General features: G+C 74.1%; 50 protein-coding genes (1 of these 50 only partly in view). 30 read left to right on the forward strand and 20 right to left on the reverse strand.

Annotation, left to right across the window (positions count from 1 at the left end; translation table 11 throughout):
- The first annotated feature begins 922 nt into the window (after window positions 1-922).
- Window positions 923-1,420: a hypothetical protein gene (locus ACFY2L_RS36205; RefSeq protein WP_390648267.1), complete on the forward strand. Its 498-nt coding sequence runs from the start codon at window positions 923-925 to the stop codon at window positions 1,418-1,420.
- A 4-nt stretch (window positions 1,421-1,424) separates the two neighbouring features.
- Here ACFY2L_RS36205 and ACFY2L_RS36210 read toward each other — a convergent pair whose 3' ends face one another.
- On the reverse strand, window positions 1,425-3,374 hold the full coding sequence (locus ACFY2L_RS36210; RefSeq protein ID WP_390657761.1) for an N-acetylmuramoyl-L-alanine amidase: 1,950 nt from the start codon (window positions 3,372-3,374) through the stop codon (window positions 1,425-1,427).
- A gap of 145 nt (window positions 3,375-3,519) precedes the next feature.
- Window positions 3,520-4,653: an aminoglycoside phosphotransferase family protein gene (locus ACFY2L_RS36215; protein ID WP_390657762.1), complete on the reverse strand. Its 1,134-nt coding sequence runs from the start codon at window positions 4,651-4,653 to the stop codon at window positions 3,520-3,522.
- Window positions 4,654-4,884: 231 nt separating this feature from the next.
- On the opposite strand from ACFY2L_RS36215, the gene ACFY2L_RS36220 reads away from it, so the two are divergent.
- A complete protein-coding gene (locus tag ACFY2L_RS36220) occupies window positions 4,885-6,387 on the forward strand; it encodes a hypothetical protein (protein WP_390657763.1) in 1,503 nt (500 codons plus the stop codon).
- Window positions 6,388-6,480: 93 nt separating this feature from the next.
- Here ACFY2L_RS36220 and ACFY2L_RS36225 read toward each other — a convergent pair whose 3' ends face one another.
- On the reverse strand, window positions 6,481-7,881 hold the full coding sequence (locus ACFY2L_RS36225) for a PP2C family protein-serine/threonine phosphatase (protein WP_390824462.1): 1,401 nt from the start codon (window positions 7,879-7,881) through the stop codon (window positions 6,481-6,483).
- A gap of 348 nt (window positions 7,882-8,229) precedes the next feature.
- Between ACFY2L_RS36225 and ACFY2L_RS36230 the strand changes: the two genes are divergently transcribed.
- Window positions 8,230-8,643 carry an SsgA family sporulation/cell division regulator gene (locus tag ACFY2L_RS36230; protein ID WP_390657765.1) on the forward strand — a complete coding sequence of 138 codons (414 nt, stop codon included), beginning with the start codon at window positions 8,230-8,232 and terminating at the stop codon, window positions 8,641-8,643.
- 65 nt (window positions 8,644-8,708) lie between these two features.
- Here ACFY2L_RS36230 and ACFY2L_RS36235 read toward each other — a convergent pair whose 3' ends face one another.
- Both ACFY2L_RS36235 and ACFY2L_RS36240 read right to left on the reverse strand, forming a co-directional pair.
- Complete coding sequence (locus tag ACFY2L_RS36235) at window positions 8,709-9,734, reverse strand: Gfo/Idh/MocA family protein (protein ID WP_390824463.1); 1,026 nt, start codon at window positions 9,732-9,734, stop codon at window positions 8,709-8,711.
- A gap of 146 nt (window positions 9,735-9,880) precedes the next feature.
- Window positions 9,881-10,975 carry a chemotaxis protein gene (locus ACFY2L_RS36240; RefSeq protein WP_390657767.1) on the reverse strand — a complete coding sequence of 365 codons (1,095 nt, stop codon included), beginning with the start codon at window positions 10,973-10,975 and terminating at the stop codon, window positions 9,881-9,883.
- 198 nt (window positions 10,976-11,173) lie between these two features.
- Between ACFY2L_RS36240 and ACFY2L_RS36245 the strand changes: the two genes are divergently transcribed.
- Window positions 11,174-11,944 (forward strand): alpha/beta fold hydrolase, encoded by a 771-nt coding sequence (locus ACFY2L_RS36245; protein WP_390657768.1) that lies wholly within the window; start codon window positions 11,174-11,176, stop codon window positions 11,942-11,944.
- A gap of 3 nt (window positions 11,945-11,947) precedes the next feature.
- On the opposite strand, the gene ACFY2L_RS36250 is transcribed toward ACFY2L_RS36245, so the two are convergent.
- Window positions 11,948-13,408 carry a glutamate synthase-related protein gene (locus tag ACFY2L_RS36250; RefSeq protein ID WP_390824464.1) on the reverse strand — a complete coding sequence of 487 codons (1,461 nt, stop codon included), beginning with the start codon at window positions 13,406-13,408 and terminating at the stop codon, window positions 11,948-11,950.
- Window positions 13,409-15,010, reverse strand: a complete 1,602-nt coding sequence (locus ACFY2L_RS36255; protein WP_390657903.1) for an alpha/beta hydrolase — start codon at window positions 15,008-15,010, stop codon at window positions 13,409-13,411.
- A gap of 362 nt (window positions 15,011-15,372) precedes the next feature.
- Between ACFY2L_RS36255 and ACFY2L_RS36260 the strand changes: the two genes are divergently transcribed.
- Complete coding sequence (locus ACFY2L_RS36260) at window positions 15,373-16,065, forward strand: chaplin family protein (RefSeq protein ID WP_390657770.1); 693 nt, start codon at window positions 15,373-15,375, stop codon at window positions 16,063-16,065.
- 884 nt (window positions 16,066-16,949) lie between these two features.
- Window positions 16,950-17,717, forward strand: coding sequence for a GNAT family N-acetyltransferase (locus ACFY2L_RS36265; protein WP_390824465.1), 768 nt, complete (start codon window positions 16,950-16,952; stop codon window positions 17,715-17,717).
- A 133-nt stretch (window positions 17,718-17,850) separates the two neighbouring features.
- Here ACFY2L_RS36265 and ACFY2L_RS36270 read toward each other — a convergent pair whose 3' ends face one another.
- On the reverse strand, window positions 17,851-18,114 hold the full coding sequence (locus ACFY2L_RS36270) for a GlsB/YeaQ/YmgE family stress response membrane protein (RefSeq protein ID WP_390824466.1): 264 nt from the start codon (window positions 18,112-18,114) through the stop codon (window positions 17,851-17,853).
- Between the two features lie 293 nt (window positions 18,115-18,407).
- Here ACFY2L_RS36270 and ACFY2L_RS36275 point away from each other — a divergent pair, with 293 nt between their 5' ends.
- On the forward strand, window positions 18,408-19,868 hold the full coding sequence (locus tag ACFY2L_RS36275; RefSeq protein WP_390824467.1) for a hydrolase: 1,461 nt from the start codon (window positions 18,408-18,410) through the stop codon (window positions 19,866-19,868).
- 100 nt (window positions 19,869-19,968) lie between these two features.
- Here ACFY2L_RS36275 and ACFY2L_RS36280 read toward each other — a convergent pair whose 3' ends face one another.
- Entirely contained in the window at window positions 19,969-20,409 is a 441-nt protein-coding gene (locus tag ACFY2L_RS36280) for an SPW repeat protein (RefSeq protein WP_390657774.1), read from the reverse strand.
- A gap of 270 nt (window positions 20,410-20,679) precedes the next feature.
- Here ACFY2L_RS36280 and ACFY2L_RS36285 point away from each other — a divergent pair, with 270 nt between their 5' ends.
- From ACFY2L_RS36285 to ACFY2L_RS36305, 5 genes are read left to right on the forward strand one after another with little or no spacing between them, the layout of a single operon-like run.
- The gene (locus ACFY2L_RS36285; RefSeq protein ID WP_390657775.1) at window positions 20,680-21,987 is read left to right on the forward strand and encodes an NAD(P)/FAD-dependent oxidoreductase; all 1,308 of its coding nucleotides are present in this window, start codon (window positions 20,680-20,682) and stop codon (window positions 21,985-21,987) included.
- On the forward strand, window positions 21,984-22,739 hold the full coding sequence (locus tag ACFY2L_RS36290; RefSeq protein ID WP_390824468.1) for a DUF1365 domain-containing protein: 756 nt from the start codon (window positions 21,984-21,986) through the stop codon (window positions 22,737-22,739). The genes ACFY2L_RS36285 and ACFY2L_RS36290 overlap by 4 nt, the downstream gene beginning before the upstream one ends.
- Complete coding sequence (locus ACFY2L_RS36295) at window positions 22,736-24,010, forward strand: class I SAM-dependent methyltransferase (RefSeq protein WP_390824469.1); 1,275 nt, start codon at window positions 22,736-22,738, stop codon at window positions 24,008-24,010. Before ACFY2L_RS36290 ends, ACFY2L_RS36295 begins: the two co-directional genes overlap by 4 nt.
- Window positions 24,007-25,326 carry a class I SAM-dependent methyltransferase gene (locus ACFY2L_RS36300; RefSeq protein ID WP_390657778.1) on the forward strand — a complete coding sequence of 440 codons (1,320 nt, stop codon included), beginning with the start codon at window positions 24,007-24,009 and terminating at the stop codon, window positions 25,324-25,326. The genes ACFY2L_RS36295 and ACFY2L_RS36300 overlap by 4 nt, the downstream gene beginning before the upstream one ends.
- Window positions 25,323-26,123 carry a DUF1295 domain-containing protein gene (locus ACFY2L_RS36305; protein WP_390824470.1) on the forward strand — a complete coding sequence of 267 codons (801 nt, stop codon included), beginning with the start codon at window positions 25,323-25,325 and terminating at the stop codon, window positions 26,121-26,123. The genes ACFY2L_RS36300 and ACFY2L_RS36305 overlap by 4 nt, the downstream gene beginning before the upstream one ends.
- A 132-nt stretch (window positions 26,124-26,255) precedes the next feature.
- Here ACFY2L_RS36305 and ACFY2L_RS36310 read toward each other — a convergent pair whose 3' ends face one another.
- The 3 genes from ACFY2L_RS36310 to ACFY2L_RS36320 all read right to left on the reverse strand — a co-directional run bounded on the left by ACFY2L_RS36310 (window position 26,256) and on the right by ACFY2L_RS36320 (window position 28,445).
- Entirely contained in the window at window positions 26,256-27,008 is a 753-nt protein-coding gene (locus tag ACFY2L_RS36310; RefSeq protein WP_390824471.1) for an anti-sigma factor domain-containing protein, read from the reverse strand.
- Window positions 27,005-27,589: a sigma-70 family RNA polymerase sigma factor gene (locus tag ACFY2L_RS36315; RefSeq protein ID WP_390824472.1), complete on the reverse strand. Its 585-nt coding sequence runs from the start codon at window positions 27,587-27,589 to the stop codon at window positions 27,005-27,007. The genes ACFY2L_RS36310 and ACFY2L_RS36315 overlap by 4 nt, the downstream gene beginning before the upstream one ends.
- 256 nt (window positions 27,590-27,845) lie before the next feature.
- On the reverse strand, window positions 27,846-28,445 hold the full coding sequence (locus ACFY2L_RS36320; RefSeq protein WP_390657782.1) for a sigma-70 family RNA polymerase sigma factor: 600 nt from the start codon (window positions 28,443-28,445) through the stop codon (window positions 27,846-27,848).
- Between the two features lie 148 nt (window positions 28,446-28,593).
- On the opposite strand from ACFY2L_RS36320, the gene ACFY2L_RS36325 reads away from it, so the two are divergent.
- Window positions 28,594-29,610 (forward strand): MerR family transcriptional regulator, encoded by a 1,017-nt coding sequence (locus ACFY2L_RS36325; protein ID WP_390657783.1) that lies wholly within the window; start codon window positions 28,594-28,596, stop codon window positions 29,608-29,610.
- Window positions 29,611-29,703: 93 nt separating this feature from the next.
- Here the strand turns inward: ACFY2L_RS36325 and ACFY2L_RS36330 are convergent, their stop codons facing one another.
- Entirely contained in the window at window positions 29,704-30,399 is a 696-nt protein-coding gene (locus ACFY2L_RS36330) for a type 1 glutamine amidotransferase domain-containing protein (RefSeq protein WP_390657784.1), read from the reverse strand.
- A 125-nt stretch (window positions 30,400-30,524) separates the two neighbouring features.
- Between ACFY2L_RS36330 and ACFY2L_RS36335 the strand changes: the two genes are divergently transcribed.
- The 3 genes from ACFY2L_RS36335 to ACFY2L_RS36345 all read left to right on the forward strand — a co-directional run bounded on the left by ACFY2L_RS36335 (window position 30,525) and on the right by ACFY2L_RS36345 (window position 33,057).
- Complete coding sequence (locus ACFY2L_RS36335) at window positions 30,525-31,460, forward strand: LysR family transcriptional regulator (protein ID WP_390824473.1); 936 nt, start codon at window positions 30,525-30,527, stop codon at window positions 31,458-31,460.
- A gap of 161 nt (window positions 31,461-31,621) precedes the next feature.
- Window positions 31,622-32,863: an NAD(P)/FAD-dependent oxidoreductase gene (locus ACFY2L_RS36340; protein WP_390824474.1), complete on the forward strand. Its 1,242-nt coding sequence runs from the start codon at window positions 31,622-31,624 to the stop codon at window positions 32,861-32,863.
- A 50-nt stretch (window positions 32,864-32,913) separates the two neighbouring features.
- Window positions 32,914-33,057 carry a hypothetical protein gene (locus tag ACFY2L_RS36345; RefSeq protein WP_390824475.1) on the forward strand — a complete coding sequence of 48 codons (144 nt, stop codon included), beginning with the start codon at window positions 32,914-32,916 and terminating at the stop codon, window positions 33,055-33,057.
- Between the two features lie 648 nt (window positions 33,058-33,705).
- Here ACFY2L_RS36345 and ACFY2L_RS36350 read toward each other — a convergent pair.
- The 3 genes from ACFY2L_RS36350 to ACFY2L_RS36360 form a co-directional block, all read right to left on the reverse strand.
- Window positions 33,706-35,208, reverse strand: a complete 1,503-nt coding sequence (locus tag ACFY2L_RS36350; protein ID WP_390824476.1) for a cryptochrome/photolyase family protein — start codon at window positions 35,206-35,208, stop codon at window positions 33,706-33,708.
- Between the two features lie 11 nt (window positions 35,209-35,219).
- The gene (locus tag ACFY2L_RS36355; protein WP_390657789.1) at window positions 35,220-36,593 is read right to left on the reverse strand and encodes a cryptochrome/photolyase family protein; all 1,374 of its coding nucleotides are present in this window, start codon (window positions 36,591-36,593) and stop codon (window positions 35,220-35,222) included.
- Between the two features lie 155 nt (window positions 36,594-36,748).
- A complete protein-coding gene (locus ACFY2L_RS36360) occupies window positions 36,749-38,278 on the reverse strand; it encodes an SDR family oxidoreductase (RefSeq protein ID WP_390824477.1) in 1,530 nt (509 codons plus the stop codon).
- Between the two features lie 142 nt (window positions 38,279-38,420).
- On the opposite strand from ACFY2L_RS36360, the gene ACFY2L_RS36365 reads away from it, so the two are divergent.
- The 3 genes from ACFY2L_RS36365 (at window position 38,421) to ACFY2L_RS36375 (ending at window position 41,475) form a co-directional block, all read left to right on the forward strand.
- A complete protein-coding gene (locus ACFY2L_RS36365) occupies window positions 38,421-38,930 on the forward strand; it encodes a MarR family winged helix-turn-helix transcriptional regulator (protein WP_390657791.1) in 510 nt (169 codons plus the stop codon).
- Between the two features lie 134 nt (window positions 38,931-39,064).
- Window positions 39,065-41,227, forward strand: a complete 2,163-nt coding sequence (locus tag ACFY2L_RS36370; RefSeq protein WP_390824478.1) for an MMPL family transporter — start codon at window positions 39,065-39,067, stop codon at window positions 41,225-41,227.
- 80 nt (window positions 41,228-41,307) lie between these two features.
- Window positions 41,308-41,475 carry a hypothetical protein gene (locus ACFY2L_RS36375; RefSeq protein ID WP_390657793.1) on the forward strand — a complete coding sequence of 56 codons (168 nt, stop codon included), beginning with the start codon at window positions 41,308-41,310 and terminating at the stop codon, window positions 41,473-41,475.
- A gap of 385 nt (window positions 41,476-41,860) precedes the next feature.
- Here ACFY2L_RS36375 and ACFY2L_RS36380 read toward each other — a convergent pair whose 3' ends face one another.
- Window positions 41,861-42,892 carry an acyl-CoA dehydrogenase family protein gene (locus ACFY2L_RS36380; protein ID WP_390657794.1) on the reverse strand — a complete coding sequence of 344 codons (1,032 nt, stop codon included), beginning with the start codon at window positions 42,890-42,892 and terminating at the stop codon, window positions 41,861-41,863.
- A 100-nt stretch (window positions 42,893-42,992) separates the two neighbouring features.
- Between ACFY2L_RS36380 and ACFY2L_RS36385 the strand changes: the two genes are divergently transcribed.
- The 6 genes from ACFY2L_RS36385 (at window position 42,993) to ACFY2L_RS36410 (ending at window position 47,902) form a co-directional block, all read left to right on the forward strand.
- Window positions 42,993-43,343 carry a YciI family protein gene (locus tag ACFY2L_RS36385; protein ID WP_390824479.1) on the forward strand — a complete coding sequence of 117 codons (351 nt, stop codon included), beginning with the start codon at window positions 42,993-42,995 and terminating at the stop codon, window positions 43,341-43,343.
- A gap of 16 nt (window positions 43,344-43,359) precedes the next feature.
- Window positions 43,360-44,556, forward strand: coding sequence for an RNA polymerase sigma factor (locus ACFY2L_RS36390; protein WP_390824480.1), 1,197 nt, complete (start codon window positions 43,360-43,362; stop codon window positions 44,554-44,556).
- 227 nt (window positions 44,557-44,783) lie between these two features.
- Entirely contained in the window at window positions 44,784-45,164 is a 381-nt protein-coding gene (locus ACFY2L_RS36395) for a VOC family protein (RefSeq protein WP_390657797.1), read from the forward strand.
- Window positions 45,165-45,363: 199 nt separating this feature from the next.
- Window positions 45,364-46,266, forward strand: a complete 903-nt coding sequence (locus tag ACFY2L_RS36400) for an aldo/keto reductase (protein ID WP_390824481.1) — start codon at window positions 45,364-45,366, stop codon at window positions 46,264-46,266.
- 142 nt (window positions 46,267-46,408) lie between these two features.
- Window positions 46,409-46,804, forward strand: a complete 396-nt coding sequence (locus ACFY2L_RS36405; RefSeq protein WP_390657799.1) for a VOC family protein — start codon at window positions 46,409-46,411, stop codon at window positions 46,802-46,804.
- Window positions 46,805-46,831: 27 nt separating this feature from the next.
- Window positions 46,832-47,902: an adenosine deaminase gene (locus tag ACFY2L_RS36410; RefSeq protein WP_390657800.1), complete on the forward strand. Its 1,071-nt coding sequence runs from the start codon at window positions 46,832-46,834 to the stop codon at window positions 47,900-47,902.
- Here ACFY2L_RS36410 and ACFY2L_RS36415 read toward each other — a convergent pair.
- Both ACFY2L_RS36415 and ACFY2L_RS36420 read right to left on the reverse strand, forming a co-directional pair.
- Window positions 47,884-48,399: a DUF664 domain-containing protein gene (locus tag ACFY2L_RS36415; RefSeq protein WP_390657801.1), complete on the reverse strand. Its 516-nt coding sequence runs from the start codon at window positions 48,397-48,399 to the stop codon at window positions 47,884-47,886. The two genes, ACFY2L_RS36410 and ACFY2L_RS36415, sit on opposite strands and share 19 nt — an antisense overlap.
- Before the next feature lie 92 nt (window positions 48,400-48,491).
- A complete protein-coding gene (locus tag ACFY2L_RS36420; protein WP_390657802.1) occupies window positions 48,492-49,376 on the reverse strand; it encodes a LysR substrate-binding domain-containing protein in 885 nt (294 codons plus the stop codon).
- A gap of 112 nt (window positions 49,377-49,488) precedes the next feature.
- On the opposite strand from ACFY2L_RS36420, the gene mgrA reads away from it, so the two are divergent.
- The 5 genes from mgrA (at window position 49,489) to ACFY2L_RS36445 (ending at window position 55,216) form a co-directional block, all read left to right on the forward strand.
- On the forward strand, window positions 49,489-50,481 hold the full coding sequence (gene mgrA / locus ACFY2L_RS36425) for an L-glyceraldehyde 3-phosphate reductase (protein ID WP_390824482.1): 993 nt from the start codon (window positions 49,489-49,491) through the stop codon (window positions 50,479-50,481).
- A gap of 375 nt (window positions 50,482-50,856) precedes the next feature.
- The gene (locus ACFY2L_RS36430; RefSeq protein WP_390657804.1) at window positions 50,857-51,267 is read left to right on the forward strand and encodes a hypothetical protein; all 411 of its coding nucleotides are present in this window, start codon (window positions 50,857-50,859) and stop codon (window positions 51,265-51,267) included.
- A gap of 81 nt (window positions 51,268-51,348) precedes the next feature.
- A complete protein-coding gene (locus tag ACFY2L_RS36435; protein ID WP_390657805.1) occupies window positions 51,349-53,688 on the forward strand; it encodes an FHA domain-containing protein in 2,340 nt (779 codons plus the stop codon).
- A gap of 8 nt (window positions 53,689-53,696) precedes the next feature.
- A complete protein-coding gene (locus tag ACFY2L_RS36440) occupies window positions 53,697-54,242 on the forward strand; it encodes a hypothetical protein (protein ID WP_390824483.1) in 546 nt (181 codons plus the stop codon).
- Window positions 54,242-55,216, forward strand: coding sequence for a serine/threonine-protein kinase (locus tag ACFY2L_RS36445; protein WP_390657807.1), 975 nt, complete (start codon window positions 54,242-54,244; stop codon window positions 55,214-55,216). The genes ACFY2L_RS36440 and ACFY2L_RS36445 overlap by 1 nt, the downstream gene beginning before the upstream one ends.
- On the opposite strand, the gene ACFY2L_RS36450 is transcribed toward ACFY2L_RS36445, so the two are convergent.
- Window positions 55,207-55,947, reverse strand: partial view of a streptophobe family protein gene (locus ACFY2L_RS36450; RefSeq protein WP_390824484.1) — the 3' portion only. It continues 564 nt past the right edge of the window; 741 of the gene's 1,305 nt are visible here — the last part of the coding sequence; the start codon falls outside the window, past its right edge; the stop codon is at window positions 55,207-55,209. The genes ACFY2L_RS36445 and ACFY2L_RS36450 overlap by 10 nt on opposite strands.

A 55,947-nucleotide genomic window follows, 5' to 3' on the forward strand; every position in this document is an offset into this window, starting at 1 on the left:
GCTCTTGTCCTCGCGGGCCGCCCGTCTCCGCGGGACTCTGGCCCCTTGCCCCGGCCGCCTCGGTCGGATCCCGTCCCGGCCGGAGGCCGCCTTGGTCGGAGCCCGTGTCGGCCGCACCCTGCCCTCGCGGGTTGCCCGTCTCTACGGGGCTGTCGCCCTCGCGGGCCGCGTGGGGCTGTCGCGCTTCGGGCCGCCCGTCTCTGCGGGACTCTCGTCCCTTGGGTCGCCCGCCTTGGCCGGAGGACGTCCCAGCCCGGACCCTGCCCTCGCGGGTACCCCGTCTCTATGAGGCTGTCGCCCTCGCGGACGGCCTGTCTCCGCGGACTCTGGTCCCTCGGGCCGCCTGTCTCTGGTGGGCTCTTGTCCTCGCGGGCCGCCCGTCTCCGCGGGACTCTGGCCCCTTGCCCCGGCCGCCTCGGTCGGATCCCGTCCCGGCCGGAGGCCGCCTTGGGCGGAGCCCGTGTCGGCCGCACCCTGCCCTCGCGGGTTGCCCGTCTCTACAGGGCCGTCGCCCTCGCGAGTCGCCGGTCTCCGTGGGGCTGTCGCGCTTCGGGCCGCCTGTCTTCTGCGGGACTCTGGCCCTTGGGCCGCCCGCCTAGGTCGGAGCCCGTCCCAGCCGGAGGCTGCCTTGGCGGGCGCCCGTAGCGGCCGGACCCCGCACTCGCGGGTTGCCCGTCTTCGCGGAGTGCCCGTCTTCGCTGGGCTCTCGCCTCCGCAGGGACACGTCCCCCCCCCGCGGACCTCCCGTCCCACCCGCCGCTCCCAGCCACCCCCGTCGTGCCGAGTCGACGGGGGTGCGGGGGGCCGGGGGGAGCCGGGTGGTGGTGGGGGCTGGGGTTGGGGGATGGGCTGGTCGGGGGCGGGCGGCGAGCCGGGGCTTCCCTCGGCGTCGTCGCCGGACGGTACCCCGTACCATGGCCGCATGTCGTTCCTCCGCCGCCGCAGCGCCACCCCCGCCGGCCCCGACTTCGACGTACTGGCCATGGACCCGGGCGACTGGCCCGGCAATCTGGGTGCCGGGCTGCTGCCCGCCCCCGACGGCAGCTGCCAGGGCGTCTTCCTGCGCTACGACCTGTTCGGCGGCCGCGGCCCCGCGATGATCATCGGGAACCTTCCCGAGGGCTCACCGGCCCGCGAGGTCGCCGAGGGCGAGGTCCCCTTCGAGGTGGCCCAGCTGCTGCTCGCGCTGGAGAACGACGAGGAGGTGACCGTCGTCGGCACCGAGGACATGCCGGTGATGCAGGGCGACAACCTGCTCATCGTGCGCCGGCTGAAGCTCTCCGAAAGCCGGATCTCCTGCGTCCAGTTCGACCGCAGCGACAACGTCCTGGTGACCATCGCCGCCTGGGACCGCCCCATCACCGACGACCTGTACGCCCTGCTGAAGCCGCTCCCGGCGGAGCTGTTCCAGCAGGGCTGAGGGGTCAGGACGCCGGAACGACCGTCACGTCCGCGGCCCGCACGAACGCCACCCGGTGGCCGTACTGGATCTCGTAGTACAGGTCCTTGCCCCGGACGGTCCGGTGCCCGCCGGTGTCGAAGCCGACCGCGTAGAAGTACTCGCCCGGCACCCGGTCGCCGGCCACGTACTTCTGGCCCTTCGGCAGGGTGTACGGCAGCGGGGAGACCGGCTGGGCCGGGACCCCCGCCGGGTACGCGGACGCCTCCGGGTAGGCCCTCCCGTACACCGGGACGCTCTCCTTGCCCGCCCTGGGAGTGATCAGGACCCCCGTCGAGGGCACCGCCGTGGGCCTGTCCTTGGGGTTCCGGAACCAGGCCTTCTTCCCGAGATACCAGATCGCCGTCCAGTCGCCCCAGGTGTCGGCGACGGCGTACTGCTGGCCGGTGGAGACGCGCGAGGAGATGTCGTTGACGCCGGTGGTCGGGCTGGTGCCCCGGCCGACGTCCTTGATCAGGGCCGACTTCTCGTCGTGGTCGGAGTGCAGCCGCACCGCGCTGGAACCGTGGGCCGGGCAGGTCGTCCCCTTGACACAGTCCCTGTACACCGGCCGGTTCGCCGCGTAGTCCGGCCGGATCGTCACGACGCCGCCGCCCGCGCGTCCGGTGGCGGTGAGGGGCCGGCCGAGCAGCTCGAAGTAGTGCCGCCAGTCCCAGTACGGGCCCGGGTCGGTGTGCATGCCGGGGACGGTCGCCGTGGTCGGGCCGGGCACGGTGTCGTGGCCCAGGATGTGCTGCCGGTCCAGCGGGATGCCGTACCTCGCCGCGAGGAACGCCACCAGGCGCGCGGACGACTTGTACATCGCCTCCGTGTACCAGGAGTCCGGCTGGGCGAGGAAGCCCTCGTGCTCCAGACCGATGGAGTGGGTGTTCACGTACCAGTTGCCCGAGTGCCAGGCCACGTCCTTCACCCGCACGTGCTGCGCGACGTGCCCGTCGGTGGAGCGCAGCGAGTAGTGCCAGGACACATAGGTGGGATCCTGGACCAGGTTGATGACCCCCTCCCAGCCGCCCTCGGTGTCATGGACGACGATGTAGCGCAGGGGCGAGGACGTGGGCCGGTCCGCCTCGTCGTGGTTGCCGTAGTCGCCGTTGCCGAACGCCTCGTACGGAGCCGGGATCCGCTCGCAGGACACCGACGAGGGACACTCGGTGCCCTCGGCGGACGCGTGGCGCAGACCGGCCCGGTCCAACTGGGCGGTCCGCGGCGCCAGCTTCGGCTGCGCGGGCAGCGCCACCAGCTCGCCGGTGTCCGTGACCCGCCGCTGCCCGGTGCGCAGCACCTCGTACACGTCGTCGGCGTAGGTGGCGGCGGTCGCGCTGTCGTCCGCGCCCGAGAACCGTGCCACCGCCCCGTACCAGTCCGCCGGGTCCGCGCTCAGCGGCTCGCCCAGGTACTCCTGGGCGGCGGCGAGCAGGGCGGCGCCGCCCGCCACGTTGGCGGCGGGATCGGTGCGCAGCTTCCGGGCGCTGAGGCCGGTCAGCTTCGCCGCCCGGGGGAGCGTCCTCAGCCGGGCCGGGATCTCCTCGCCGGACGGCGGCCGCGTCCCCGGACGGCGGGCCGGGCGGGCGAGGTCGCCGCGGGCGTCCTCCGCGCCCTCGCTGTGGTGGGGCGCCGTGGCCAGGGCGGTGCGGGCGTCCGTGAGGTGCATCGGGCCGTAGCCGCCGGTCACACTGGGTGCCCCGCCGTGCGCGTCCCACCGGGACTGGAGGTAGGAGACACCCAGCAGCACGCTCTGCGGCACGTGGTACGTGGCGGCCGCCGTGGCGAACGCCTGCTGAAGACCGCCCGCCCGCGCCTCGGCGGCCGAGGGCGCCGCGCCGAACAACGGCAGCAGCAGAGCCGCCGAGGCGACGGCGCCGGCGGCTCTGCGGGTGTGGGTGGACGGGCCTGGGTGAGTGACGGGTCCTGGCAACGCGGCCTCCTCGATGCGCTGATAACCCGTCAATGATGCGCACATAAAGGACATTTGCTTCGGCAGGCGGGGTTTCGGCGCGTCCCAGGACGCACGAAGGTCCGCGGCACGCCGCCGTTCTGGCGCGCCGCGGACCTTCGTCCCCTCAGCGAGTGCCGACCGCCGCGCGCACGGCCCGGCGGGCCAGCTGGCAGTCGTCGTGCAGCCGCCGCAGCAGCAGCCGCTGTTCCTCGCCGGACGGCGCGGCACCCGGGTGGGCCGCCCCCGGGGCCGTCGGGGCCGAGTCGTGCATCGAGCGCTGCACGGCCGTCTCGTACGTGCGGATCTCCCGGGTCAGCACCAGCATCAGGTTCACCAGGAAGGCGTCCCGGGACGCCGGTCCCGCCGACTGGGCGATCTGGCTGATCTGGCGGCGCGCCACCGGGGCGTCACCGAGGACCGACCACAGCGTCGCCAGGTCGTAGCCCGGCAGGTACCACCCCGCGTGCTCCCAGTCCACCAGCACTGGACCGGCCGGTGACAGAAGGATGTTCGACAGGAGGGCGTCGCCGTGGCAGAACTGGCCCATGCCCTGCCGGCCCGCGCCGGCCGCGATGCCGTGCAGCAGTTTCTGCAGGTCGCCCATGTCCCGGTCGGTGAGCAGCCCCAGCTCGTGGTACCGGGCGATCCGGGCGGCGTAGTCCAGCGGCGCGTCGAAGGTGCCCGCGGGCGGCCGCCAGGCGTTCAGCCGGACGATCGCACCGAGCGCCGCCCTGATGTCCGCCCGCGGCGGGGCCTCCGCCGGGTGCCGCTGCAGGGCCGCCACCCGTCCCGGCATCCGCTCGATCACCAGGGTGCAGTTGTCCGGGTCCGCCGCGATCAGTCTCGGCACCCGCACCGGAGGGCGCTGCCGGACGAACGTGCGGTACGCCGCTATTTCGTGCCGGATCCGCTCGGCCCACACGGGCGAGTGGTCCAGTAAACACTTCGCCACCGCGGTGCTGCGCCCGGTCGTGCCGACCAGGAGCACCGAGCGTCCGCTGCGGCGCAGCACCTGCACCGGGGCGAACTCCGGGCAGATCCGGTGCACCGACGCGATCGCCGCGCGCAGCTGCGCGCCCTGAGGGCCGGACAGGTCGAGTCTCCCGCTGAGCGGTTGCGTGCCGAGCCCGGCGGGACGGCGGACGCCGGCCAGTGCGGGCGCCGCCGTTCGCGCGGGAGCGAGGTAGGGGCCGCCGCCGCCCGGGCGGGAGTGCAGCGACCGGGGCGGGGCGGACACGGAGGACGATGCTGCGTACATGGGCGGAACAGATCCCTTCGTGTGCCTGCGAGTCAAAGCGCTGCCCCGCCCGTCCGCCCGGGTGCACCCTGGGGAATGTCCCTCGGCGGACGGGTCGGGGTGGCGCGTTCCTACCTGACACCCGTGGCCCAGTGGCACACCATCTGGCGCACCCTGGCGAACCCTGGCGAATAGTCGCCCGGCAACTTTCACCGGGCTACTGTCAACTCAGCCGAGAACCTGGGGGCTTACGTGAGCGGACAACCCAACACCCGCCTGGCGGACCTGTTCGGCCTGGCCGGCTGGTCCAAGGGGGAACTCGCGAGGCTGGTCAACCGGCAGGCGGCGGCCATGGGCCACCCCCAGCTGTCGACCGACACCTCCCGGGTGCGGCGGTGGATCGACATGGGAGAGATCCCGCGCGATCCGGTGCCGCGGGTGCTGGCGGCCCTGTTCACCGAGCGTCTCGGCCGTGTCGTGACCATTGAGGACCTCGGTCTGGTCCGGCACGGGCGTACGGGGAAACGGCCGGGCGGCGGGAGCGTGGAGCATCCCGACGGCGTGCCGTGGGCGCCCGAACGGACTGCCGCGGTCCTCACCGAATTCACGGGAATGGACCTCATGCTCAACCGACGCGGCTTGGTGGGCGCGGGTGCCGCGCTCGCCGCGGGATCAGCACTCAGCAGCGCCATGTACGACTGGCTGCACACCGACCCTACCCTCTCCGCCGACGCTCCCGTCCTCGACAACCCTCTCCTCCACCATGCCGACCCCGCTGGGTTCGACCGCTACGAGGCCGCCCCCATCGGGACGGAGGAGATCGAGGAACTGGAGCGCTCGGTCGAGGTGTTCCGAGCCTGGGACGCGGCCCGTGGGGGCGGGCTGCAGCGCAAGGCCGTCGTGGGACAGCTCAACGAGGTGGGCGGCATGCTCGCCTACCACCACCCCGGCCATCTCCAGCGGCGCCTGTGGGGCGTCGCCGCCAACCTCGCCGTCCTCGCCGGCTGGATGTCGCACGACGTCGGCCTCGAACCCACCGCCCAGAAGTACTTCGTCATCGCCGCCCATGCCGCCAGAGAGGGGGGTGACCGGCCGCGGGCCGGTGAGGCCCTGTCCCGGGCGGCCCGTCAGATGGTTCATCTGGGCCGGCCGGACGAGGCCATGGACCTGATGAAGCTCGCCCAGTCCGGGTCCGGCAGCAATGTGCTGCCCCGCACCCGGGCGATGTTCCACACCATCGAGGCCTGGGCGCAGGCGTCGATGGGCAAGGGCCAGGCCATGCGCCGCACCCTCGGCCAGGCGGAGGACCTCTTCGTCTCCGACAAGGCCGATGTGGAACCGCCGTCCTGGATGCAGACCTTCAAGGACGAGGATCTGTACGGCATGCAGGCCCTGGCCTACCGCACGCTGGCCGAGTTCGAGCCCCAGGCGGCCGTGCACGCCCAGTACTACGCGGAGAAGGCGCTGGCGCTGCGGGTCGACGGACGGGAGCGGTCGAAGATCTTCGACCATCTGTCCATGGCCTCCGCCTGCTTCATCGCGGACGACCCCGAACAGGCGGACCGCTACGCGCGCCTGGCCCTGATGTCGATGGGCTCGAACTCCTCCCGGCGCACCTGGGACCGGCTGCGCGAGATGTACCGGCTCACCGCGGAGTACGCGAACTACCCGAGCATCAGTGAGCTGCGCGAGCAGATCAGGCTGGCGCTGCCGAAGCCGAGGGGGGGACGGGGCGGCAACACCGCCCAGACGTGAGTGAGTCGGCAGTCTTCAGACAGTTGACCTAAGTACCCGGACGGCCGGACGCAACAGGAATGCCGGACCACACGGCCAACCGGACCACGTCGATCACGGGGTGACCCGGGCGACGAGCACACAGGCGTCCTCGTCGCGCCCGCTCCCGCCGAACTCCTCCACGAGCGTGCGTACGCAGTCCTGTGCGGTGCGCGCCTCGCGGAAGCGGGGAGCGAGGCCGAGGAGCCGGTGCGCCCTGTCCTCGGGCATCAGTCCGGCGGTGTGCAGCAGCAGCAGGTCGCCCTCTTCGAGGGTCGCCTCGGCCTGCCCGTAATCGGCGCCCGAGCCGGCGCCCAGGAATGCACCGACGGGTGTGCCGAGCCGGCGTCCCGTCCCGTCGCGGAACAGCAGCGGGGCGGGGTGTCCGGCCTGCGCCCAGGTCAGGGTGCGGGTGTCGGGCCGGTAGCGGCAGCAGAGGGCGCCGGCCAGCGCGGGCTGGGCGTTGGCGTGCAGTAACTGGTTCAGCCAGGACATGAGTTGAGCGGGGTCGGTGCCCGCCATGCCCATGCCGCGCAGGGCGCCCAGCGTCAGCGCCGTGTCCGTGGCGACGGCCGGGCCGTGGCCGATGAGGTCGCCGACGCTCAGCAGCGTCCGGCCGTCGGGGAGCGCGAGCGCGTCGTACCAGGCACCGCCGGTCAGCGAGCCGGCCGCGGCGGGCAGACAGTGGGCGGCGAGGTCGAGGGAACCCGCGCCGCCGTGCGGGAGCCGCAGAGGGCCGCGCCCAGGCAGGACCACCGACTCCCGCGGCTCGACCGTGAGCCGGCGTCCGGTCTGCGTACCGCTCTGGTGGCGCTGGAGCGAGTCACGGGTCTCCCGCACCTCCCACTGACTCCGGCGCAGTGCGCTGACGTCCCGCAGTACGGCCCACATCGAGGCGGTGCCGCCGTCGGCGTCGAGCACGGGCTCGCCCATCATGTGCACGGTCCGCGGCTCGCCGTCCGGCCGGACGACGCGGAACTCGCCGTCGATGGGCCGGGCGTCCACCAGACAGTCGGTGACCATCGCCGTGAGCTTGGGCCGGTCCTCGTCGAGGACGAGGGACGGCAGTTCGTCGAGGGTGAGCGGAGGAGCGGCGGGGTCGCGGCCGAGGATGCCGTAGAGCTCCTCGGACCAGACGGCGTCGTCCGTCAGCAGGTTCCACTCCGCGCTGCCGACCCGGCTGAGCAGCGAGCCCTGCGCGGGAGCGGCCGGTGCGGCGGCCTGGGGGGCGGGTGCGGGCGGGCCCTCCCGGAGCTGGGCCAGGTGGGCGTCGAGGTCTTCGAGCTGATGGAGCGCCAGATCGCACAGCGCCCGCTGCCAGCGGCCCTGCGGGTCCGTCGTGTCGTCCTCCTGCGCGTCCCTGCGTACCGCGTCCACGTCGCCCTTGAGCCGTCGCGTCTGCGTGATCAGCGCGTCGACCGAGCCGCGCCCCGGCGGCTGGGCGGCGGGGTGGTCCGCAGAGAGGTGGGACGGCATGCGCACTCCGATGCGGGGACGGTCCGACGAACGGGGACGGAAGGGCCGTTACGACTGTTGCACAGCCCGCGACGGCGTGTAAGGGATTTGGCAACACACGATTCGGTGGTGTCTCCGGCATATGCCAGGGTCCCCGCGACGGGGTCGCGCGGATGCTGGTCGTATGCCGTCCAGGGGGTCAAGTCGTAGGTGGAGTACGTGACTTGGGGGACTGGAGGGGCCTGCGGTGTGACCGTCAGCCGGGTGTTCGACGGTCGTATGTTCCATAAAGCTGTGCCGTGATGCAGATCACATCAATTCCCGCCCGCTTTTGCGTAATGCGATCGGCACCTCCGAAGTCCTACAAGCATGGACATCACCCTCGAACAGTCCGTCCGCGCCCGCCTGATCACCGCGGAGGACAGGGAACTGCCCGTTCCCGCGACGCTGCGCTACGCCTCCGACGACCCGTTCGCCGTCCACCTCGACTTCCCCGCCGAGGTCTCCCTCGCCGACGAGGCCGCCACCTGGACCTTCGGCCGCGCGCTCCTGGAGGAGGGGCTCGGCGGTCCGGCGGGCACCGGTGACGTGCACATCTGGCCGTGCGGCCGGGCCCGGACGGTGGTGGAGCTGCACTCGCCGTTCGGCATGGCCCTGCTCCAGTTCGACACCCCGGCCCTGCACCGTTTCCTGCTGCGCAGCTACGCCGTGGTCCCGGCGGGCCGGGAGGACGTGGGGGCCGCGGTCGACGAGGGGCTGCAGGCCCTGCTCGGCAATGTCTGAGAGCCCCGCGCGGCGGCGGGGCCAGGTGAGGCCGGGGGTGCCCTCGCGTCAGCCGCCGTGCCCGCTCAGCCGCCGTTCCCGCCGTACAGGTCCGGGCGCGGCGCGAGGGTGATTCCGACGCGCTCGCCGCTCTCCAGGGCCCGGACCCCGGCCTCGGCGACGACGGCGGCCACGTAACCGTCCCAGGCCGTCGGGCCGGTGACCCGGCCCCGCCGGGCGTCGTCGACCCAGGTCTGCACCTCGCGGTCGTAGGCCGCCTCGAAGCGGACCAGGTAGTCCTGCGGCACCTCCACCGCGGCGCCGCCCCGCGCGGTCACGAGTATCCCGTCGTCGTCGCCCACGCGTGCGCTGCCCGCCTCGCACACGGCCTCGCAGCGCACCTGGTAGCCGAAGCCGCAGTTGACGAAGACCTCCACGTCGACCAGGGCGCCCCCGTCGGTCTCGAACAGCACGAACTGCGGGTCGAGCAGACCCTGGGGGGCGCCGGGCGAAGGGCCCGGCCGCAGCACGGTGACCGCGGTGAGTTCCTGGCCGAGCAGCCAGCGGGCCGCGTCGATCTCGTGCGACACCGAACTGTCGATCAGCATCGCGCTGGTGAAGTCCGGCGGTGAGGAGACGTTGCGGTGCACGCAGTGCAGCATCAGCGGCCGCCCCAGCCGCCCGCCGTCCAGCAGCGCCTTGAGCCGGCGGTACTCCGGGTCGTGGCGCCGCATGAACCCGACCTGGGTGAGGCGGCGGCCAAGACGTGCCTCCGCCTCGACGACCCGCAGGGCCCCCGCCGCGTCCGGCACCATCGGCTTCTCGCACAGCACCGGAAGCCCCCGGGCGAGCGCCGCGCGCAGCGCCTCCTCGTGCGCCGGGCCGGGCGAGGCGATCAGCACCGCCTCGACGCCGGGCGCGTCCAGCGCGGCCTCCGTCTCCGTGTGGACCGAGACTCCCTCGATCCCGGCGACGGCTTCCTCGGCGCGCACCGCGTCGGGGTCGGCCACGGCGGCCACCCTGGCTCCGCTCACCACGCGGTCGAGGCGCCGTATGTGGTCGGCCCCCATGTGCCCGGCTCCCAGTACCGCCACGCCCAGCAGGTCTCCCACGTGCCCTCTCCCTCCCGCCCGACGATCACGCCGTAGCGTACGCCGGGCGGGAGCACGCGTCGGGCGGGGGCGGCCGGGTGACGGCGGGTCGGGCGGTGGCGCGACGGCGTGGCGGGTGACCCGCGCCGGGTAGCCCGCCACGGCGTTCAGTAGCGCAGCACGCCCGCGATGCCGTCCGCGTCGCCCAGCGTGCCGTCCGGCACGAAGCGCACGTCGGCACCCGTCTCCAGGCACTGCTCGACGATCTCGTCCACGATGTCCTCACGGGCGTCGAGGTCGCCGGTCACGGCCGGGATCAGATGGTCGCCGTCGTCTCGTACGGTCACGCGGTAGTTCTCCTCGACGGCCAGCAGCCGGACCCGGCCCTCCCGGGCGCTCTGCCACACCTCGTCGACGCCGGCCGCGAACTCCTTGCGGCCGAGGGCCGATTCGAGCGCCCGGTTGACGGTGTCCACGCTTCTGCGCGCCTCGGCGGCGACCATCGGCCGCACCGCCTGCCAGACCGCGTCCGGGGTGCCGTGCGACAGCCCGCCGTGCGGGACGTGCACCGCGGCCCTGGTGACGGTTCCGATGTCGTCGAGGGCGGACAGCGCCGCCTGCTCACCGGTGACGTACAGCGGCCGCGGGGCCTGGCGCAGCAGCCGGTTCATCGCGGCGTCGGCGTCGCGCAGGAAGTGGCGGGTGCCCTCGTCGCGGAACGTGCTCGGCATGTCGCCGATCTGCTCCTGGCGTTCGGCGTCGAAGTTCTCCTGCGGCCTGGTCAGCGGGAAGCCGCCGACCTGCTCCTCTGTGACCCGGTCCGGGCCGCCGTTCCACAGGGTGGCGCGGTCGGCGGAGACCGACAGCACCCAGTACGGCCGCTCGGCGGCCTGCGCGGAGACCAGGTTGCGGGTGAGGAAGGTGTCCGAGAGCACGACCCGCTCCGGAACCGGGCGGGCCAGTGACCACACCTGGTGCTCGCCCGGTGCGGCGAAGATCACCAGACCGTCCTCGGCGTGCGCCAGGTCGACCTCGGCCAGGGCCCGGTCGAGCTGCTCGGCGACGTCGGAGCGCCGCTCGCGGGTGACCGCGGGGTCGGACTCCAGCTGTTTCTTCGCCTCGGCCACGACATTGCGCAGCCGGACCCGGTCCTGGGCGTTCAGGGGGTCCCGGCGGTGCGTCGGGGTCAGCACGGACACCGCGGGATAGGGGCGCGGACGCCGCAGTTCGGAGAGGGTCGCGGGGCTGAGTGCGTGCTCCATATGAGCACCATAGGACTGATTCACTGACGGGGCATTCGGGGTATCACGCACAAAGAGGTCAAGTGGCCCCTGGCGTCGGGCCGCACGCCGGTGCGTCCACGGGCCCCTCCTCGAATTCCTCGGTGAACGACGGTGACGACAGCCCCGGCTCCCGGTTACCGTACGCGTCAGTAACCGGGACATACGCAGGAGGAACCCATGCCGCAGCTCGAAGTCGACGGCGCAGCCCTGACGTACGACGACGAGGGCCCGCGCGACGGCGGCGGGGTGCCCCTGGTGTTCGTGCACGGCTGGACGGCGAACCGGCACCGCTGGGACCACCAGATCGCCCACTTCTCCGAGCGGCGGCGGGTGGTCCGGTTCGACCTGCGCGGGCACGGCGAGAGCACCGGCGCGGGCGTCAGGACCGTGGCGGAGCTGGCGAAGGACCTCGTCGCCCTCCTCGACCACCTCAAGATCGAGCGGTGCGTGCTGGTCGGCCACTCGATGGGCGGGATGATCGCGCAGACCGTCGCCCTCTCCCACCCGGAGCGAGTGGAGCGCATGATCCTGGTGAACTCCATCGGCAGGATGACGTACAGCCGGGGCCGGGGACTGCTGATGGCCGCCTCCACCCTCGTCCCCTACAAGCTGTTCGTCGCCGCCAACATCCAGCGCGCCTTCGCCCCCGGCTACCCGCGCGACGAGATCCGCGCCTACGTCAAGTCCTCGGCCGACACCCCGCGCGAGGTCGTCATGACGCTGTACGGCGCCATGCGGGCCTTCGACGTCCTGGACCGGGTGGGGCAGATCCAGGCCCCCACCCTCATGATCCACGGCTACCACGACATCCAGCTGCCCGTACAGCAGATGCTGCGGATGGCGAAGGCGTACCCGGACGCCACGGTCCGCATCCTGGACGCCGGGCACGAGCTGCCCGTGGAGAAGCCCGCCGAGCTGACGGCCGCGATCGAGGCGTTCGTGAGCTGAGCGTCAGCCGAAGCTGTCCGGGTCCGCCGCGGCCCAGTCCGCCGCCCACGAGAGCGGCGGCCCGGCCGTCAGGGCGCCCGGCTCCAGCCACTCGTACAGCTCGGCGTAGGAGCGGACCGTCCTCGCGTCCGTACGGCGCAGGAGATGCCCGGGGCCGAGGCCGCCCGGCCCCGGTACGCCCATCGCCGCCATGATCCGGACGGCGCTGCGGACCGTCTCCCGCTGGTAGCGGTGGATCCGCCGCGCCTTGTCGCCCACGTCCAGGGCCCGTGCCCGCCACGGGTCCTGGGTGGCGACGCCGGCCGGGCAGGTGTTGGTGTGACAGCGGCCGGCCCGGACGCAGCCGAGCGCGGACATCATCGCGCGGGCCGCGTTGGTGTAGTCGGCGCCCTGGGCGAGCCGTCGGACGATGTCCGAGCCCGTGGCGATCCCGCCGCTCGCCCCGATCCGGACCCGGTCCCTGAGGCCGCTGCCCACGAGCGCGTTGTGCACGGTGATCAGCCCCTCGGTGAGCGGCATCCCCAGACGGTCCGCGCCCCCCGGCGGCCCGGCGCCCGTCCCGCCCTCCGATCCGTCCACCACGACGAAGTCGGGCGTCACGCCTTCCGCGAGCATCGCCTTGCACACCGCGAGGAACTGCCGCCGCGACCCCACGCACAGCTTGAGGCCCGTCGGCTTGCCACCGGCCAGCTCCCTCATCCGCGCCAGGAAGAGCACCAGTTCACGCGGGGTCGAGAACACCCTGTGCCGGGGCGGCGACACCACGGTCTCACCCTCGGCCACGCCCCGCGCCCGTGCGATCTCCGCGGTCACCTTGGCCCCCGGCAGCACCCCGCCGCCCGGACCGGCCCCCTGCGAGACCTTCAGCGACACGCACTTCACCTCGGGCAGCGCCGCCTTGTCCGCGAACTCCCGCGCCTCGAAACCCCCGTCGGACGTGCGGCAGCCGAAGTACCCCGAGCCGATCTCCCAGATCAGGTCACCGCCGCCGCGCAGATGGTGGTCCGACAGCCCGCCCTCCCCGGTGTCCTGCGCGAAGCGGCCCAGCGCGGCACCCCGGCCGAGAGCGAGCACGGCCTGCGCGGACAGCGCCCCGAAACTCATCGCGGACACGTTCATCAGCGCCATGTCGTACGGCAGCCTGCACTCCGGTCCGCCCACGCGCACCCGCGGCTCCTCCTCGGGGGGCGGCAGCGGGCACATCGACGGCACGAGGAACTCGTCCGCGTCCCGCCCGCCGCCGATCGGCTCCGCCGGCTCCCGCACCCGGTACCGCAGACGGCCGACCAGGGGATGGATGCGCAGCGGCGCCCGCCGGCGCTGCACCACGTCCCACCCGCCCAGCGCGGTCAGGGCGAGCAGCGGTCCCGCCGCGCACCACCACCACCCGGACACGGCGGACGACGCGACCAGCGCCCCGGCCGCGCAGAGGGCGACGAGCAGCCAGGGCGCGTACCGGCGCACTCAGCCGCCGTCCTGGTCGGGTCCGCAGGAACTGCCGCTGGACGGCAGGGAGCCGTACAGCAGGAAGTCGTCGACCTTGCGGTGCACGCACTTGGACGACCCGTAGCCGGTGTGGCCCTCGCCCTTGTTGTCGAGCACCACGGCCGCGTCGCCCAGGCGCTCGGCCGTCTCCACGGTCCAGCGGTACGGCGTCGCCGGGTCGCCCCGGGTGCCGACCAGGAGCATCTCCGGCGTGTCCAGGTCCTTGACCTCGTCGCGGATGAACCCGGTGCCCCTGGGCCTGCCGTAGCAGAGCAGGACCTCGGTGAGGCGGTACCGGCCGAAGACCGGGGACGCCTTGTCGTAGTCGGCGCGCAGCCGCTCGAGGTCCGCGGCGATCCGCTCGGCGGTGGGGCGGTCGGGGTCGTCGGCGCAGTTGATCGCCATCAGCGCGGCCGGGAGGTTGTCGACGGGGACGTCCTCGACGTCGACCAAGGGGCTGGGGGAGGGGCCGGTGCCGCCCGGCGACCGCACCGGGAAGGCCAGGCCGCCCTGGGCGAAGGCCATGATCCCCCCGGCGTCGCCGTCCTCGACGAGCTGGGCGAGCGCCCGCTCCAGCGACGGCCACAACTCCTTGCTGTACAGCCCCTGGCCGAGCGCGGCCACGAGATCCTGACCGGTGAAGTCGCGGCCGAAGTCCGTCGGCAGCGGATCCTCGTCGAGCGAGCGGACCAGACGGACCACCTCCTCGCGGGCCGTCCGCGCGTCCTGGCCGAACGGACAGGCGATGTCCTTCACGCACCAGTCGACGAAGTCCTCCAGAGCCACCTGCTGGCCCCGGGCGCCCGCGATGCCCTGCTCGGCGAGCGGCTCGGTGAGCGTGTCGACGCCGTCGAGGACCAGCCGGCCCACCTTGCCGGGGAACTGGGCCGCGTAGACCGCGCCCAGCCGGGTGCCGTAGGAGAAGCCGAGGTAGTTGAGCTTCTTGTCGCCCAGCGCCTGGCGCATCACGTCCATGTCCCGTGCCGCGTCGACCGTGCCGATGTGCGGCAGGACGGGCCCGGAGTTCTTCTCGCAGGCGGCGGCCGCGTCCTTCAGCTTCGCCATCAGCGCGCGCGGGTCGTCGAGCGCGGAGGCGTCGTCCAGGGCGCCGAGCCCCTCCTCGCCCTCGGTGTCCCCGCAGCTGACCGGAGAGGAGCGGCCGACCCCCCGGGGGTCGAAGGACACCACGTCGTAGCCGTCCGTGAGTTCCATGAACTCCTTGCCGCCGTAGGCGAGCTCGGGAACGCCCGCGCCACCGGGGCCGCCGAAGTTCAGCAGCACCGAGCCCCGCTTGTCGCCGGTGGCCCGGTAACGGGCCAGCGCCAGGTCGAGGGTGCCCGCCTCGGGGCGGGCGTAGTCGAGCGGGACGGTCACCTTGCCGCACTGGAGGTCGTCGGGCGCGCCGTCGAGCGCTTCGCACGCCGTCCAGGAGACCTTCTGGTCGTAGAACCGTGACAGGGCGGACCGGTCGTCCCCGGACGAGACCGCCTTCGGCAGCGCCGCGCCGAGCAGGGTCAGTGCGGCGCCCGCGGCGAGCGCGCAGCGGCGCCGTCCGGGCCGCGTCGACAGCATGGCCAGCATCAGTGCCTCCAGGGACGCCCCGCAGCGGACCGGGCCCACGGCGCCCCGGATCACGATAGGCGGCCTCCGCGGGGCTCGCCTCCGGACGAACGAGCGCCCCTGGTGCGCCCCGCGCGCGCGGCTGGGGGTGCGGGGAGGGGCGCCGGGAGAGGCGGCCGCGAGGGCCGTTGTGTGTGGGGGTGCGGGGGTGCTGCGGGGGGTGTTGCGGGGGGAGAGAGAACGTTCGATCCGAGGCGCCCAAAGGGGTGAATGACGGATTGGGCATAACTCGGCCGGTTCGCCCGCGTTTTACCTGGTGCGGGTGAGTGCCCGCGACATGTCTGGAAGGCAGGGACCCCATGAGACGGGCCACCCGAAACGGTGTGATCGCTGTAGCAGCCGCCTCCGGCGCGATGGCCGCCGTGACGATGCCGGCGTTCGCCGACTCCACCGCCGCGGGGACCGCGGCCGGCTCGCCCGGCGTGGTCTCCGGCAACAACGTCCAGCTGCCGGTGAACCTCCCGGTCAACCTGTGCGGCAACAGCGTGGGCGCCGTGGGACTGCTGAACCCCGTGTTCGGCAACACCTGCGTGAACAAGGGCGCCGCGCCGAGTGCCGGGCCGGCGGCCGGAGCGGGGGCGCGGGGCGAGGCCGTCGGCTCGCCCGGCGTGGTCTCCGGCAACCAGGTGCAGGTGCCGGTCCACGTGCCGGTGAACGCCAGCGGCAACGGCGTGGGCGTCGCCGGAGCCCTGAACCCGGTGTTCGGCAACAAGTCCGTGAACGACTCGGACGACAAGCCGCCGCACCGGGTCGTGCCGGGTCACCCGGCCAAGCCCACGCCGGTGCCGCCGACCCGCCAGCCGTCGGCCCCCGAGCCCCAGCGCCACGCCCCGGGCACGGGTCCGAAGACCGTTCCGCACGCCAGGGCGCCCCAGGCGCCGGCGGTCCACCGGGACTCGTCCTCGCTCGCCCACACGGGTGCCGACGCCACGCTGCCCGCCGTCGCGGGCAGCGCGGCCATGGTGCTGGCCGGAGCGGTCCTCTACCGCCGGTTCCGCGCACGCGTGGAGCGCTGAGCCGCCGCCCGGATCCGCAGGCCCCCGCCCAGGACGGGGGCCTGCGGGGCCGACGGACAGCCACCGCCCCAGCCTCCGACCGGGCCCGTGTGCCGCCTCGACACGGGGCCGCCGGTCCGGAGCGGGCGGTCGCGCATCTCGGGCGATGCCCGCCGGAGACGTCGGCCGCGGATGACCGCGCAGACCGGGCGACGCGTGTCGGCGGTGCCGACGGTGCCGACCGTGGCGGCCGTCCGCCCCTCGGGCCTCGGCTCGACCGCCGGCCCGAGGGCCGAGCGAGGTGGTGAGGTCACCGGGCTGGCGTGGGTGTCGCGCACCTGGGGCGGTGCCCGCGGGAGGTTCCGGTCGCGGCGGTCCGCCCCTCGGGCGTCGATTCGGCTGCCCGGCCATGGGCGGAGCGGAGTCGGGAAGCGGGGCGTGGGCGCAGGCCGCTCCGCTCCCGGTCACGGCCCTCGGCGGGCCTCGGGTCGGGGGTCCGGCTCTCCCGCCGGGCGGAGAGTCGCGGTCCGTCAATTCCTCGGTGGGTGCCGGTCCGGGCGTGGGCGGGCGTGCACATCGGGCGGCGCCCGCCAGCGGTGTCGGCCGGGGGCGGCCGCGCATATCGGCGGCGCCCGCCAGCGGTGTCGGCCTTGGCGGACGCCCGCCGCCTGGTCATCGGATCGGCCGCCGGGCCGCGGGCCGGACCGGTCCTCGGGACGCCGGGTGTGGTCGCGGGCCGCGTTGGATACGGGCCTCGGCGGGCGGCCAGGGTCGGGTCTACGGCTCTCCCGCCGGGCGGCGTGATCTTCGGCGGTGCCTGGCCTGGCGCGGTCCAGGCGGGGTGTGGAGGCGCGGGCGGCGTTAATTCCTTTGTGGGTGCCGTGCGGGAATGCTGGAGTGGCCGTATGGATCATGCCGCGATACTCGCCCTGTACGACCGGGACATGCGCGAAGGCGCCCGCCCCGAGAGCTCTGACGCCCGTGTGGAACGGACCGGAGGCGTGGTCCGCCACGTCGGCGGTGAGGGGGGCTGGAACGGCGTCCTCTGGTCGGACCTCGACGCCGCCGGCGCCGACGCGGCGATCGCCGCGCAGATCGCCTACTTCGCCGGGCGCGGCGAAGAGTTCGAGTGGAAACACCACGGTCACGACCAGCCCGCCGACCTGGGACGACGGCTCCTGGAGGCCGGCTTCACGGCCGAGCCGGAGGAGACCCTGATGATCGGCGAGACGAGCGGCCAGCTCGGCCCCGCCCCCGGACGGGGTGCGCATCGTGCCCGTGACCGGGCGGGCGTCGACCTCATGGCCGAGGCGAACGCGAAGGCGTTCGGGCGCGACGCCTCCTGGCTGCGGGATCTCGTGCTCGCCCGGCTCGCCGCCGACCCGGACGCGATCGTCGCCCTGGTCGTCCTCGCCGGTGACGAACCGGTGAGTTCGGCCCGGATGGAAATGATCCCCGGCACACGGTTCGCCGGCCTGTGGGGCGGCGGCACCGTACCGGCCTGGCGCGGCCGTGGCATCTACCGCGCCCTGATCGCCCACCGCGCCCGCATCGCCGCCGAACGCGGCTACCGCTACCTCCAGGTCGACGCCTCCGACCAGAGCCGCCCGATCCTCGAACGCCTCGGCTTCGCGGCGCTGACCACGACGACGCCGTACGTCTACGTGCCCTAGCCCGATCTAGCCCGATCTAGCTGGATCGACCCGCAACGTCGTTCACCGGCCGGCTCGCGCCGGCCCGTCCCGGACGGCCGAGGGCCGACGGCCGTCCGGGACCCGGGGTTTCGTCGCCCCGGCGTGAACAGCGTCAGCGGCGTGCCTTCGAGCGGTCCAGTGCCGCCACGCCGACCGCGGCGAGCGCGATCTGGATGAGCCACTCCACCCAGTCGACGCCGTCGGTGTCGGCCACCCCCAGACCCGCCGCGATGGCCGAACCGAGCAGTGCGGCCACGATGCCGACCAGGATCGTCCAGAGCACACCGATGCGCTGGCGGCCCGGAATCACGAGCCGGCCCAGGACACCGATGACGATGCCGATGAAGATGGCACTGATGATGCCGTCGATCTCCATGTCCGCCCCTCCTCTGCGAGACCCGTTGTCTTGCCCGTTGCCCACCTTGTGCCCGCTGCACGGTGGTGCAGTCCGTTCCGCTTGCCCGGGAGGGCGGATCGCCGAAGAAATCGTCGGCAGCATCGTCCGCCGCATCGCCCGCGTCATTGCCCGCACTTTCTGTTCACAGCAGTGGTATGCCATGTACCTTTCAATCGTTCCACGCGTGTAGAACCCTCCGTCGCGGGGTCTACGCGCGCAGATCGGCGCCCGCACCCTCGTCTCCCCACCCTTCCGTCACGGAGGTTCGCCGGATGCCTGGATCACCGAGATCCCGCCGCAAGCGCAAGGTCACCACCGTCCTGGCCGGCTTCGGTCTGCTCGTCACCGGAGCCGCTCTCCAGGTCAGCGCCACCGCCACGCCCGCCCACGCGGCCACCCCCCACCGCATCCTGTTCGACAACGCCCACGCCGAAACGGCCGGCAACGCCGACTGGATCATCTCCACCAGCCAGCCCGACCCGCTCGGCGAGGACTCCTCGCCGTCCGCCGAGACCGACTGGACGGGGGCCATCTCGTCCTGGGGCGTCGCCCTGCAGAAGACCGGCGACTACAGCCTCAAGACGCTGCCCTCGGGCTCCAGCCTGACCTACGGCGGCTCCGCGACGACCGACCTCGCGAACTTCGACACCCTGGTCCTGCCGGAGCCGAACACCCTCTTCACCACCGCAGAGAAGACGGCGATCATGAACTTCGTGAAGAACGGCGGCGGCCTCTTCATGATCTCCGACCACACCGGAGCCGACCGCAACAACGACGGCGAGGACGCGGTCGAGATCCTCAACGATCTGATGACCGACAACAGCGTCGACTCCACCGACCCGTTCGGCTTCTCCGTCGACTCGCTCAGCATCAGCTCCGACTACCCGTCGGCCATCGGCGACAGCAGCGACCCCGTGCTGCACGGCTCCTTCGGCACGGTCACCAAGAGCCTCATCGCCAGCGGCACCACCGCCACCCTCAAGCCCGCCGACAACTCGAGCGTCAAGGGCCTGCTCTACCGCACCGGCTACTCCGGGAACACCGGCGCCTTCTTCGCCACCAGCACCTTCGGCAGCGGCCGGGTGGCCTTCTGGGGGGACAGCTCGCCGATCGACGACGACACCGGCCAGTCGGGCAACACCCTCTACGACGGCTGGAACGACTCCGGCGCCACCAACGCCGCCCTCGCCCTGAACGCCACCGAGTGGCTCTCCGGCGCGAGCGGCGACGGCGGTGGCGGCGACGGCGGTTCGGGCTCCTGCACCTCCGCCCAGCTCCTCGGCAACAACGGCTTCGAGTCCGGCGCCACCACCTGGAGCGCCACGAGCGGCGTCATCACCAACTCCTCCAGCCAGTCGGCCCGTACGGGCTCCTACTACGCCTGGCTCGACGGCTACGGCACCGCCACCACCGACACCCTCTCCCAGTCCGTGACCGTCCCGTCCGCCTGCACCTCCGCCACCCTCAGCTTCCACCTGCACATCGACACGGCGGAGACCACCACCAGCACGGCGTACGACACCCTCAAGGTCCAGGTCCTCAACAGCTCCGGAACCGTCCTGAGCACCCTGGCGACCTACTCCAACCTGAACGCCGCCGCCGGCTACACCAAGCGCAGCTTCAGCCTGGCGAGCTACGCCGGCCAGACCGTCACCCTCAAGTTCACCGGCACCGAGGGCTCCACCCTCCAGACCTCCTTCGTCATCGACGACACGGCACTCGACGTCGCCTGACGCCCCCTCCGGCGCCGAGCGCCGAGCGCAGAGCACGGCCCGGCCGACCCGCACACGCGGAACGGCCGGGCCGCCTTCACGGATTCAGGCAGACCGGGGGCTACGGACGCGGGGCGCTCTTCGCCGCGGTGAAGGCGCACATCATCCCCAGGATCACCGCCAGGGCGCCGATGATGATGTTGTTGACCGCGACCCCGGCGTCCGGGCTGTCGCCGACGACCCACGGCGCGATGATCATCCAGACGCCGAGCGCGCACATGGCCCAGCTCAGGCCGTACATACGGGCCGGAGCGGCCGTGAACCCGAGAGCCAGCAGGCCGATCGCGATGCCGACGATCAGGTTGTGGGTCATCAGCGCGGGCTGGCTGGTGGTGTAGTGGAGCACCCAGGGGGACACGGCGCAGTACAGACCGAGCAGGAACACCGGTCCGTCCACGAGCGCCACGTCACGACCACCGAGCATGCGGTCGTAGCGCGCCCGCATCTCGGATACGTCGGGGTGGGTCGATATGTCACTTCTGCCTGGCGAGACGTTGGCCATCACTCGTCTCCTTCGACTTGCTGGCCGACCGCGTCTGGTGCGGTGTGCGGTGGTCGCCGCGCACAGTCATTCTGCGCTTATTTGTTCTTTATGTGTAGAGGTCGGAAGCGATGGAGCGGCCTCCGAACCGCCGTCCGCGCGCCTCATCGGCGGTCCTGCGGGAAAATGAAGACTCCGGCCGCCAATCCGCTCCCGCCGCAGCCACGGATTACCCGCGAAAGGGCCCGGCCACGGGCCCCGGCGGAAGGCGTGAGGATGGAGCGGAAGGCGATGCCGGCGCAGGAACCGGCGTCCGGAGCGGACCGGGGAACGGCGGCGGGACGACGTACCGCCGTGGTGGGCAGCGGAGTGGCCGGACTGACGGCCGCGCACATCCTGCGCCGCGGCGGCCATCACGTCACCCTGTACGAGGCCGACGACCGGCCCGGCGGCCACGCCCACACCCACGACGTCGTCTCCCGTGACGGGCGGGTCCACCGCGTCGACTCCGGCTTCATCGTGCACAACCGCCGCACCTACCCCCATCTGCTGCGCCTCTTCGACGACCTGGGCATCGCCACCCAGGAGTCGGAGATGAGCATGTCCGTACGGTGCGAGGGCTGCGGCCTCGAGTACGCCGGAGCCCGCGGTCCCGCCGGGCTGTTCCCCGCGCCGGGCAACGCCGCGCGGCCCCGCTACCTCCGCCTGCTCACCGAGGTGCCCGCCTTCCACCGGGCGGCCCGCCGGCTGCTCGCCGAAGGCGCGACCGACGACCTCACCCTCGGCGCGTTCCTGGACCGGGAGAGGTTCTCGGCGTACTTCCGCACCCACTTCATGACACCGGTGGTCTCGGCCGTCTGGTCCTGCGACGCCGCCACCGCACAGCGCTACCCGGCCTCGTACCTGTTCCGGTTCCTGGACCACCACGGCATGCTCTCGGTCACCGGCTCCCCGGTGTGGCGCACCGTCACCGGCGGTTCGCGCACCTACGTCGAGCGCGTCACCGCCCGGCTGCACACCGTCCGCACCGGCACGCCCGTGCGGGCCGTACGGCGCACCCCGGACGGCGCCGAGCTCACCGCCGACGACGGCGTCACCCGGAGCTACGACGCCGTGGTGATCGCCGTCCACCCCGACCAGGCGCTGCGGATGCTCACCGACGCCACCCCCGCGGAGAAGGACGTCCTCGGCGCCTTCCGCTACTCGCGCAACGTCACCCTTCTGCACACCGACACCGGCGTCCTGCCCCGGGCCCGCGCCGCCCGCGCCTCCTGGAACTACCTGATGCCCGCCTGCGACGCCGGCGCCGACCGCGTCCGGGTCAGCTACGACATGAACCGGCTGCAACGCCTCGACGCGCCCGACCCGTACGTCGTCACCCTCGGCGGCGAGGACCGCGTCGACCCCGACCGGGTCCTGGCCCGCATGATCTACGAACACCCCGTCTACACACCGGAGTCGGTGGCCGCCCAGCAGCGCCTGCCCGGCCTGAACACCGCCGTGACCGCGTTCGCCGGCGCCTACCACGGCTGGGGATTCCACGAGGACGGCTGCCGCTCCGGTGTCCTGGCGGCCGCCGCGCTGGGGGTGCGCTGGTGAGCACCGCACCGTCGCGGCCCGAAGCGGTGCACCCCGCCCTGTACCCCTGCACCATCACCCACGTCCGCACCGCCCCCACCCGCTACACGCTGCGCCACCGCACCTACCTGTGGCTGATCGACCCCGACCGTCCGCCCGACCTCCCGCGCGCGCTGCGGCCGCTGGCCCGCTTCGACCCCCGCGACCATTTCACCGGCGAGCACCCGACCGTCCGGGCCGGCCTCGACGCCTTCCTCGCCTCGCAGGGCGAGCCCCCGGCGGACGGACCCGTCGCCATGCTCACGCACGCACGCGTCCTCGGGCACGTCTTCAACCCGCTGACCCTCTACTGGTGCCACGACCCGCACGGCGGGCCGGGCCGCGTGGTCGCCGAGGTGCACAACACCTACGGCGGACGGCACTGCTACCTGCTGCACCCCGACGCCACCGGCAGCGCACGGACCGCCAAGGAGTTCTACGTCTCGCCCTTCTTCCCCGTCGACGGCGCCTACCGCATGCGCCTGCCCCCGCCCGGCGACCGGCTCGCCCTCACCGTCCACCTCGACCGGGACGGCGGCCACCCCTTCACCGCGACCGTGCAGGGCGTCCGGCGCGAGGCCACCGCCGCGCAGCTGCTGCGGCTGGCCCTGCGCCACCCCTGGTCCACCGCCGCCGTGTCCGCCGCGATCCGCCTGCACGGCATCCGCCTGTATCTGCGCGGCCTGCCCGTCCAACCCCGACCGGACCACCGCACCGGAGAGAACACACGATGACGTACGCCGAACCCCGCCTTGCCGCCGTGGCCCGCCCGAGGAGCGCCGCAGACCCCTCGCGCTGGCCCGACGTCGCCGCGCCGGCCGGCACATCCCCCGCCCGCACCGCCGTCACCGGCGCGATCGTGCGCCGTGCCCTGGACCGGCTGCCGCTGCGCGCGCGGTACGCCGACGGCAGCACCGCCGGCCGCGGCGGACCGCTGCTGGAGATCCACGACCCACGGGCCTTCCACGCCCGGATCGGCGCCCACGGCCTGATCGGCTTCGGCGAGTCGTACATGGCGGGCGAGTGGGACGCCCCCGACCTGGTGGCCCCGCTCACCGTCCTCGCCGCCCACGCGGCCGACCTGGTCCCCGCCCCGCTGCAGCGCCTGCGCGGGCTGTGGGCCCAGCGTCAGCCCGCGCACCGGCGCAACACCCCCGACAACGCCCGCGCCAACATCAGCCGCCACTACGACCTGTCGAACGACCTCTTCGCCCTGTTCCTGGACGACACGCTCACCTATTCCTCGGCCGTCTTCCGCAGCTTCCCGGCCTCCTGGGACCGGCTCGCCGACGCCCAGCACCGCAAGATCGACCGCCTGCTGGACCTCGCCGGCGTCGAGCGGGGGACCCGGCTGCTGGAGATCGGCACCGGCTGGGGCGAACTCGCGCTGCGGGCGGCGGCCCGCGGCGCCCGGGTCACCTCGCTGACCCTCTCCGCCGAACAGCGCGACCTCGCCCGCGAACGGGTGCGGCAGGCCGGTCTCGCCGACCGCGTCGACATCGAACTGTGCGACTACCGCGAGGCCCGCGGCAGCTACGACGCCGTCGTCAGCGTCGAGATGATCGAGGCCGTCGGCGAGGAGTTCTGGCCGGTCTACTTCCGCACGCTCGACGAGCGGCTCGTCCCGGGCGGCCGCGCCGCCGTCCAGGCGATCACCATGCCCCACGCCCGCATGCTCGCCAGCCGCGACACCTTCACCTGGATCCAGAAGTACATCTTCCCGGGCGGTCTGCTGCCCTCCACCGAAGCGGTGGAGCAAGCCGTCCGCGACCACACCGGGCTGACCGTCGCCCGGCGCGACGGCTTCGGCGCCCACTACGCCGAGACCCTCCGCCTGTGGCGCGAACGCTTCACCGCACGCGCCGACGACGTCGCCGCCCTCGGCTTCGACGACACCTTCCGCCGTATGTGGACCCTCTACCTCGGCTACTCCGAGGCCGGCTTCCGGTCCGGCTACCTCGACGTCCAGCAGTACCTGTTCACCAAGGAGGCCCCGGTCCGATGACCACCGAGCGCACCGCCCGCAGCACCCGGCCCGGCGCCGCCCGACGGCTCGCCGCGCTCGCCGAGGACGTCACCGGAGGCCCCCTGCCGGTCCGGCTGCGCGCCTGGGACGGCAGCGAGAGCGGACCGGCCGACGGCCCCGTCGTGGTCGTACGATCCCGGCGCGCCCTGCGCCGGCTGCTGTGGGAGCCGGGCGAACTGGGCCTCGCGCAGGCCTACGTCACCGGCGAACTGGACCTCGAGGGCGACCTGGCGCAGGGCTTGCGGGCCGTCTGGGCCGCCGTCCGGGAACACGGTCTGCACGCCCCGCGCCTCACCCTCGCCGACCGCACCCGCGCGGCCGCCGAGGCGCTGCGGCTCGGCGCCGTCGGGCCGCGGCCGGCCCCGCCCGAGGCCCAGGCGCGCCTGCGCGGCGGCCTGCACAGCCGCACCCGTGACCGGGCCGCGATCAGCCACCACTACGACCTGTCCAACGACTTCTACCGCCTGCTGCTCGACCCGACGATGGCCTACTCGTGCGGCTACTGGGCGGCCGGCGACCCGGACTTCACCCTCGCCGACGCCCAGCGCGCCAAGCTGGAACTGATCTGCCGCAAGCTCGCCGTCGTCCCCGGCGCCCGGCTGCTCGACGTCGGATGCGGCTGGGGCTCGCTCGCGCTGTACGCCGCCGAAGAGCACAAGGCGCAGGTCACCGCCGTCACCCTGGCCGCCGAGCAGGCCGCGTACGTGCGCGAGCGGGTGCGCGAGCGCGGTCTGGAGCACCGGGTCGAGGTCGTCTGCCAGGACTACCGCGACATCGACGGCGGTTCCTACGACGCCGTCGCCACCGTCGAGATGGGCGAGCACGTGGGCGACGCCGAGTACCCGGGGTTCGCGGCCGCCCTGCGGCGGCTGGTCCGGCCCCGCGGCCGGGTCCTCGTGCAGCAGATGTCCCGGGGGAGCACCGCACCCGGCGGCGGCGCGTTCATCGAGACGTACATCGCGCCCGACATGCACATGAGGCCGCTCGGCGAGACGGTCTCCCTGCTGGAGACGGCCGGGCTGGAGGTGCGGTCCGTGGAGTCGCTGCGGGAGCACTACGTGCGCACGGTCGCCGCCTGGCACCGCACCCTGGAGGACCGCTGGGCGGACGTCGTACGGCTGGTCGGCGAGGAGACGGCCCGGGTGTGGCGGCTGTACCTGGTGGGCGGCGCGCTCGCCTTCGAGGAGGGCCGCATGGGCGTCGACCAGATCCTCGCCGTACGGCCCACCGCCCGCGGCGACAGCGGGGCACCGCAGACGCCGGCGGCCTGGTACGAGCGACTGGAGCAGCGATGAGCGGCTTTCCCTGGCATGCCTTCACGGTCAACCTCGGCTGGGCCGCGGCGGCCGCCTTCGCGGTCATGCTGGTCACCTTCGCCGTCGCCGTGCGCAAGGGCGTGCACCGGATCGTGGACGTCGCCTGGGGGATCGGCTTCACGGCGGTCGCCCTGGTGACCTGTGCCGCCTCGGCGGGGGAGGGCGACCCCGCGCGCCGGATCCTGGTGACCGCCCTCACCGCCGTATGGGGGCTGCGGCTCGCCGCGCACATCGCGCGGCGCGGCCGCGGCCACGGCGAGGACCCGCGCTACGAGGCGCTCCTGGCCAAGGCGCCCGGCAACCGCAACGCGTACGCCCTGCGGATGGTGTACCTGCTCCAGGGCGCGCTCGTGTGGCTGGTGTCGTTGCCCGTCCAGGCCGCGCAGTACGTGCCCGGGCCGCTGACCGGCCTCGCCTGGGCCGGGACCGCGCTGTGGGCCGTGGGGCTGTTCTTCGAAGCGGTCGGGGACGCCCAGCTCGCCCGGTTCAAGGCCGACCCGGCCCACCGGGGCCAGGTCATGGACCGAGGGCTGTGGCGCTACACCCGCCACCCCAACTACTTCGGCGACTTCTGCGTCTGGTGGGGACTCTTCCTCATCGCCTGCGAATCCGCCGCCTCCGCCGCGGTGTCCGTCGTCTCCCCGCTGGTGATGAGCTTCCTGCTGATGCGGGGCAGCGGCAAACCGATGCTGGAGCGGCACATGGCCGAACGGCCGGGGTACGCGCGCTACGTCGAACGCACGAGCGGGTTCTTCCCGCGGCCGCCGCGTCCATGAAGGGGCGGGCGCCTTCGGTCGACCGGAGGCGCCCCGAACGGGCGAACGTCTCCGGTCGGGCCGGAGGTGCCCGTGAACGGCGAACGCCTCCAGTCGGGCCGGAGGCGCCCATGAACGGGCGAACGCCTCCGGTCAGGCCGGGAGCGGCAGCACCGCCAGCGGATCCGAGCCGGGCGTGGCCGAGCCGCCCGCAGGTTCGACGGTGACCCCCACACCGGAGGCCCCGTCCACCGCGCCGCGCAGGAGCACCGCCTGGCTGGCGAGGTGCGGGTCCATCAGCCCGGCGTCACGCATCGTGCCGTGGTCGTCGAACCACAGCTGGTAGACCTTGCCGCCGGGCGGCTTCGCCATCCTGGCGGCGAGGAACACGGCACGGTCGCGGCCCGTGGACACCACCACCGTGCCCGTGGCCCCGTCCGCCAGCCGCACGGTGCGCGACCGCGCGTCCGGCGCCGCGAGCACGGCCGCCACCTCCTCCGCCTCGCGCTGCGCCCGGCCCGCATCGGCCCGGGCGCTCTCGGCGCGGTCGTACTGCCACACCGCGACGCCGCCCAGGGCCGCCGACGCGGCGAGGCAGGCGGCGAGGCCCCAGCGGGAGATCCGCCGCGACCACCGGGCGGCGCGGCCCGGCCGGACACCGCCCGGGGGGCCGGGCGCGACCTGCGGGACGTCGGTGATCCGCCGCAGCACCCGGGCCCGCAGACCGTGCCGGGGCGCCGTCGACACCGCCAGCCCCAGCCGGGCGGCCGTCTCGGTGAACTCGGTGACCTCGCGTGCGCAGGCCGCGCAGTCCGCGAGATGGCGCTCGAAGTCCGCGCGTTCGCCCTCGGTCAGGGCGTGCAGGGCGTAGGCACCGGTCAGCGTGTGCAGCTCCGCGGTGATCACGCGCACACCCCCAGGCAGTCGCGCAGCCGGATCAGCCCGTCCCGCAGCCGTGTCTTGACCGTGCCCAGGGGAACGGACAGCGTCTCGGCGACCTGGCGGTACGTCATGCCCCGGTAGTAGGCCAGCTCCACCGCCTCACGCTGGATCTCCGTCAGGGTCCGCAGACAGCGGCGCACCTGCTCCCGCTCCAGCCGGGCCTCCACCTGCTCGGTGACCTCGTCGTACTCGCGCATGCGGTCGCGCAGGCCCGCCCGGTGCTCGCGGGCCGCCGCGGCCTGCGCCGACCGGACCCGGTCCACGGCCCGGCGGTGCGCCAGTGTCAGCACCCAGTTGACGGCCGTGCCGCGCTCGGGCCGGTAGCGGGGAGCCGTGCGCCACACCTCCACCAGCACCTCCTGCGCGACCTCCTCGGACTGCGCCCGGTCGCGCAGGACCGCGTGCGCCACGCCCAGCACCGGGGCCGCCACGGCGTCGAAGAGGACGGCGAAGGCGCTCTGGTCGCCCAGGGCCACCGCGCCCATCACTTCGTCGAGGTCGGGTCGGGAAGCGGGGTTCGGGCCGATGCGGACGGCTTCTTTCACGGGGGACCTTTCGGCAGCGCGGTGTGACCGCGGGGGAGGAGGGAGCGCCCCCGGAGAGCACCGACCCTCTCCGGGGGCGTGCGGGAGCGGGGCCGCGCTCCCGTCTGCCGCACCGAGGGGACGTGGAGGTGCGGCCGACCGGTACTTCCGCGGGCGGACGGGAATCGGATGCGCGGGACGACCGGTGAGCGGCCTTCCCGGAATTGCAGCGTTTGTGCGTCGAAAACTGGTTCGGCCGTATGGGTGGACGGGGGAGTCAGCCCTCGCCGGCGGGCTCCAGACGGACCCGCAATCGCTGCATGCCGCGCCGGGCGTGGCTCTTGACGGTGCCCAGGGGCCAGCCGGTGCGCTCCGCGATCTGGGTCTGGGTGAGGTCCTCGTAGAAGGTCAGCCGCAGCACCCGCTGCTGGGGCGCCGGGAGCCGGGCCAGTTCGCCGCGCACCAGCACGCGGTCGAGAGCGGCCTCGGGACGGTCGCGGTCGGGGTCGCCGAGCGCGAGCTCGGAGCCGGCCGCGGAGACGAGGTGCAGGCGACGGCTCCGGGCGGCCAGCGTGTCGGCGATCCTGCGCCGGGTGATGCCCACGATCCAGCCGCCGAGCGTGCCGCGCTCGGGCCGGTAGCCCGCCCGGCCGCGCCAGACCCCCAGGAACACCTGCTGGATCACGTCCTCGGCCTCCTTGGCGTCCCCCAGGGAACGCCAGGCCAGCGTGTGCACCAGCGCGGACCAGCGGCGGTAGGCGGCGGCCAGACAGGCCTCGTCGCCCGCCACCAGACCACGGGCGATCTCCTCGTCGGCGAGCGGCTCTCCGTCGGCGGCCCGCACGGGCGGGGCGGCAAGGGGCGGGTACGGGCTCATGACGACGACTCCTCACGTCGGGCGGCCTGTCCTCGGGCCGGTGCGGGACGTCCTGCGGGGCGTGCCCGTGAGGTCATCGTGCGAGCCGCGCGCAGCCCGTCTCAACACGCGTCGTTTCTGCGTCGTCTTGCCGTCGTAAGGTCGGGGTATGAGCGAGTCCACCGGCCGGGGCGTCAGCGGGTCCACCGCGCGGGGCACCGGCGAGCCCACCGCCTCCGACGACACCGGCCTGACCACCGGCGCCCTGGCCCGCCGCCTGGGCGTGGCGCCCACCACCCTGCGCTCCTGGGACCGGCGTTACGGCATCGGGCCCGCCGTCCGCGCGGACGGGCGGCACCGCCGCTGGCGGCCGGGCGACGTGGCCGTGCTGGAGGCGATGTGCCGGCTGACCTCGGCCGGGGTGCCGCCCGCCGAGGCCGCGCGCGCCGCGCGGGAGAGCGCCGCACCGCCCGCGGGCGAGCCGGCGGGCGGTGTGCCGCAACGGTCCCGGGCGGCCGGCGGGCTCCCGCTGGGCGGTGACGTCCGCCAGGAGTGCCGGGGCCTGGCCCGCGCCGCCGTACGGCTCGACGCGCCGGCCGTCGCCGAACAGCTGACCGCGGCCGTCGAACGGCACGGTCTGACCGACGCCTGGCAGGAGGTGATGGTGCCGACCCTGCACGCCGTGGGCCGCAAGTGGGCCTCGTCCGGCGACCGGTACGTCGAGGTCGAGCATCTGCTGTCCTGGCACGTCTCCACCGCCCTGCGCCACGCCACCCGCCCCGCCGTACCGGGGGACGCCACGGGCGGGCGGGGCCCGGTGCTCCTGGCCTGCGTACCGGGTGAACAGCACAGCCTGCCGCTGGAGGCGCTCAACGCGGGGCTCAGCCGACTCGACGTGCCCACGCGCATGTTCGGCCCGGCCGTGCCCGCGGAGGCGCTGTCCGCGGCCGTCCAGCGACTGGGCCCGGTGGCCGTCGTCCTGTGGGCCCAGTCCCGCTCCACCGCGAGTCTGGCCCTCGCCCGGCACGTCGCGGCGACCGGCTGGGGCGTGCGCGGGGCCCGCCGCGCCCCGGCCGTGCTGCTCGGCGGCCCCGGCTGGGCCGGCCGGCCCGCCCCGGGCCTGCCCCGTCCGACGGGCCTGGGCGACGCCCTGGAGACGCTGGCCGGGGTGTACGGCGCCGCGTGAGGGGCAGGCGCGGCCCGGCCGCCGGGGGCGTCGGAGGGGTGAGCGGGCCGCCCGCGGCCGGTAGAGGGTGTTCCGGGTGACCCCCGCCCGGGGTCAGCCCAGCTTCTTCAGCAGCTCGGCCGCGAGCGGGGCGGACGAGGCCGGGTTCTGGCCGGTGACCAGGTTGCGGTCGACCACCACGTTGGGCGCCCACGGCTCGCCCACCCGCACGTCCACGCCCGCCTCGGTGAGCCGGTCCTGCAGCAGCCACTTCGCCTTCTCGCCGAGGCCGGCCTGCAGTTCCTCCGCGTTGGTGAAGGCGGCCACCCGGTAGCCGGCGAAGGCGTTGGAGCCGTCCTCCGTCACCGCGGCCAGCAGCGCGGCCGGGCCGTGGCAGACCACACCGAGCGGCTTGCCCGAGCCCAGCGTCTCGACCAGCACCCGGCCGGAGACGGGGTCGACGGCCAGGTCCTCCATCGGGCCGTGCCCGCCCGGGTAGAAGACGGCCGCGTAGTCGGCGAGGTCCACGTCCTCCAGCCGCACCGGCCGCTCCAGCTCCGTCATCGCGGCGAGCGCCCCGGCGATCCGGTCGGCCGCCTCCTGGCCGCCGTTGGCCTCGGCCGCCAGGCTGCCCTTGTCCACCGGGGGCACCACACCGCCGGGCGTGGCGACGACCACCGCGTGGCCCGCCGCGCGGAAGGCCTCGTAGGGGGCGACCGCCTCCTCCGCCCAGAAACCCGTGGGGTGCTGGGTGCCGTCGGCGAGCGTCCAGCGGTCGCTGCCGGTCATCACGAAAAGGATCTTGGCCATGGGGGTCTCCTGAGGTCTCGGGCCGGCGGTCCGGCTGCGGAGCGTCGGCGTGCCAGTACCTCGAACCTAGGACTTCGATGCATAGGAATCCAATGAGGAATCCAATGCCGGACATAGACCAACCTATGGCACGCGGAGGAATAATCGAGGCCGTGCAGCACACCGACCACCTTGACCTCAACCTCCTGCGCACCTTCCTCGCCGTGTACCGCTCGGGCTCGTTCACCGGCGCGGCGCAACTGCTCGGACTGTCCCAGCCGACGGTGACCACACAGATGCGCACCCTGGAACGCCAGGCCGGACGGGAGCTGTTCGAGCGGCTCCCGCGCGGGGTCGCGCCGACGGCCGTCGCCGACGAGCTCGCCGCCCGTGTCGCCGCTCCGCTCGACGAACTCGCCTCCGTCGCCGGCCCGGACCCGGCGCGGTCCGGGCGGGCCGACCCCGTGCACCTGGCCGGGCCGGCCGAACTGCTGTGCGCCCGCGCGCTGCCCGCGCTCGCCCCGCTCGTCGCCGAGGGCGTCCGGCTGCGGGTCGCCACCGGGCTGACCGACCACCTCCTGGAGGAACTCCGGGCGGGACGGCACGACCTGGTCATCGCCACCGTCCGGCCCCGCGGGCGGACCCTGACCGCCCTCCCGCTGACCGACGAGGAGTTCGTCCTGGTCGCCGCGCCCGCCTGGGCCGAGCGGCTGGGGGGACGGCTCGCCGCCGAGGGCCCCTCGGCACTGCACTCCGTGCCCCTGGTGACGTACGCCGAGGACCTGCCCATCGCCCGCCGCTACTGGCGGCACGTCTTCGGCCGGCGTCTGTCCTGCCCCGCCGCGCTCACCGTGCCCGATCTGCGCGGGGTGCTGGCGGCGGTCGTCGCGGGCGCCGGTTTCACCGTCCTGCCCCGCTACCTCTGTCTGGACGAGCTGGCCTCCGGCGCCCTCGTCCCGCTGCACACCCCGGACGACCCGCCGATCAACACCGGCTACCTGGTGCAACGCCCCGGCGCCGTGGAGAACCCCGACGTACGCCGGGTGCGGGAACTGCTGCTGAGCACCGGCCCGGGGTGGTGAGACCGCCCGGCGGCATCCGGCGCGCGCCCGGGGCGCCCGCATCCGCGGGGCGCCCGCGGGGAGAAGAGGAGTCGGCGGCTCCGGGACGGCCGCCGCCGTCCGGTGACCGTACCGACGGCCCGGCGGACGAACCGACGGCCCGGCGGACGAGAGGGGCGGCCGTGACCTCCGCGCACAGCGACACCGACGTACTGGTGATCGGGGCGGGCGTCGCCGGACTGGCGTGCGCCCGCGACCTGGCCGCCGCGGGACTCGGCGTACGGGTCCTGGAGGCCTCCGACGCCGTCGGCGGCCGGATGCGCACCGACCGGGTCGAGGGCTTTCTCGTCGACCGGGGCTTCCAGGTGTTCAACACCTCCTACCCGCAGGTGCGGCGCCGCCTGGCCCTGCGCGCGCTGCGCCTGCGGCCGTTCACACCCGGCGTACTGATCCACACCGGCCGGGGCCGGCTGCGCTTCAGCGACCCGACCCGCCGTCCCCGCTCCCTGCCCGACCTGCTGCCGGGCCGGCTGGCCGGTCCCCGTGACCTCCTCGCCCTCTCGGCCCTCTCGGCCCGCGACGCCCTCAGCCCCGCCGGACGGCTGAAGCGGGCCACCGACCGCACCACCCGTGACGCGCTCAGGGCCGCCGGATGCACCGACGGATTCGTCGAGCTGTTCTTCCGCCCGTTCCTGTCGGGTGTCTTCCTGGAGGACGACCTGGAGACGTCGGCCCGCGTCTTCCACCTCGTGTGGCGGAGCATGCTCCGGGGGACGCTCTGCCTGCCGGCCGGCGGGATCGGAGCGGTGCCGCGGGCGCTGGCCGAAGGGCTGCCCGAGGGGACGGTGCGGCTGGGGACCGCGGTGGAGCGGCTCACCGGTGACGGCGTCGTCCTCTCCGGCGGCCGCGAGGTGCCCGCCCGGGCGGTCGTCGTCGCCACCGGACCGGGTGCCGCCCGCGCGCTGCTGCCGGGCCTGGACGTCCCCGACAGCCGGGTGGTGACGACGTACTACCACGTGGCCGCCCGGACACCGCTGGGCGAGCCGACCCTGCTCGTCGACAGCCGCAGGCGGCTGCTCAACACCTGCGTCCTCAGCGACGCGGCCCCGGAGTACGCGCCCGACGGCCACGCCCTGGTGGCCACGTCGGTGCTCGGCGCCGACACCGAGGGACGCGCGACGGCGGTGCGCACCGCGCTGGCCGACGTGTACGGCACCGACACCGCCGGCTGGGACCTGCTCACCGTCCGCACGGTGCCCGAAGCGCTCCCCGTGATGCGCCCGCCCCAGCCCCTCACCCGCACGGCCCGCGTCGCACCCGGCCGTTACGTGTGCGGGGACCACCGTGCCACCGGCTCCGTCCAGGGCGCCCTCGCCTCCGGCGCCCGAGCCGCCCGCACCGTACTCCACGACCTCACCCCCTGACCCGGACCGTTCCCGACACCCGGGCCTGGCAACTCTCCGCCCAGCCGGGCGTGCAACTCTGCGCCCGGCAGGGCGAGCGGCTCTGCGCCTGGCAGGGCGAGCGGCTCTGCGCCTGGCAGGGCGAGCGGCTCTGCGCCTGGCAGGGCGAGCGGCCCTGCCCCCGCCCCGGCGTGCGGCCGGGCCTGCGTTCCTGACCCCGACCGTTCCCTGCGCCCGGGCGTCGCCGGGCCTCCGCCAGGCGGGCGGCCGGCCCTCTGCGAGGCCAGTGGCCGGATCCCCCTCGGGCTCTGGCGGATCTTGCCGGGCCTGCGGCTGCACCGCCGCCGGGCCCGTGGCCGAATCTCCGCCGGGCCTGCGTCCGGCACGCGCCCCGGCCCGCGCCTCCCGGCCCCGGGCCCCGCCCCTCAGGCCCGCGCCTCCCCGACCCCGGCCGCGCGGCCTTCCGCCCCGGCCCTGCGGTTTCCGCCCCCGGCCGGTGGCCTTCCTGGCCTGCGGCCTCCGCCCTGCGGCCTCCCCGGCCTGCGGCCTCCGCCCTGCGGCCTCCCCGGCCTGCGGCCTCCCCGGCCTGCGGCCTCCCCGGCCTGCGGCCTCCCCGGCCTGCGGCCTCCGCCCTGCGGCCTCCGCCCTGCGGCCTCCCCGGCCTGCGGCCTCCGCCCTGCGGCCTCCCCGGCCTGCTGCCCCCGCCCCGCGGCCGAATACGCGTCCGGCCGCCGCCATACCCCCGCTCCTCCCCAGCCGGGGGCTGCCCCAGCGGCCGCTCGGCGCCCCGGGGCCATCCCCCGGCGCCGCCCCGCACCTCCGGCACCGCCCCCGGGCCCCCGGCGCCACCCCGTCGCCCCCCGTCACGGTGGCTGGTCTCCGCGGTGTCGCTCCTGGTGCAGCAGGGCGTTCAGGTCGCTCAGGCGGTCCAGGCCGTGTACCGCTCGGGTCATGCGGGGGTTGCGTTCGAGGCGGTCGCGGTGGCGGTGGAGGAAGGCCCAGTATCCGGCCGTGAAGGGGCAGGCGTCCTCGCCGACGCGGCGGTCCGGGCGGTAGGCGCACGGCCCGCACAGGTCGCTCATCCGGTGCACGTACGACCCGCCGGAGGTGTACGGCTTGGTCGTCATCCGCCCGCCGTCGGCGTACTGGGACATGCCGACCACGTTCGGCAGCATCACCCAGTCGTAGCCGTCGACGAAGCAGCGGTGGAACCAGTCGGTCACCGCGGCCGGGTCCCAGCCGCGCTGGAGGGCGTGACTGCCCAGCAGCATCAGCCGCGGGATGTGGTGCGTCCAGCCCGTGTCCCGCACCTGCGCGAGCACGGTGGCCAGACAGCGCGCGGTGACGGCGCCGGCGTCCAGTTCCAGGAACCAGCCGGGCAGCGGGGCACGGTGCCCCAGCGCGTTGCGGTGCCGGTACTCCTCGCCGAAGTACCAGTAGAGCTGCCAGACGTACTCCCGCCAGCCCGCGATCTGCCGTACGAACCCCTCGACGCTGTTGACCGGGGCCCCGCCCGACCGCCAGGCGGCCTCGGCGCGTTCCACGCACTCCGCCGGGTCCAGCAGACCGAGGTTCAGCGAGGAGGACAGCAGGCTGTGGCTCATCACCGGGTCGCCCGCCAGCATCGCGTCCTCGTACGGTCCGAAGGCCGCGAGCCGGTGCTCCACGAACCGCCGCAGCGCGGCCAGGGCCTCGCGGCGGGTCGCGGGGAACCGCCGGGGCCCGTCGCGGCCCACGAACCGGATGCCCTCGCGTTCCCAGCGGTCGAGGTCGTGACGGACCTCGTCGTCGACGTCGTCCTCGCGTGGCCGGTAGGGCGCGGGCACGTCCAGGGCGGTCGCGCCCCGGGGCGGCGGCTCGCGGTTGTCGTGGTCGTGGTTCCAGCGCCCGCCCGCCGGGCCGTCACCGTCCATGAGCAGGTCGTGCGTACGGCGGACCCAGCGGTAGAACTCCTCCTGGCGCAGCCGCTGACCGCCGTGCCCGTCGGCCCAGGCCCGGAAGTCCTCGTGTGCGACCAGGAAGCCGCGCGGCGGCAGCACCGTGACGCCCGGCAGGGAGCGCACCAGCGCGAGCGCCGCCCGCGAGGTGGGATGACACACCGTCAGCGGCCCTTCGCCCACCGCCGCACGCAGACCTTCGCGGTAGGTCTCGGCACGGACGTAGCGCACGCGGTCACCGAGTTCGGCCGCGCGGTGCCGCATCGCCGACAGCACCAGGTGTGCCTTGGCCCGGTGGAAGCGCCGGCGACGGAACACCGACCGGGCCTCGACCATCACGACCGGTGCGTCCCGGGCCGGACCGCCGTCGCCCGGTGCGAGGAAGGCCGGCCCGAGCTGGTCGCCGAACAGCCAGTGGGGGGTGGCCATCGCCGCTCTCCTCAGTCGCGTCCACGCGCCCGCTTGAAGCGGGCCAGACCGTCGGCGAGGTCGACGAGCGGCTCCGGGTAGTCGAGCGCCGCCCGGTCCAGTCCCCGCAGCTTCCACGGCTCGTGCACCACCGGGCCCTCCAGGTCCGCCAGCTCGGGCACCCAGCGCCGCACGTACGCCCCGTCGGGGTCGTAGCGCTTCGCCTGGGTGACGGGGTTGAGGACCCGGTTGGGCCGGGAGTCGGTGCCGGTGCCGGCCATCCACTGCCAGTTGAGCTGGTTGTTGGCCACGTCCCCGTCGACCAGGAACTCCAGGAAGTGCCGCGCGCCGACACGCCAGTCGACGTAGAGCGTCTTGGTCAGGAAGCTCGCCGTCAGCAGCCGCCCCCGGTTGTGCATCCAGCCCTCGTGGCGCAGCTGCCGCATCGCCGCGTCCACCACCGGGTAGCCGGTGCGGCCCTCGCGCCAGGCCTCGATGTCCTCGCCGGCCCTGCGCTCCGTGCGCCAGCGGTCGTGCTTGGTGCGGTAGTCCGCGGCCGCCGCCTCCGGCCGGGCCGCCAGCACCTGACGGTTGAAGTCGCGCCAGGCGACCTGCCGTACGAACGCCTCGGCGCCCGCCCCGCCCACCGCCCGCGCCCTGTGGACCAGTTCGACGGGGGAGAGGGTGCCGAAGTGCAGGTGCGGCGAGAGCCGCGAGGTCGCGTCACCGGCGAGGTCGTCGTGCCGGTCCTCGTACGCGTCGACGCCCGAGCCCAGCCACGCGGTCATCCGCGCGCGGGCCTCCGTCTCGCCGCCCCGGGCCAGCGCCGGCGACAGACCGGTCAGGCCCTCGCGCCCGGGCAGTTCCTCCGAGCCCACGCCCGCCGGGACCCGTACGGCCCTGGGCGCGCCGAGCGCGTCCCGCAGCCGGTGCCGCGACCAGTGCCGGAAGTACGGCGTGAAGACCGCGAAGTGGTCCGAGGAGCCGGGGGCCAGCACACCGGGATCCACCGCGGTCGTCACCGTGCCGTGCACGTGCAGCCGGACGCCCTCCGCCTCCAGGGCGCGCCGCAGCCGCTCCTCACGGCGCTGGGCGTGGGCGCTCACGTCCGCCGCCAGGTGGACCTCGTCGGCGTCGGCCTCGGTGGCCACCCGGCACACCTCCTCCACCAGGTCCCCGGACCGCACCACCAGCCGGCCGCCCCGCTGCCGCAGCCCCGCGTCGAGGTCGCGCAGCGAGTCGGCGAGGAACGCCAGCCGGTTGGGACGGGCGAACCCCGCGCCGTCCACCGCCCGGTCCCGCACGAACAGCGGGACCACCTCGCGGGACCCGTCGAGGGCCGCGCGCAGCGGGGGGTGGTCGTGCAGCCGCAGGTCGGAGGTGAACAGGACGACCGAGACGTTCATGGGTCAGGCTCCGGAAGAAGGGGGCGGGCCGGCGGCCGAGGGGTCGGCCGGTGACCGAGGGCGGACTGGTACCCGTTTCCGTCCGGCGGCGGTCGGCGGATGCGCCGGCCGGCGGTCGGTCGTGGGCTGCCGGTCGTGGGCTGCACGGCCGGGCGTCAGCCGGTGGTCGCCCGCTCGGACGCCCGGGCCGCCGCGTCCGAGCGGGCCGCCCGCGCGATGTTGCGGGCCATGCCGCCGAACACCACGGCGTGGAACGGCGACACGCTCCACCAGTACGCGTGACCGAGCAGCCCGCGCGGATGGAACAGGGCGCGCTGGCGGAACCGGGTGCGGCCCAGGTCGTCGGTCTCGGCGTACATCTCCAGCCACGCCAGACCCGGCAGCCGCATCTCCGCGCGCAGCCGCAGCAGACGCCCGGGTTCGATCTCCTCGACCCGCCAGAAGTCCAGCGAGTCGCCCACCCGCAGCCGGGAGGCGTCCCGGCGCCCCCGGCGCAGGCCCACCCCGCCCGCCAGCCGGTCCAGCCACCCTCGTACGGCCCAGGCGAGCGGGAACGAGTACCAGCCGTTGTCGCCGCCGATGCCCTCGATCACCCGCCACAACGAGGCGCGCGGAGCGTCCACGCACAGTTCGCGTTCGTCGGAGTAGAGGCTTCCGCCGGCCCATCCGGGGTCGGTGGGCAGCGGGTCGCTGGGTGCCCCGGGCAGGGAGGCGGAGGACCAGCGCGTGGTGACCCTGGCCTCGCGCACCCGCCGCAGGGCGAGCCGGACGGCCTCGTCGAAGCCGAGCGGATGGCCGGGCGGATCGGGCACGTACCGGGCGATGTCGTGTTCATGGCAGACCACCTCGTGCCGCAGCGACTCGGTGAGCGGCCGTGCGATCGAGGCCGGGACGGGCGTCACCAGTCCGACCCAGTGGCTGGACAGACCGGGGGTGAGGACCGGCAAGGGCAGGATCAGCCGGCGCGGCAGACCGGCGACGGCGGCGTAACGGATCATCATCTCCTGGTACGTCAGGACGTCGGGTCCGCCGATGTCGAAGGTCCGGCTGACGTCGTCCGGCAGCCGCGCGGCGCCGACCAGCGCGCGCAGCACGTCCCGGACGGCGACCGGCTGGATCCGGGTGCGCACCCAGCTCGGGGTGACCATGACGGGCAGCCGCTCGGTGAGGTAGCGCAGCATCTCGAAGGAGGCCGAACCCGAGCCGATGACGATCGCCGCCCGCAGCACGGCCGTGGGCACGCCCGAGCCGAGCAGGATGCGGCCGACCTCGGCGCGCGAGCGCAGATGCGGCGACAGCTCGTGCTCCGGCACTCCGTACGGGGTGAGTCCGCCCAGGTAGACGATCCGGTGTACGCCCGCGGCGCGCGCCGACTCCCCGAAGATCCGTGCGGCCCGCCGGTCGGTCTCCTCGAAGTCCTTCCCGGTGCCCAGGGCGTGCACCAGGTAGTACGCGACGTCGACGCCCCGCATCGCCGCCGCCATGGACTCCGCGTCCGTGACGTCCCCGCGGACCACCTCCACCCGGCCGGCCCACGGATGGTCGCGCAGCCGGTCGGGGGAGCGGGCCACGCAGCGCACCCTCAGGCCCGCCGCCAGCAGCTCCGGGACGAGCCGGCCGCCGATGTACCCCGTGGCGCCGGTCACCAGACACAGGGGTCCGGTGTCGCGGTCGTCTGCCGTCATGAGTGGTCGGTCCTCCGCGTCGGTGTCCCCTTGGCCATCGTGTCTCCTGGCCATCGCTTCCCTGCCGAACGCGGTATCGGATGCGCGGGCCCGCGGGCGCCGCCCGATCGGGTGAGCCCGGGCGGGCGGCTACGCTGACCGCGTGGCCCCAGCGAACGACCAGGAACGGCAGGCGGCGGCGGTACGGCCGTCCGACGCGCCTCCTCCACGGACCGACCTGCCCGCCTTCGCCGTGGCGCTGCGCCGGATGAACGGCGAGATCAACCGGCTGGTGCACGCCTTCGCCGGCGACCACGGACTGCACGCGACGGACGTCCAGGCGCTCGCCGCGATCCTCGACGCCGACGAACCGATGACGCCGAAGCGGCTGCGCGAGCACCTCGGACTGACCTCCGGTGCCGTCACCGCGTGCGTGGACCGGCTGGAGCGGGCCGGGCACATCCGCCGCGTCCGGGAGAGCGCCGACCGCAGAGTGGTCCATCTGTACTACGCCGCCGACGCGCGGGCGGCGGCCCGCACGTACTTCCGGCCTCTCGCGGAGGCCACCGACGCGGCCCGGTCCCGGTTCACCGGGGACGAGCTGACGGTGGTGGTGCGCTTCCTCGCGGCGATGAACGAGGAGCTGGGCGCCACCGTGCCCCCCGGGCGCTGACCATGTCGTGACGGGGTGCATCCGGGGGCCGGGCGCGGACGGAAGACCAGGCACCGTCTACGATCGCGGCCGACAACTTACTCAATCATTGAGATTGTTTTTCGTTGAGATTCCTCTGCGGAGCCTGGAGCACCATGCCCACCACTCTCCGACGAGCCCGCCGGCTCGTCCCCTTCCTCCTGATCGCCGTCTGGCTCGCCGTCGGCGGCGTCCTCGGCCCCTACGCCGGACGCCTCGGCGAGGTGGCCACCAACGACCAGGCGGCGTTCCTGCCGCGCAGCGCCGAGTCCACCGAGGTCATCGCGGCCCAGCGGGCCTTCCGGCAGGACGAGACGCTCCCGGCGATCGTCGTGTGGACCGGCACCGAGGTGCGGGAGCGGCGCACGGCGGCCGACCAGGCCCTCGCCTCCCTCGCCGGCACCCCCGGGGTACAGGGCCGGGTCTCGCCTGCGGTGCTCGCGGAGGACGGCGCCGCCCTCCAGGCGGTGGTCCCGCTCCGCCCCGACCTCGGCGACGACCTCCCCGCCGCCCTCGACCGGATCCGGGCCGCGGCCGAACGCGTCCCCGGCAGCACCGTCCACCTGGCGGGCCCCGCCGCCAGCCAGGCCGACCTGTCCGACGCCTTCGCCGGCATCGACGGACTGCTGCTCGCCGTCGCCCTGCTCACCGTCCTGGTGATCCTGCTGCTCGTGTACCGCAGCGTCCTGCTCCCGCTGGTGATCATCCTCGGCGCGGTCTTCGCGCTGGGCCTGGCCTGCGCGGTCGTGTACGTCCTCGCCGACCACGACGTCGTCCGGGTCGACGGACAGGTCCAGGGCATCCTGTCGATCCTCGTCATCGGCGCCGCCACCGACTACGCCCTCCTCCTGACCGCCCGCTACCGCGAGGAACTCGCCCTGGGCGGTGACCGGTTCACGGCCGTGCGGGCCGCCCTGCGGCAGTCCTGGGGCGCCGTCGTGGCCAGCGCCGCCACCGTCGCGCTCGGGCTGCTCGCCCTGCTGCTCAGCGACCTCACCAACAACCGCGCGCTCGGACCGGTCGGCGCCATCGGCATCGGCTGCGCCGTCCTCAGCTCCCTCACCTTCCTGCCGGCCGTCCTCGTCGTGCTGGGCCGCGCCGCCTACTGGCCGGCGAAGCCGGTGGCGGGGACCGCCGGGACCGCGGCCACGGACGGTACCGGCGGTACCGCCGGTACCGGCGGTACCGGCGTATGGGGACGGGTGGCGGGGCTGGTCGACCGGCGGCCCCGCCGGGTCTGGGCCGTGACGCTCGCCGTGCTGCTGGCCGGCGCCGCCTTCGCGCCGGCCCTCGCCTCCAAGGGCGTACCCCTGGACGAGACCTTCGTGAACGACGCCCCCTCCGTCGCCGCCCAGAAGACCCTGGGCGAGCACTTCCCCGGCGGCGCGGGCAACCCCGCCGTGGTCGTCGCGGACGCGGACCGGCTGGAGCGGGTGCTCACCGTGGCCCGCGCCACCGACGGCGTGGCCTCGGCGGCGGCCAGGACCGCGAGCGGACGGCCCGGCGGCACCCCGCTGGTCGTCGGCGGGCGGGTCCAGGCCGACGTCACCCTCGACGCCGCCGCGGACAGCGACGCGGCCAAGCGGACCGTGGCACGTCTGCGGACCGCCCTGCACGCCGTCCCCGGTGCCGACGCCCTCGTCGGCGGCTACACCGCCCAGCAGTACGACACCCTGCGCACCGCGGAACGCGACCGCACGCTGATCGTCCCCGTCGTCCTCGTCGTCATCTTCCTCATCCTGACGGGACTGCTGCGTTCCCTGCTGCTGCCCGCCCTGCTGGTCGCCACGGTCGCCCTGAACTTCCTCGCCACCCTGGGCGTCTCCGCGCTCGTCTTCCGGCACGTGTTCGGCTTCACCGGCACCGACCCCTCCGTGCCCCTCTACGGGTTCGTGTTCCTGGTGGCGCTGGGCGTCGACTACAACATCTTCCTCATGTCCCGGGTCCGCGAGGAGTCCCTGCGCCACGGAGTACGCCAGGGTGTCCTGCGCGGCCTGGTCACCACGGGCGGGGTCATCACCTCCGCGGGGGTCGTGCTCGCCGCGACGTTCGCCGCGCTCGGCGTGATCCCCCTGGCGTTCCTCGCCCAGATCGCCTTCATCGTGGCGTTCGGGGTGCTGCTCGACACCCTCGTGGTGCGCTCCCTGCTGGTGCCCGCGCTGGTGCTGGACATCGGACCCCGCGCCTGGTGGCCCGGCCGTCTGAGCCGGGACCACCGGGCGGCGGCCGGGGAGCGCCGCCCGGCGAGGGCCGAGGAGAGCCGCGCGCCGTCCGCGTGAACATGCTCGCGCCGATCCGGGGCAGCCGGTCTCCACGGGAGTCGTCCGGTACGCACACGAACATGGAGGTGTCTGCCGCTATGCGCGCGAAGGTGTTGGAACGCTTCCCCGCGGGAGCCCCGCGCGGATCGTGGCCGGCGGAGGAGTGCGCGGCCCGGCTGCGCGCCGAGGGCCGGCCCGCGACCGTCGTCATGGACCTGAAGTCCGACGCCTTCCTCGTGGTCGTCCCGGCCGGCGACGAGGACTGAGGGCCGGGCCGGATCGGGCCCTGGCCGAACGGGCCCTCCGCGGGCGCCCGGCGGCGGCCGGTCCGCCGGGCGCACCCACCTGGGCCGGGATCAGGGGCCCGGCACGTTCCGGGCCCCTTCGGCACCACGGCACGGCCGGGACGGACCGGCCGCTCGACGGATCAGGGATCGGGCCGGTCCGCGGTGGTGCGGGGACGGCGCTGGTGGGCGGCCACGAGGAGGTCGCCGCAGGGATCAAGGAGTACGCGGCGCCGGCATGCTCTCCGGGTGTCCGCACCAGGCGTACTGGTTCGGGGAGGGGTCTGCCGCACTCGCCGCACAGGGCCTGGGGCTGCACCGCTACGCGCCGGGGCCACCCCCCAGCGCACATACTCTTCGCGACCCATCAGTTGGCCGCCAGCGCCTCGAGGTGAGCCGAGCGCGACTCCGCCGTCTGGCCCTGGACCAGCAGGAACAGAGCCTCCCTGGCCAGGCGCTGGGCCTTGTTCGTCAGGAGCATCGAGCGCCCGCCGCCGGTGACCACGGCGGCGGTGGTCGCCGCCCGCATCAGCTCGTGGGCCCGCGTCCTGAGCGCCAGACGCTCCCCGGGACGCTCGTCGGGCTCCGCGGCGTCGATGAGCGCGTAGGCCCGCTCGCGCACCTCCGCGAGGCGGGCCCGCAGCCGCCCCGCGGTGTCCTCGTCGGCCAGCGCCAGAGCCGCCTCCGCCACGCCGAAGACCGCCGGGCTGGCGTTCACCGTCCTGAGGCGGTCCGTCGCCGCCCAGCGGTCGTGCGGGGACCGCAGGACCACCGCCTCCGCCGGCAGCCACAGGCCGTCCAGGTCCAGGGACACCGTGCGGGCCGCGGTGAGCGCGGCGAGGCGCATCGGGGCCGAGGCCCGCAGGCCCGGCTGCTCCCGGGCCTCGGCGAAGGCGAACAGCGCCTCGTCCGCGTCCGTGACCCCGGCGAGCAGCATCACGTCGTTCAGACCCCACCCCGTGTACCAGGGCACCCTCCCGTCGAAGCGCCAGCCGCCGCGCTCCCGGGTGGCCCGGACGGGGACACGCGGGTACGCCCGCAGATGCGCGTACGCCACCCCGGAGAGCAGTTCGCCGCTCGCCAGCGCGCCCAGCAGGCGTTCGCGCAGCGGACCCTCGCTCCGCGCCAGGGTCAGCACCGGCGTGTGGTGCTGCGTCTGCACGAACCAGGTCGAGCAGCAGGCCCCCGCCAGGATCTCCGCCGTCTCGCGCACCACCGCGCCGGGCGCCGCCGAGCCGCCGTACCGCGTCGGCGCGTGCAGACCGAGCAGACCGGAGCGCCTGATCTCGCTCAGGTGGCCGGCCGGCACCTCGCCCTGGTCGACCTGTTCGGCGTGCGGGGCGAGGAGGTCGTCGGCGAGGCGGCGGGCCCGGGTGACGAGGGGATGGGGTGCGGTCATGGACGGAATTCTTTCCCGTTCCGCGGTGCGGGGTGTCGATCCGGGGGACCGCTGTTCGTGTAGGAGGTGAGAGACAACCGACGACGTCGAGGAGGACGTCATGACGCACTACCTGCTCAGCGTGGTCCAGCCGACCGGCGGTGAGCCCCCGCCGCCCGACGAACTGGACGAGATCATGCGCCGGGTCGCGGCCTTCAACGACGAGCTGCGCGAGGCCGGGGTCTGGGTCTTCTCCGGTGGGCTCCATGCTCCGGAGACGGCCACCGTGCTGCGGCCCGAGGACGGTGACGTGATCATCACGGACGGCCCGTACGCCGAGGGCAAGGAGTACCTCGGAGGGCTCTGCCTGATCACGGCCGCCGACCTGGACGAGGCCCTGGAGTGGGGCAGGAAGGCGGCACTGGCCACCACCCTCCCCGTCGAGGTGCGTCCCTTCGCGGACGCCCACTGAGGCCGGAGACCGACCGATGGGCGACACCGCCGACGTCGAGGCCGTCTTCCGCGCGGAATACGGCCGGGCCGTCGCCGTCCTGGTCCGCTTCCTCGGCGACATCGACCTCGCCGAGGAAGCGGTCCAGGACGCCTTCACCACGGCCGTGCGGCGCTGGCCGGCCACCGGGGTGCCGCCGAGCCCGGCCGGATGGATCATCACCACCGCCCGCAACCGGGCCGTCGACCGGCTGCGCCGCGAGTCCACCCGGGACGCCCGGCAGGCCGAGGCCGCCCGGCTGTACGCCCCCGATCCGCCCGTGGAGGAGGGCCCCGTGCACGACGACCGGCTCCGCCTGATCTTCACCTGCTGCCACCCCGCGCTCGCCCCGCCGGCCCGGGTCGCGCTCACCCTGCGGCTCCTCGGCGGCCTCACCACCGCCCAGATCGCCCGCGCCTTCCTCGTCCCCGAGCCGACCATGGCCCAGCGGCTGGTCCGCGCCAAGGCGAAGATCCGCGACGCCCGCATCCCGTACCGCGTGCCCCGCGACGCCGATCTGCCCGACCGGCTCAAGGGCGTGCTCGCCGTCGTCTACCTCATCTTCAACCAGGGCTACGAGGGCGATCCCGGCCTGTGCGCGGAGGCGGTACGCCTCGGCCGGCTCCTCACCGGGCTGATGCCGGACGAGCCCGAGGCCACCGGCCTGCTCGCGCTGATGCTGCTCGTCGAGTCCCGCCGGGCGGCCCGGGAGGACGCCGACGGCACGCTCGTGCCGCTGCCCGAGCAGGACCGCGGCCGCTGGGACCGGGCCCTGATCGCCGAGGGGCAGGACCTCGTCCGCCGCTGCCTGCGCCGCGACCGGCCCGGGCCGTACCAGATCCAGGCCGCCATCCAGGCCGTGCACAGCGACGCGCCCACCGCGGCGGACACCGACTGGCGGCAGATCCTGCGGCTCTACGACCAGTTGACGGCCGTCGCCCCGAGCCCGGTCGTGGCCCTCAACCGGGCCGTCGCGGTCGCCGAGACCGAGGGACCGCGGCCGGCCCTCGCGCTCCTGGACACACTCGGCCTCGACGGCTACCACGTCTTCCACGCGGTCCGCGCCGACCTGCTGCGCCGCCTGGACCGCCCCACCGAGGCCGCCCGGTCCTACGCGAGCGCCCTCGCCCTGACCCAGAACCCCGCCGAGCGCGCCTACTTGGAGAAACGCCGACGCACCCTCGCGGACGCCTGACCGACCCGTGTCCACCGCCGGCAGCCGGGCCCGCACCAGCGCCGAGGCAACGGCATCGGCTGCGCGGAACGAGCGCGCGCACGCCGTTCGGACCGCGACGGGATCGGTCCCGAAAACAAGTCGCCGGTGATCGTCCGGTCCGGTACGGTCGCGTGGTCGTTCTCACTGCCGCGGGCCCACGAGGTGTGGCCCGCCCGGCAGTCACCAGGCTGAGAGCAGGTTTCTTCATGGCATGTCGCATCAGTGAACTCGTGCTCGGTTGCCGCGACCCGGAGCTGCTGGCGCGGTTCTGGTGCGAGGTCCTGGACTTCGTCGTGCTCAGCCGCGAGGACGACGGCACGCTGGAGATCGGCCCGCGCGAAGGGTTCGGTGGTCCGCAGCCCACGATCATCCTCAGCTACCGGGACGAGCCGGAGAAGGGCAAGTCGCGGCTGCACATCGACGTCAACGCCACCGACCGCGACCAGGACGCCGAGCTGGAGCGCCTGCTGAAGCTCGGTGCGCGCCCGGCCGACATCGGCCAGACGGGGGAGGAGTCGTGGCATGTCCTGACCGACCCCGAAGGCAATGAGTTCTGCCTGCTCAAGGCCCGCCTCAACCCGCTCTGATCGCGGGGGGCGCGGGGAACCGGCGGTTCCCCGCGCCCCCCGCCGGCCGGAGGGAACCCACCGGCCGGCCCGGAGGCACGGTGGCTGTGAACCCGGCCTCCTCTTCGGTCCCGCCGGGCGCAAGTGCCGCGGGACCGTGGCCGGTTGGCCGTCGGCCCCGAGCCGGTGCCCTGCCCGCGCGGCGTGCGAGACTGCACCGATGAGCACCGGAACGATCACCGCGGACGCCGCGGGCACCTGGACACTCGGCGACCTGACCGTGAACCGTGTCGGCTTCGGCGCCATGCGGCTGACGGGCAGCGCCGCCTTCCACCTCGGCACGCCGAGCGACCGCGACCGCTCGATCGCCGTGCTGCGCCGGGCGATCGACCTCGGCGTCAACCACATCGACACCGCCGCCTTCTACTTCTCCTCCCTCCGCTCCGCCAACGAGCTCATCAACAGCGCCCTCTCCCCGTACCGCGACGACCTGCTCATCGCCACGAAGGTCGGGCCCTTCCGGGACTACGCGGGGGAGTGGGGCACCTCGGCCCGCCCCGAGGACCTGCGCGGTCACGTCGAGGAGAACCTCCGCCAGCTCGGCCGCGACCATCTCGACCTCGTCTATCTGCGCCGGATGCGCCAGGAGTCGATCGCCGAGCACTTCGGCGCCCTCGCCGCACTGCGCGAGGCCGGGCTGGTGCGCCACCTCGGCATCTCCGACGTCGAACCCCGCCACCTGGCGGAGGCGCAGGCCATCGCCCCGGTGGTCAGCGTGCAGAACCGTTACGGCCTCGGCGACCGCGCCCCCGCGACCGAGGAACTCCTCGCCCTCTGCCGGGACCAGGGCATCGCCTTCGTCCCGTTCTTCTCCATCGCCGGCGACGGGGGCGCGCAGGGCGCGACGACCACCCACGACGACGCCCTCCTGTCCGTGGCCCGCGCCCACGACAGCACCCCGGCCCAGATCCGCCTCGCCTGGAGCCTGGCCCAGGGCCCCCACGTCCTGGCCATCCCCGGCACCGGCGACCCCGGCCATCTGACGGAGAACGTCGCGGCGGCCGCCCTGCGCCTCACCGACGAGGAACTGGCCCGGCTGAACGAGGCCCACCGCCCCGGGTGACCCCGCTCACCCCTCACCCACCCCACCCCCCGTCGTCTCCCGGCCCCCGGATCCAGGCCGGGAGGAGCGACTGGCGCCTCTGAAGTTTTACGTATAACCTCTCCCGTCAATCGCCCCGCCGCACGCCCTCCGAAAGGCCCCGATGGCACACATCGCCCTGGTCACCCTCGTCGTCGACGACTACGACGAGGCGATCCGCTTCTACACCGACGCGCTCGGCTTCCGGCTCGTCGAGGACGCACCCCGGCCCGACGGCGCCCGCTGGGTCGTCGTACGGCCGGGCGAGGGCCAGGAGGGTACCGGGCTGCTGCTCGCCCGTGCCAAGGGCGACGCCCAGCGCGCCCGGATCGGCGACCAGACCGGCGGGCGCGTCGGCTTCTTCCTGCACACCGCCGACTTCGCCCGCGACCACGCCCGGATGCTCGCCGCCGGCGTGACCTTCCTGGAGGAGCCCCGCCACGAGCCCTACGGCTCCGTCGCCGTCTTCCAGGACCTGTACGGAAACCGCTGGGACCTGCTTCAGCCCGCCACCGCCTGAGAACCACCTGCCGAGGAACACGCACACATGACCGCGCCCCGCATCGCCACCGACACCCTCCGCCGCCTCCCCAAGGCCGTCCTGCACGACCACCTCGACGGCGGCCTGCGCCCCGCCACCGTCGTGGAACTCGCGGAGACGGTCGGCCACACCCTGCCCACCACCGACCCCGGCGAGCTGGCCGCCTGGTACTTCGAGGCCGCCAACTCGGGCGACCTGGTGCGGTACATAGCCACCTTCGAGCACACCCTCGCCGTGATGCAGACCCGCGAGGGCCTGCTGCGCACCGCCGAGGAGTACGTCCTCGACCTGGCGGCGGACGGTGTCGTCTACGGCGAGGTGCGCTACGCCCCCGAGCTGATGCTGCGGGGCGAACTGACCCTGGCCGAGGTGGTCGAGACCGTCCAGGAGGGCCTCGCCGCCGGTATGGCGAAGGCCGCCGCCGCGGGCACGCCGGTCCGTGTCGGCACCCTGCTCTGCGGGATGCGCATGTTCGACCGCACCCGGGAGACCGCCGACCTCGCGGTCGCCTTCCGGGACGCGGGAGTCGTCGGCTTCGACATCGCCGGCGCCGAGGACGGCTTCCCGCCTGCCGACCACCTGGACGCCTTCGAGCACCTGCGCCGCGAGAACGTCCCCTTCACCATCCACGCCGGCGAGGCCCACGGCCTGCCCAGCATCCACCAGGCGCTCCAGGTCTGCGGGGCCCAGCGCATCGGCCACGGCGTGCGCATCACCGACGACATCGTGGACGGCAAGCTCGGCCGGCTGGCCGGGTGGGTGCGGGACCGCCGTGTCGCGCTGGAGATGTGCCCCACGTCCAACCTCCAGACGGGCGCCGCCACCTCCATCGCCGAGCACCCGATCACCGCCCTGAAGGACCTCGGCTTCCGCGTCACCCTCAACACGGACAACCGGCTGGTGTCCGGCACGACGATGACCCGCGAGATGGCGCTGCTCGTCGAGGAGGCGGGCTGGGGTGTCGAGGACCTGCGCACGGTCACGGTGAACGCCCTGAAGAGCGCGTTCATCCCGTTCGACGAGCGCAGGGCCCTCATCGAGGACGTCGTCCTGCCGGGTTACGCGGCCGCGCTCTGAAGCAGCCCGCGCACATAGGCGGCCTGTCCGACGTGCTGCAGATCGTCGGACAGGACGCTGACCAGCCGTACGCCCAGGGTGACCGGCGGGTCCCAGCGCACGTCCACCACGCGCTCGAGATCCGCCGCCGTCAGCGCGCGCAGCGCCCTGCGGCTCTGCTCGTGCACGGCGTCGTGGTACCCGGTCAGCAGGCCGGCGTCGGAGACCCGCACCTTGGCGACCTTGGCGGGGCTGTGTCCGTACCCGGTGTCATGGCGCGGCAGGTCGAGACCGAAGCGTTTCTCCCAGTCCTGGCCGAGCCAGACCTGGTCGAGGTCGAAGGCGTCGGCGACGTGGTCGTCCTGGACCCGGGTGAGATGCCAGACGAGCCAGGCGATCGAGTTGGTCTCCGGGGTGGGCCGGGCGTTGAGGTCGTCGGGGTCCAGGCCCTCGACGGCGGCGTGGACTTCTTCCCGGATGCGGTCGTACCCGTCGATGAGGATGTCCTTCGCATGCATAGGTACACCATCGCTCAGCCGCCGCCCGCACGCCGCTTCTTCGACCGTCCTTCACATCTTCCGGACCGCCGCCCGGGTCCCGGTGGCCCCGGTCAGGCCTCCCCGGCCTCCAGCAGCGTCATCAGCGCCCGGGCCGCCGGGCTCGTGGCCTCGGCGGGCGGCAGCAGGGCGACCGTCTCGTAGACCGCCTCGCCGGTGCCCTTCAGGGGCAGCGCGGTCAGCGCCTCGCGCTTGTGCCGGAAGTGACGCGGTACCACGGCGACGCCGAGGTTCTCGGCCACCAGGTCCAGCAGACTGTGCACGTCGTTGACCTCCAGCGCGACCGTACGGCGCACGCCCGCCTCCGCGAAGGCCGCGTCCCCGGCGCGGCGCGGCCCCCAGTCCGGGTGGAAGTCGACGAACACCTCACCGGCGATGTCCTGCGGGGTCGGCGCGGCGCCCGCCCGGGCCAGGCGGTGGTCGGGATGGCACAGCACGTACATCGGCTCACCGGCCAGTGGAACGCAGCGCAGCCGGTCGGTCTCCGCCTGGGTGCGGTAGGCGAAGGCCAGGTCGAGCCGGCCGGCCGCCACCTCCTCGCCGAGGGCGCCCGAGCCGGTCTGCCGGAGCCGGATCTCCACGTCCGGGTGCCGCCGCCGGAATCCGGCGAGCAGCCCCGCCACGTTCACCCCCGCGATGCACTGCTCGGTCCCCACGGAGAGCGTGCCGCGCACCACGCCCTGCACGGCGGCCACCGCCTCGTGCGCCGCCCGCACCTGCACCAGGATCCGTTCCGCCTCCGCCAGCAGGGCCCGCCCCGCCTCGGTCAGCGTCACCCGCCGGGTCGTCCGCACGAACAGCGGAGCCCGCAGCTCGCGCTCCAGGGCCCGGATCGACGCCGACAGACCCGACTGGGACACCATCAGGCGTTCGGCGGCCCGGGTGAAGTGCTGGTCCTCGGCGACCGCGACGAAATGCTGGAGGTGGCGCAGTTCCATGATTGAGAACCATAGCCGCACAATTCCATCGGATTCTTCTGTTGGACCGCTGTACGGCCCTCGGGGAACAGTGGATCCGGAAGATCGTGTGCCAACCCCTGATGGAGTCGCGTTGTACACCGCACACCCCGACCGTTACGCGGACATGCCCTACCGGCGCACCGGACGCAGCGGTCTGAAGCTCCCCGCGCTGTCGCTCGGCCTGTGGCACAACTTCGGCCCGGACCGTCCGGCGGAGACCCAGCGGGCCATCCTGCGCCGCGCCTTCGACCTCGGCGTCACCCACTTCGACCTGGCCAACAACTACGGGCCGCCGCCCGGCGCCGCCGAGTCCGCGCTGGGTCACTTCCTGAAGACGGACTTCGCGCCCTACCGGGACGAGCTGGTGATCTCCACCAAGGCCGGCTACCTGATGTGGCCCGGCCCGTACGGCGAGTGGGGATCGCGCAAGTACGTGCTCTCGTCGCTCGACCAGAGCCTGAAGCGGATGGGCCTGGACCACGTCGACATCTTCTACTCGCACCGCCCCGACCCCGAGACTCCCCTCGAGGAGACGATGGGCGCCCTGCACTCCGCGGTCCAGCAGGGCAAGGCGCTGTACGTGGGCGTCTCCAACTACTCCGCGGAGCAGACCCGTGAGGCCGCCCGTATCCTCGGCGAGCTGGGCACCCCGCTCCTCATCCACCAGCCGCGCTACTCGATGCTCGACCGCCGCCCGGAGAGCGAGGGCCTGCTGGACGCCCTGGACGAGCTCCAGGCCGGCTCGATCGTCTTCTCCCCGCTGGAGCAGGGCCTGCTGACCTCCCGCTACCTCGACGGCATCCCGGAGGACTCGCGCGCGGCGAGCGACAGCCCGTTCCTGAACTCCGACGCGCTGACCGGGGAACTGGTGGGCAAGCTGCGCGCCCTGAACGACATCGCCGCCTCCCGTGGCCAGTCCCTGGCCCAGATGGCCCTGGCCTGGGTGCTGCGCGGCGGCCGGGTCACCTCCGCGCTGGTCGGCGCGAGCAGTGCGCGGCAGATCGAGGACAGCGTCGGCGCCCTCGCCCACCTGGACTTCGACGACGACGAACTGGCCCGCATCGACGCGGTGGTCAACGGCTGAGCCGCTCCGGGGCAGGTGCGGCGCCCGGCTCCCCGGCTCCTCGGCTCCCTCCCCTCGCGGTGGTCCTGCTTCCCGTGGACCGCCGCAAGGGGAGGGAGCCGCCGTCGGCCAGGGCGCGATCCGGCCACTCCCGCCGCATCCGCGGTGTCACCGGCCGGTTACCAGGAGAAACGGCCCGCGGGTGGCCGGTCCGGTCCGGCGCGCGGCCGGATTTCGGCCAGGAACCGCGGTGAATATGCCAGGAGACTGGCCGGAAAGTCATGGTGACAGTGTTTTAGAAGTGAACATACTCGAAGGTCAGGGGTGATTCACCCCTCCAGGAGCCGCAGGAAAGCGAGGCAGGGCCGGCAGACGAGCACTCGGGGGAGTGGAGACATGCACGACGAATTCCTGTGCCATGTCACGGCGTACGGATTCTGCGACGGCCGCCGGATCGGCGTGCCGCTCGGAACGTACCGCGCGCCGACGCTGGCGCTCGCCCTGTGGTGGCTGCGGGACCGCGCCCTGTGGATGGCGGAACGGCTCGACCCGAGGCCCGAGAGCGGGCACTTCCCGTCCGGCGCCGTCGTCCCGGTCGCCGACGGTGTCCCCGACGTGCCCGTCCTGCTGCGGGCCTGGTGCGCCGACGTCGACCAGCAGGAGCTGGTGGCCGACGAGTTGGCGGGCGGACGGCTGGTGCGGGTCGCGGTGAGCGACGACACCACCGAGTACGAACTCCTCGCCGAGTCCGTGGACGCGCTGCGCATGCAGCGGACGGTTCCGGCGCTCGTCCTCCCGGTCGGCTGAGGCGGCCCGCGCCGGCACGAGCGCCCGCGACCGGGTGAGCCCCACCGGGCGTACAGGGGTGCGAATCGATAGAATTCCGGCATGGTGGAGCGTCCGGTCGCCCCGACTGCCCCCGAACTCGTGCTGGAGACCGAGACGGGCTCCACGGTGCTGATCCCGGGCCACGCCTACCACGTCGGACGGGACCCGCTCAGCGACATCGTCATCGACGACGCCCGGGTCTCCTGGCACCACGCCGTGCTGCGGCCCGACGGCGACCACTGGACCCTCACCGACGAGCGGAGCACCAACGGCACCTGGGCCGACGGCCGCCGGGTCCGGGAGTGGGGGGTCGGCCCCGGCAGCGTGATCCGCTTCGGCAGTCCCTCCGACGGCCCGAGCGCCGTCCTGGCGAGCCGGCCCCCGCCGGCCCCGGAACGCCCCTCCGCGGTGTCCAGGCCCGCGCAGACCGGCACCTTCCGCCGGCCCACCACCGTACGGCCGCTGCCCACCCGTACCGTCCGCATCGGCCGCGCCGCCGACAACGACCTCGTCATCGACGACCTGGTCGTCTCACGCCGCCACGCCGAACTGCGCGCCCTGCCCGACGGCACGTACGAGATCGCCGACCTGGGCAGCCACAACGGCACCTATCTCAACGGGTTCCCCGTCACCGCCGCCCCCCTCGGCCCCGGCGACATCGTCGGCATCGGCCACTCGGCGTTCTGCCTGGTCGGCGACGAACTGCAGGAGTACGTCGACACCGGCGAGGTGTCCCTCGACGTCCAGGACCTCACGGTCGCCGTCGACCGCGGCCGCAAGACCCTGCTCGACCACGTGTCGTTCCCGGTGGGGGAGAAGTGCCTGCTCGCGGTCGTCGGCCCGAGCGGCGCCGGGAAGTCCACCCTGCTCAACGCGCTGACCGGCCAGCGCCCCGCCGACCACGGCACGGTCGTCTACGATGGCCGCGACCTATACCACGACTACGCCGAGCTGCGTCAGCGCATCGGCCTCGTGCCGCAGGACGACATCCTGCACGCCCAGCTCACCGTCCGCGCGGCCCTCGGCTACGCCGCCGAGCTGCGCTTCCCGCAGGACACCGCCGCGGCCGAGCGCCGGGAGCGGGTCGACGAGGTCATCCGCGAACTGGGCCTCGAACAGCGCGCCGAGCAGGCCGTGCACAGCCTCTCCGGCGGCCAGCGCAAACGGGTCAGCGTGGCGCTGGAGCTGCTCACCAAGCCGTCGCTGCTCTTCCTCGACGAACCGACCTCCGGACTCGACCCCGGCATGGACCGGTCGGTGATGCACATGCTGCGCGGTCTCGCCGACGACGGCCGCACGGTCATCGTCGTCACGCACAGCGTGCTCAGCCTCGACGTCTGCGACCGGCTCCTGGTCCTGGCCCCCGGCGGACGGATCGCCTACTACGGACCGCCCGAGGAGGCCCTCGCCTTCTTCGGCTTCACCCAGTGGCCCGAGGCCTTCGAGGCCTTCGAGCGGGACCAGGACCGGGACTGGGCGGGGGAGTACCGCGACTCGCAGCCGCACCGGCGGTACGTGGTCAACTCCAGCGCCCAGCCGCGCCTGCCCCGCGAGGGCCCGGTGATCATGCTGCCGCCGGCCCGCCCCCGCAGCCGCGGCGCCCAGCTCGGCACCCTGATCCGCCGCTACGCGACCGCGCTGAGCGCCGACCGCACCTTCCTGGCCATCATGATCGCCCTGCCGTTCGTGATGGGCGCCATGGCCCGCGCCCTCGCCGGCAGCGAACTCACCCGGGACACGGCGATGAACGCCCTGCTGATCCTGTGCGTCGGCGGCGTCCTGACCGGCGCGGCCAACGCCGTGCGCGAACTGGTCAAGGAACGCGTGATCTACCAGCGGGAGCGGGCCGTCGGCCTGTCCAGGTCGGCGTACCTGATGTCGAAGGTCGTCGTCCTGGGCGCGGTGACCGTCGTCCAGGCGGTCGTGCTCACCCTCGTGGCGTTGCTCGGCGTCGACCTCGGCGCCCCCGGCGGTAAGGGCGTGCTGATGCCTCCCCTGGTCGAGATCACCGTCGCGGTGGCCCTGCTGGCGTTCACGGCGATGATGCTGGGCCTGCTGGTCTCCGCGCTGGTGCGCAAGGAGGAGGTGACGATGCCGCTGCTCGTGCTCCTCGCCATCGTCCAGGTTGTCTTCTGCGGAGCCCTGCTGAAACTGAACGGGGTGCCCGGTCTGGAGCAGCTGTCCTGGCTCGTGCCCTCGCGGTGGGCGCTCGGCGCGATGGCCGGCACCATCGGCCTGTCCCGGATCGTGCCCGGCGACATCACGGGCGACCCGCTGTTCGAGCACTCGGCGGGGGTGTGGCTGCTCGACGTGGCCATGCTCGTCGTGCTGTCGGCCGTCTTCGGGTACGCCGTCTCCCGGCTGCTGCGCCGGCACGAACCCGCCGTGATGCGGAAGTAGGGCTGCCCATGACGACCCCAGACTTCCGGCCGACGCATGTCGTCCCGCAGCAGGGCATGCCCGCCTGGTCCGCCCCCGACCCGGCCCGCCCCACGGTGCCCCTGGACCCCCTGCTGCCCGTCCGACTCCTGGAGCGGCGCGGGGACTGGGGGCATGTGCTGTGCGCCAACGGCTGGGACGCCTGGGTGGACGGCCGCTACCTGGTCGCCGTACCCCAGGACCCGCCCGCCTCCGACGGCCCGCCCACGACCGCCGCCGACCCGCGGCCCCTCCTCGCCCAGGCCCAGGAGGCCCTCGCCCGCTACCGGGCGGCGGTGGAGGAACTGGCCGGCGGCGCCCTGGACGGCGAGTCCTTCCGCCGCCGTACCCAGGGACTGCGGATCGGGGTGGTCGTCGACGGCGAGGCCATGTGGCTGTACGACCCCGCCCAGGGCTGCTGGGTCTACGGCGACGGCACCCGGCTGAGCACCTACGCGGCGGACCACGCGCCCGACGCCGGCAGCGGCCGGGGCCACGCCCCCACCCGGGTCGTGACCTCGGACGGAGGATCCTGATGGACACCAGCGCGTTCTCCGGACGGCCCTCCGACCTGGTCGGCCGGCAGATCGCGGGCTACCGCGTCGAGCGGGAGATCGGCCGGGGCGGCATGGCCGTCGTGTTCCGTGCCAGGGACCTGCGCCTGGAACGCACCGTCGCGCTGAAGCTGCTCGCCCCGGAACTGGCCCGCAACGACACCTTCCGCAAGCGCTTCACCCACGAGTCCAGGGTGGCCGCCGGACTCGACCACCCGCACATCGTGCCCGTCTTCGAGGCCGGCGAGACCGAGGGCGTGCTGTACATCGCCATGCGCTACGTCGAGGGCAACGACCTGCGCCACCTCCTCGACCGCGAGGGCCCGCTGCCACTGTCCACGGCCGTCCGGATCGCCGCGCAGGTCGCCTCCGCGCTGGACGCGGCCCACGATCACGGCCTGGTGCACCGGGACGTCAAGCCCGGGAACATCCTGGTCTCCCAGGGCACCGACAGCGACCACCCCGAGCACGTCTACCTCACCGACTTCGGCCTGACGAAGAAGTCCCTCTCCCTGACCGGGTTCACGACCGTCGGCCAGTTCGTCGGCACCCTCGACTACGTCGCCCCCGAACAGATCTCCGGCCGCCCGGTCGACGGCCGCTGCGACGTCTACAGCTTCGCGTGCGTCGTCTACGAGACCCTCGCCGGGCATCCGCCCTTCCGCCGCGAGGAGGACATGGCCCTGCTGTGGGCGCACCAGGAGGACGACCCGCCCCCGCTGACGGAGGCCCGGCCCGACCTGCCCGCGCGGGTCGACGCGGTGTTCGCGCAGGCGCTGGCCAAGAGGCCCGAGGAGCGCCACGAGACGTGCCGCGCCTTCGTCGCGGCCCTTCGGGCGGCGGGGCGCGGCGACCAGAGCGCCCGCCACCCGCGGACCGAGGTCGTCGGCCTCCCCGCCACCCCGCCGCGCCCCCCGGACTGGGCCCGGCCCGTCTTCGTCCGCCGTCAGCCCTGACCCGGAGGCGGTGGCCGCTGCCCCCGCCGGTGCACCGGACGCGCCAGCAGGGCGCCCAGAAAGCCGGTGACCAGCCCCCACAGCGCGGCCAGGCCGAGGGCGGACCACACCTCCGGGTGGAGGAACAGGTCTCCGGAGAGGCCGGCGAGGTCGTTGATGCCGAGCACGGTCAGGCCGTAGTGCGCGGAGACCCGGCCGACCAGGCAGATCGTCAGCACCGTGAGCACCAGGGCGACCGCCATGTGCACGGCGTGCCGCCAGGCGCGCGTCCCGGCCGGGGAGCGCGCCGCCATCACGAACGCGGCCCCCAGCAGCAGCACCGCGTCCACGACGACGAGCCACCACACGCGGCCGTCGTACTCGGCCATGCTGCTCAGGTTCAGCGCGGCAGTGTCCTCGCCGCGCAGCACCTCGTCCAGGACATGCGGCATGGGCAGCCCGAACGGGCCCTCCACCCGGCCGTTCCAAGGGGCGCCCAGCCCGATGGTGAACACCAGCCAGACGAGGTTGGGCAGCCCGAGCAGGACCACCGCGAGGGTCTCCGGCGCGTGCCCGCGGGTCGCGGCGACCACCAGGGCGACGACCAGGCCCAGCACGACACAGGCGAGCAGCAGCGCGACCATCGCGTACGCGGCCGGCCGCACCGACTCCTGGAAGCGCAGCAGCCGGGCCGGGAGCGGCGCCCCGCGCGAGACGAGCAGCGCCAGCAGCAGCACCCCGGCCAGCCACAG

This window comes from Streptomyces sp. NPDC001381 (genome assembly GCF_042895685.1).
GTDB lineage: Bacteria > Actinomycetota > Actinomycetes > Streptomycetales > Streptomycetaceae > Streptomyces.

Excerpts from the sequence above, each read along its gene's own strand:
- ACFY2L_RS36205 (WP_390648267.1), top strand. The coding sequence starts at position 923 with ATGTCGTTCCTCCGCCGCCGCAGCGCCACCCCCGCCGGCCCCGACTTC.
- ACFY2L_RS36215 (WP_390657762.1), bottom strand. The coding sequence starts at position 4,653 with ATGTACGCAGCATCGTCCTCCGTGTCCGCCCCGCCCCGGTCGCTGCAC.
- ACFY2L_RS36225 (WP_390824462.1), bottom strand. The coding sequence starts at position 7,881 with ATGCCGTCCCACCTCTCTGCGGACCACCCCGCCGCCCAGCCGCCGGGG.
- ACFY2L_RS36230 (WP_390657765.1), top strand. The coding sequence starts at position 8,230 with ATGGACATCACCCTCGAACAGTCCGTCCGCGCCCGCCTGATCACCGCG.
- ACFY2L_RS36240 (WP_390657767.1), bottom strand. The coding sequence starts at position 10,975 with ATGGAGCACGCACTCAGCCCCGCGACCCTCTCCGAACTGCGGCGTCCG.
- ACFY2L_RS36245 (WP_390657768.1), top strand. The coding sequence starts at position 11,174 with ATGCCGCAGCTCGAAGTCGACGGCGCAGCCCTGACGTACGACGACGAG.
- ACFY2L_RS36255 (WP_390657903.1), bottom strand. The coding sequence starts at position 15,010 with ATGCTGGCCATGCTGTCGACGCGGCCCGGACGGCGCCGCTGCGCGCTC.
- ACFY2L_RS36265 (WP_390824465.1), top strand. The coding sequence starts at position 16,950 with ATGGATCATGCCGCGATACTCGCCCTGTACGACCGGGACATGCGCGAA.
- ACFY2L_RS36270 (WP_390824466.1), bottom strand. The coding sequence starts at position 18,114 with ATGGAGATCGACGGCATCATCAGTGCCATCTTCATCGGCATCGTCATC.
- ACFY2L_RS36275 (WP_390824467.1), top strand. The coding sequence starts at position 18,408 with ATGCCTGGATCACCGAGATCCCGCCGCAAGCGCAAGGTCACCACCGTC.
- ACFY2L_RS36280 (WP_390657774.1), bottom strand. The coding sequence starts at position 20,409 with ATGGCCAACGTCTCGCCAGGCAGAAGTGACATATCGACCCACCCCGAC.
- ACFY2L_RS36285 (WP_390657775.1), top strand. The coding sequence starts at position 20,680 with ATGCCGGCGCAGGAACCGGCGTCCGGAGCGGACCGGGGAACGGCGGCG.
- ACFY2L_RS36295 (WP_390824469.1), top strand. The coding sequence starts at position 22,736 with ATGACGTACGCCGAACCCCGCCTTGCCGCCGTGGCCCGCCCGAGGAGC.
- ACFY2L_RS36300 (WP_390657778.1), top strand. The coding sequence starts at position 24,007 with ATGACCACCGAGCGCACCGCCCGCAGCACCCGGCCCGGCGCCGCCCGA.
- ACFY2L_RS36305 (WP_390824470.1), top strand. The coding sequence starts at position 25,323 with ATGAGCGGCTTTCCCTGGCATGCCTTCACGGTCAACCTCGGCTGGGCC.
- ACFY2L_RS36320 (WP_390657782.1), bottom strand. The coding sequence starts at position 28,445 with ATGAGCCCGTACCCGCCCCTTGCCGCCCCGCCCGTGCGGGCCGCCGAC.
- ACFY2L_RS36325 (WP_390657783.1), top strand. The coding sequence starts at position 28,594 with ATGAGCGAGTCCACCGGCCGGGGCGTCAGCGGGTCCACCGCGCGGGGC.
- ACFY2L_RS36330 (WP_390657784.1), bottom strand. The coding sequence starts at position 30,399 with ATGGCCAAGATCCTTTTCGTGATGACCGGCAGCGACCGCTGGACGCTC.
- ACFY2L_RS36335 (WP_390824473.1), top strand. The coding sequence starts at position 30,525 with ATGGCACGCGGAGGAATAATCGAGGCCGTGCAGCACACCGACCACCTT.
- ACFY2L_RS36350 (WP_390824476.1), bottom strand. The coding sequence starts at position 35,208 with ATGGCCACCCCCCACTGGCTGTTCGGCGACCAGCTCGGGCCGGCCTTC.
- ACFY2L_RS36355 (WP_390657789.1), bottom strand. The coding sequence starts at position 36,593 with ATGAACGTCTCGGTCGTCCTGTTCACCTCCGACCTGCGGCTGCACGAC.
- ACFY2L_RS36360 (WP_390824477.1), bottom strand. The coding sequence starts at position 38,278 with ATGACGGCAGACGACCGCGACACCGGACCCCTGTGTCTGGTGACCGGC.
- ACFY2L_RS36370 (WP_390824478.1), top strand. The coding sequence starts at position 39,065 with ATGCCCACCACTCTCCGACGAGCCCGCCGGCTCGTCCCCTTCCTCCTG.
- ACFY2L_RS36375 (WP_390657793.1), top strand. The coding sequence starts at position 41,308 with ATGCGCGCGAAGGTGTTGGAACGCTTCCCCGCGGGAGCCCCGCGCGGA.
- ACFY2L_RS36380 (WP_390657794.1), bottom strand. The coding sequence starts at position 42,892 with ATGACCGCACCCCATCCCCTCGTCACCCGGGCCCGCCGCCTCGCCGAC.
- ACFY2L_RS36385 (WP_390824479.1), top strand. The coding sequence starts at position 42,993 with ATGACGCACTACCTGCTCAGCGTGGTCCAGCCGACCGGCGGTGAGCCC.
- ACFY2L_RS36390 (WP_390824480.1), top strand. The coding sequence starts at position 43,360 with ATGGGCGACACCGCCGACGTCGAGGCCGTCTTCCGCGCGGAATACGGC.
- ACFY2L_RS36395 (WP_390657797.1), top strand. The coding sequence starts at position 44,784 with ATGGCATGTCGCATCAGTGAACTCGTGCTCGGTTGCCGCGACCCGGAG.
- ACFY2L_RS36400 (WP_390824481.1), top strand. The coding sequence starts at position 45,364 with ATGAGCACCGGAACGATCACCGCGGACGCCGCGGGCACCTGGACACTC.
- ACFY2L_RS36405 (WP_390657799.1), top strand. The coding sequence starts at position 46,409 with ATGGCACACATCGCCCTGGTCACCCTCGTCGTCGACGACTACGACGAG.
- ACFY2L_RS36410 (WP_390657800.1), top strand. The coding sequence starts at position 46,832 with ATGACCGCGCCCCGCATCGCCACCGACACCCTCCGCCGCCTCCCCAAG.
- ACFY2L_RS36415 (WP_390657801.1), bottom strand. The coding sequence starts at position 48,399 with ATGCATGCGAAGGACATCCTCATCGACGGGTACGACCGCATCCGGGAA.
- ACFY2L_RS36420 (WP_390657802.1), bottom strand. The coding sequence starts at position 49,376 with ATGGAACTGCGCCACCTCCAGCATTTCGTCGCGGTCGCCGAGGACCAG.
- ACFY2L_RS36430 (WP_390657804.1), top strand. The coding sequence starts at position 50,857 with ATGCACGACGAATTCCTGTGCCATGTCACGGCGTACGGATTCTGCGAC.
- ACFY2L_RS36435 (WP_390657805.1), top strand. The coding sequence starts at position 51,349 with ATGGTGGAGCGTCCGGTCGCCCCGACTGCCCCCGAACTCGTGCTGGAG.
- ACFY2L_RS36440 (WP_390824483.1), top strand. The coding sequence starts at position 53,697 with ATGACGACCCCAGACTTCCGGCCGACGCATGTCGTCCCGCAGCAGGGC.
- ACFY2L_RS36445 (WP_390657807.1), top strand. The coding sequence starts at position 54,242 with ATGGACACCAGCGCGTTCTCCGGACGGCCCTCCGACCTGGTCGGCCGG.